Annotated in this window: 49 protein-coding genes; 28 read left to right on the top strand and 21 right to left on the bottom strand. The window is 69.6% G+C overall.

The genetic code is table 11. The features are described 5' to 3' along the window. Window positions 1–260: 260 nt before the first annotated feature. From CFP71_RS12755 to CFP71_RS12735, 5 genes are all read right to left on the bottom strand, one after another. Window positions 261–1547: an alpha/beta hydrolase family protein gene (locus tag CFP71_RS12755; protein WP_093934065.1), complete on the bottom strand. Its 1287-nt coding sequence runs from the start codon at window positions 1545–1547 to the stop codon at window positions 261–263. A 100-nt stretch (window positions 1548–1647) separates the two neighbouring features. Next, the gene (locus CFP71_RS12750; RefSeq protein ID WP_093934064.1) at window positions 1648–2589 is read right to left on the bottom strand and encodes a TAXI family TRAP transporter solute-binding subunit; all 942 of its coding nucleotides are present in this window, start codon (window positions 2587–2589) and stop codon (window positions 1648–1650) included. Beyond that, window positions 2586–3989, bottom strand: coding sequence for a sensor histidine kinase (locus tag CFP71_RS12745; RefSeq protein ID WP_093934063.1), 1404 nt, complete (start codon window positions 3987–3989; stop codon window positions 2586–2588). Before CFP71_RS12745 ends, CFP71_RS12750 begins: the two co-directional genes overlap by 4 nt. Before the next feature lie 3 nt (window positions 3990–3992). Then, window positions 3993–4655 carry a response regulator transcription factor gene (locus CFP71_RS12740; RefSeq protein WP_167406096.1) on the bottom strand — a complete coding sequence of 221 codons (663 nt, stop codon included), beginning with the start codon at window positions 4653–4655 and terminating at the stop codon, window positions 3993–3995. Between the two features lie 16 nt (window positions 4656–4671). Continuing rightward, window positions 4672–6018 carry an MFS transporter gene (locus CFP71_RS12735; RefSeq protein WP_093934061.1) on the bottom strand — a complete coding sequence of 449 codons (1347 nt, stop codon included), beginning with the start codon at window positions 6016–6018 and terminating at the stop codon, window positions 4672–4674. 191 nt (window positions 6019–6209) lie between these two features. Between CFP71_RS12735 and fabG the strand changes: the two genes are divergently transcribed. After that, entirely contained in the window at window positions 6210–6914 is a 705-nt protein-coding gene (fabG, locus tag CFP71_RS12730) for a beta-ketoacyl-ACP reductase (RefSeq protein ID WP_005150154.1), read from the top strand. Window positions 6915–6963: 49 nt separating this feature from the next. Continuing rightward, window positions 6964–7731: an enoyl-ACP reductase FabI gene (gene fabI, locus CFP71_RS12725; RefSeq protein ID WP_093934060.1), complete on the top strand. Its 768-nt coding sequence runs from the start codon at window positions 6964–6966 to the stop codon at window positions 7729–7731. Window positions 7732–8155: 424 nt separating this feature from the next. Here fabI and CFP71_RS12720 read toward each other — a convergent pair whose 3' ends face one another. From CFP71_RS12720 to CFP71_RS12710, 3 genes are all read right to left on the bottom strand, one after another. Beyond that, a complete protein-coding gene (locus CFP71_RS12720) occupies window positions 8156–8560 on the bottom strand; it encodes a nuclear transport factor 2 family protein (protein WP_093934059.1) in 405 nt (134 codons plus the stop codon). A gap of 8 nt (window positions 8561–8568) precedes the next feature. Beyond that, the gene (locus CFP71_RS12715; RefSeq protein ID WP_093934058.1) at window positions 8569–9750 is read right to left on the bottom strand and encodes a Cmx/CmrA family chloramphenicol efflux MFS transporter; all 1182 of its coding nucleotides are present in this window, start codon (window positions 9748–9750) and stop codon (window positions 8569–8571) included. Window positions 9751–9821: 71 nt separating this feature from the next. Next, window positions 9822–10406: a TetR/AcrR family transcriptional regulator gene (locus CFP71_RS12710; protein WP_093934057.1), complete on the bottom strand. Its 585-nt coding sequence runs from the start codon at window positions 10404–10406 to the stop codon at window positions 9822–9824. 85 nt (window positions 10407–10491) lie between these two features. Here CFP71_RS12710 and CFP71_RS12705 point away from each other — a divergent pair, with 85 nt between their 5' ends. Next, window positions 10492–11538, top strand: a complete 1047-nt coding sequence (locus CFP71_RS12705) for a ferrochelatase (RefSeq protein WP_093934056.1) — start codon at window positions 10492–10494, stop codon at window positions 11536–11538. 534 nt (window positions 11539–12072) lie between these two features. On the opposite strand, the gene CFP71_RS12700 is transcribed toward CFP71_RS12705, so the two are convergent. Beyond that, window positions 12073–12648, bottom strand: a complete 576-nt coding sequence (locus tag CFP71_RS12700) for a TetR/AcrR family transcriptional regulator (protein ID WP_093934055.1) — start codon at window positions 12646–12648, stop codon at window positions 12073–12075. Between the two features lie 90 nt (window positions 12649–12738). Here CFP71_RS12700 and CFP71_RS12695 point away from each other — a divergent pair, with 90 nt between their 5' ends. Further along, window positions 12739–13629 (top strand): alpha/beta fold hydrolase, encoded by an 891-nt coding sequence (locus CFP71_RS12695; RefSeq protein WP_093934054.1) that lies wholly within the window; start codon window positions 12739–12741, stop codon window positions 13627–13629. Then, window positions 13626–14246, top strand: coding sequence for a VC0807 family protein (locus tag CFP71_RS12690; RefSeq protein ID WP_093934053.1), 621 nt, complete (start codon window positions 13626–13628; stop codon window positions 14244–14246). The genes CFP71_RS12695 and CFP71_RS12690 overlap by 4 nt, the downstream gene beginning before the upstream one ends. A gap of 2 nt (window positions 14247–14248) precedes the next feature. Here CFP71_RS12690 and CFP71_RS12685 read toward each other — a convergent pair whose 3' ends face one another. Next, a complete protein-coding gene (locus CFP71_RS12685; RefSeq protein WP_093934052.1) occupies window positions 14249–15046 on the bottom strand; it encodes a hypothetical protein in 798 nt (265 codons plus the stop codon). A gap of 120 nt (window positions 15047–15166) precedes the next feature. Between CFP71_RS12685 and CFP71_RS12680 the strand changes: the two genes are divergently transcribed. Continuing rightward, window positions 15167–16564, top strand: coding sequence for a sigma 54-interacting transcriptional regulator (locus CFP71_RS12680; RefSeq protein WP_093934051.1), 1398 nt, complete (start codon window positions 15167–15169; stop codon window positions 16562–16564). Next, a complete protein-coding gene (locus tag CFP71_RS12675) occupies window positions 16561–18519 on the top strand; it encodes a vWA domain-containing protein (RefSeq protein ID WP_093934050.1) in 1959 nt (652 codons plus the stop codon). The genes CFP71_RS12680 and CFP71_RS12675 overlap by 4 nt, the downstream gene beginning before the upstream one ends. Before the next feature lies 1 nt (window position 18520). Here CFP71_RS12675 and CFP71_RS12670 read toward each other — a convergent pair whose 3' ends face one another. Next, window positions 18521–19834, bottom strand: a complete 1314-nt coding sequence (locus tag CFP71_RS12670; protein WP_093934049.1) for a cytochrome P450 — start codon at window positions 19832–19834, stop codon at window positions 18521–18523. Between the two features lie 49 nt (window positions 19835–19883). On the opposite strand from CFP71_RS12670, the gene CFP71_RS12665 reads away from it, so the two are divergent. Together CFP71_RS12665 and mshC are read left to right on the top strand one after the other, a co-directional pair. Further along, window positions 19884–20648, top strand: coding sequence for a MerR family transcriptional regulator (locus CFP71_RS12665; protein ID WP_093934048.1), 765 nt, complete (start codon window positions 19884–19886; stop codon window positions 20646–20648). A 75-nt stretch (window positions 20649–20723) separates the two neighbouring features. Continuing rightward, window positions 20724–21962, top strand: coding sequence for a cysteine--1-D-myo-inosityl 2-amino-2-deoxy-alpha-D-glucopyranoside ligase (gene mshC, locus CFP71_RS12660; RefSeq protein ID WP_093934047.1), 1239 nt, complete (start codon window positions 20724–20726; stop codon window positions 21960–21962). Window positions 21963–22034: 72 nt separating this feature from the next. Here the strand turns inward: mshC and CFP71_RS12655 are convergent, their stop codons facing one another. Then, window positions 22035–23642 (bottom strand): ABC-F family ATP-binding cassette domain-containing protein, encoded by a 1608-nt coding sequence (locus CFP71_RS12655; protein ID WP_093934046.1) that lies wholly within the window; start codon window positions 23640–23642, stop codon window positions 22035–22037. Between the two features lie 149 nt (window positions 23643–23791). Beyond that, window positions 23792–24271 (bottom strand): MarR family winged helix-turn-helix transcriptional regulator, encoded by a 480-nt coding sequence (locus tag CFP71_RS12650; protein ID WP_093934066.1) that lies wholly within the window; start codon window positions 24269–24271, stop codon window positions 23792–23794. Window positions 24272–24423: 152 nt separating this feature from the next. Between CFP71_RS12650 and CFP71_RS12645 the strand changes: the two genes are divergently transcribed. Genes CFP71_RS12645 through CFP71_RS12635 form a run of 3 tightly spaced genes read left to right on the top strand, consistent with a single transcriptional unit; the run spans window position 24424 to window position 27083 of the window. Then, a complete protein-coding gene (locus tag CFP71_RS12645) occupies window positions 24424–25002 on the top strand; it encodes an ArsR/SmtB family transcription factor (protein ID WP_093934045.1) in 579 nt (192 codons plus the stop codon). After that, window positions 24999–26243 carry an MFS transporter gene (locus CFP71_RS12640; RefSeq protein WP_093934044.1) on the top strand — a complete coding sequence of 415 codons (1245 nt, stop codon included), beginning with the start codon at window positions 24999–25001 and terminating at the stop codon, window positions 26241–26243. The genes CFP71_RS12645 and CFP71_RS12640 overlap by 4 nt, the downstream gene beginning before the upstream one ends. Window positions 26244–26258: 15 nt before the next feature. Beyond that, window positions 26259–27083, top strand: a complete 825-nt coding sequence (locus CFP71_RS12635) for a metallophosphoesterase family protein (RefSeq protein ID WP_093934043.1) — start codon at window positions 26259–26261, stop codon at window positions 27081–27083. A gap of 103 nt (window positions 27084–27186) precedes the next feature. On the opposite strand, the gene CFP71_RS12630 is transcribed toward CFP71_RS12635, so the two are convergent. After that, complete coding sequence (locus CFP71_RS12630) at window positions 27187–28086, bottom strand: PAC2 family protein (RefSeq protein ID WP_093934042.1); 900 nt, start codon at window positions 28084–28086, stop codon at window positions 27187–27189. A 190-nt stretch (window positions 28087–28276) separates the two neighbouring features. On the opposite strand from CFP71_RS12630, the gene CFP71_RS12625 reads away from it, so the two are divergent. The 5 genes from CFP71_RS12625 (at window position 28277) to hisG (ending at window position 32198) form a co-directional block, all read left to right on the top strand. Next, a complete protein-coding gene (locus CFP71_RS12625; protein ID WP_093934041.1) occupies window positions 28277–28957 on the top strand; it encodes an HAD family hydrolase in 681 nt (226 codons plus the stop codon). 55 nt (window positions 28958–29012) lie between these two features. After that, the gene (locus CFP71_RS12620) at window positions 29013–30476 is read left to right on the top strand and encodes a DNA-3-methyladenine glycosylase 2 family protein (protein ID WP_093934040.1); all 1464 of its coding nucleotides are present in this window, start codon (window positions 29013–29015) and stop codon (window positions 30474–30476) included. 16 nt (window positions 30477–30492) lie between these two features. After that, window positions 30493–30984 carry a methylated-DNA--[protein]-cysteine S-methyltransferase gene (locus CFP71_RS12615; protein ID WP_093934039.1) on the top strand — a complete coding sequence of 164 codons (492 nt, stop codon included), beginning with the start codon at window positions 30493–30495 and terminating at the stop codon, window positions 30982–30984. 72 nt (window positions 30985–31056) lie between these two features. Then, a complete protein-coding gene (locus CFP71_RS12610) occupies window positions 31057–31320 on the top strand; it encodes a phosphoribosyl-ATP diphosphatase (RefSeq protein WP_020635144.1) in 264 nt (87 codons plus the stop codon). A gap of 32 nt (window positions 31321–31352) precedes the next feature. Beyond that, entirely contained in the window at window positions 31353–32198 is an 846-nt protein-coding gene (hisG, locus tag CFP71_RS12605; RefSeq protein WP_093934038.1) for an ATP phosphoribosyltransferase, read from the top strand. Window positions 32199–32269: 71 nt separating this feature from the next. Here the strand turns inward: hisG and CFP71_RS12600 are convergent, their stop codons facing one another. The 3 genes from CFP71_RS12600 to CFP71_RS12590 form a co-directional block, all read right to left on the bottom strand. After that, window positions 32270–33205 (bottom strand): ParA family protein, encoded by a 936-nt coding sequence (locus tag CFP71_RS12600; protein ID WP_093934037.1) that lies wholly within the window; start codon window positions 33203–33205, stop codon window positions 32270–32272. Between the two features lie 67 nt (window positions 33206–33272). Beyond that, window positions 33273–34058: a thioesterase family protein gene (locus tag CFP71_RS12595; protein WP_093934036.1), complete on the bottom strand. Its 786-nt coding sequence runs from the start codon at window positions 34056–34058 to the stop codon at window positions 33273–33275. Between the two features lie 9 nt (window positions 34059–34067). After that, on the bottom strand, window positions 34068–34961 hold the full coding sequence (locus CFP71_RS12590) for a RecB family exonuclease (protein WP_093934035.1): 894 nt from the start codon (window positions 34959–34961) through the stop codon (window positions 34068–34070). 128 nt (window positions 34962–35089) lie between these two features. Here CFP71_RS12590 and CFP71_RS12585 point away from each other — a divergent pair, with 128 nt between their 5' ends. After that, window positions 35090–36241, top strand: coding sequence for a M50 family metallopeptidase (locus CFP71_RS12585; RefSeq protein WP_093934034.1), 1152 nt, complete (start codon window positions 35090–35092; stop codon window positions 36239–36241). Window positions 36242–36299: 58 nt separating this feature from the next. After that, the gene (locus tag CFP71_RS12580) at window positions 36300–37124 is read left to right on the top strand and encodes a tRNA (adenine-N1)-methyltransferase (protein WP_007035384.1); all 825 of its coding nucleotides are present in this window, start codon (window positions 36300–36302) and stop codon (window positions 37122–37124) included. 274 nt (window positions 37125–37398) lie between these two features. Here CFP71_RS12580 and CFP71_RS12575 read toward each other — a convergent pair whose 3' ends face one another. Together CFP71_RS12575 and CFP71_RS12570 are read right to left on the bottom strand one after the other, a co-directional pair. Then, window positions 37399–37848 (bottom strand): MTB12 C-terminal domain-containing protein, encoded by a 450-nt coding sequence (locus tag CFP71_RS12575; protein ID WP_093934033.1) that lies wholly within the window; start codon window positions 37846–37848, stop codon window positions 37399–37401. A 10-nt stretch (window positions 37849–37858) separates the two neighbouring features. Beyond that, a complete protein-coding gene (locus CFP71_RS12570; RefSeq protein ID WP_093934032.1) occupies window positions 37859–38713 on the bottom strand; it encodes a hypothetical protein in 855 nt (284 codons plus the stop codon). Between the two features lie 363 nt (window positions 38714–39076). Between CFP71_RS12570 and arc the strand changes: the two genes are divergently transcribed. Then, window positions 39077–40879, top strand: coding sequence for a proteasome ATPase (gene arc / locus CFP71_RS12565; RefSeq protein WP_005150834.1), 1803 nt, complete (start codon window positions 39077–39079; stop codon window positions 40877–40879). A gap of 59 nt (window positions 40880–40938) precedes the next feature. Here arc and CFP71_RS12560 read toward each other — a convergent pair whose 3' ends face one another. Beyond that, the gene (locus CFP71_RS12560; RefSeq protein ID WP_093934031.1) at window positions 40939–41850 is read right to left on the bottom strand and encodes a DMT family transporter; all 912 of its coding nucleotides are present in this window, start codon (window positions 41848–41850) and stop codon (window positions 40939–40941) included. A gap of 107 nt (window positions 41851–41957) precedes the next feature. Here CFP71_RS12560 and CFP71_RS12555 point away from each other — a divergent pair, with 107 nt between their 5' ends. The 4 genes from CFP71_RS12555 to CFP71_RS12540 are packed head-to-tail and all read left to right on the top strand — an operon-like array spanning window position 41958 to window position 44726. After that, on the top strand, window positions 41958–42779 hold the full coding sequence (locus CFP71_RS12555) for a hypothetical protein (RefSeq protein WP_093934030.1): 822 nt from the start codon (window positions 41958–41960) through the stop codon (window positions 42777–42779). Next, the gene (locus CFP71_RS12550; protein WP_093934029.1) at window positions 42776–43120 is read left to right on the top strand and encodes a hypothetical protein; all 345 of its coding nucleotides are present in this window, start codon (window positions 42776–42778) and stop codon (window positions 43118–43120) included. Before CFP71_RS12555 ends, CFP71_RS12550 begins: the two co-directional genes overlap by 4 nt. Then, window positions 43117–44064 carry an aldo/keto reductase gene (locus CFP71_RS12545; protein ID WP_093934028.1) on the top strand — a complete coding sequence of 316 codons (948 nt, stop codon included), beginning with the start codon at window positions 43117–43119 and terminating at the stop codon, window positions 44062–44064. Before CFP71_RS12550 ends, CFP71_RS12545 begins: the two co-directional genes overlap by 4 nt. Window positions 44065–44120: 56 nt before the next feature. Next, window positions 44121–44726, top strand: a complete 606-nt coding sequence (locus tag CFP71_RS12540; protein ID WP_093934027.1) for a hypothetical protein — start codon at window positions 44121–44123, stop codon at window positions 44724–44726. Here the strand turns inward: CFP71_RS12540 and CFP71_RS12535 are convergent. Then, a complete protein-coding gene (locus tag CFP71_RS12535) occupies window positions 44723–45250 on the bottom strand; it encodes an NUDIX domain-containing protein (protein ID WP_093934026.1) in 528 nt (175 codons plus the stop codon). The genes CFP71_RS12540 and CFP71_RS12535 overlap by 4 nt on opposite strands. Window positions 45251–45293: 43 nt before the next feature. On the opposite strand from CFP71_RS12535, the gene dop reads away from it, so the two are divergent. The 4 genes from dop (at window position 45294) to prcA (ending at window position 48824) form a co-directional block, all read left to right on the top strand. After that, window positions 45294–46796, top strand: a complete 1503-nt coding sequence (gene dop, locus CFP71_RS12530; RefSeq protein ID WP_093934025.1) for a depupylase/deamidase Dop — start codon at window positions 45294–45296, stop codon at window positions 46794–46796. 97 nt (window positions 46797–46893) lie between these two features. After that, complete coding sequence (locus CFP71_RS12525; protein ID WP_005150863.1) at window positions 46894–47088, top strand: ubiquitin-like protein Pup; 195 nt, start codon at window positions 46894–46896, stop codon at window positions 47086–47088. A 73-nt stretch (window positions 47089–47161) separates the two neighbouring features. Next, window positions 47162–47998, top strand: coding sequence for a proteasome subunit beta (gene prcB / locus CFP71_RS12520; protein WP_093934024.1), 837 nt, complete (start codon window positions 47162–47164; stop codon window positions 47996–47998). Window positions 47999–48062: 64 nt separating this feature from the next. After that, window positions 48063–48824: a proteasome subunit alpha gene (prcA, locus tag CFP71_RS12515; protein ID WP_093934023.1), complete on the top strand. Its 762-nt coding sequence runs from the start codon at window positions 48063–48065 to the stop codon at window positions 48822–48824. The last annotated feature ends 389 nt before the right edge of the window (window positions 48825–49213 follow it).

The following is a 49213-nucleotide window of genomic DNA, read 5'->3' as shown; positions in this document are numbered from 1 at the left end:
CCGATAGTGTCCTCTATGGACAGTTGGCAAGGTGTCGTGCCACGGCGACGAGCCTCTTCGCCCCCGCTTGGCCAGCGGGTGGACGACTTTGCCGAGACCCTGACCTTCAGGTAGGCAAGGAGGCCTTCACGGAGCAGTAAGGCCCTGGGGCACCGACCCTGGTGAAGGGACCATCCAGGACGTTCAACGTCCCGAAGAGGGCCTACACCCGCCCAAGGAACACGCCCCCGAAGCCACTCACGACGTCCCCATCACCAGGCTCAATCGATGAAGTCGATGTTGGGGTAGTGCGGCGACTCGCGGTCGAACATGTGCTTGTCCCGTCCGCGAAGGTGCAGATCGAAGAACGCGCCGACGTACTCCCGTTGCGCGGCCAGCGAGCGACGGGGATCGATGGTGCCGATGACCGCCTCCCGCTTCTCCTTGGCCACTCGCGAACCCAGCTGCGGGATGACGACCTGCAAATCGCTGTACGCCATGTGGGTACTGCCGCCGCGCAGGAGCAGGTCCCGCTTCCAGCCGCGTTGGTTGGCCCAGAAGTCCGCCCAGCTCCGGTCGAATTCGGGAGTCCGGTGGGTGTGCTGGAGCGGTTTCCCGTCCTGGCCGATCCCTTCGGCACCCATCAGCATGAACGGCCGGTCCAGGCCGCGTTTCGTGACTTCGCCCGGCACGTAAGGGGTTCCGGGTGGGTAACCGAACGCGGTCGCCATCGCGCCGTCCAGGTTGATCCCGGCGTCGATCCGGCGATCCTGCACCATCGCCTCACCGGAGGTGAACCCGCCGTAGGAATGCCCGTAGGCGCCGACGCGGGACAGATCGAGCGACCGGCCCAGACCACGGGGAAGCGGCCGGTTCTCGGCGTCCGGGTTCTGGCCGCGGGCGAGTCTGCCGAGCTGGTCGAGGACGAAGCGGGTGTCGCCGACCCGGACGTCGAGGGCCTTCTTCATGAATTCGGGGCCTTCGCCCCCGTTCACGGCGGGTTCCAGCCGTCCGCCGGGGAACTCGACCGCCGCGCTCTCGTAGGTGTGCGAGAGCGAGACGACGACATACCCGCGGCTCGCCAGGTCGTCCACGAGAGCCGAGTAGGTCTCACGCGGCGCACCGAAGCCGGGGGAGAAGAGCGTGACCGGCTTCGGCGCGCCGTGCGCGGCGGGGACGCCGAGTTCGGCGTTGCGTTTCGCGGACTTCCAAGCGATGGAGCCCGTCGGGAGGTCGAGGTAGTCCTTGCCCGCCAGGATCTGGTCGACGACGGAGCCCATGGCGGGACCGACCCACGGCGCGCGCGGCCCGTCGGCGAAGCGGTCGGCCGGGTAGGTGACGGTGACCATGAGTTCCCGGCGCCGCTCCGGTTTCCACGGATCGGCGCGGGCGTTGTCGACGAGATGGAGGTCGGTGGTGCCGACGTCGTAGTGACCGGTGAGGGCCGGTGCGGTGAGTTCGACCTGGTCGGCCGCGACGGCGGGGGCGGCCGTGGCGAGCCCACCCGCGAGCGCGAGGCCCGCGATCAGCGCCGAACCCCGCACCACCCTGCTGTGTCTCGATGACACTGTGGAGTCCTTCCGGATCGGGGCGGCCCGGTGGGCCGCCTGTTTCCGACCTTGGCAGCGCTTCGGCGCTACGCGCATCACTCTGGAGTTTGAGTGTGGGTCACCCGTGCAGGGCACGGTAGGCCGAGGCGGCCCCAGGGTGCAGCGGCACCTTGCCGGTGCCGATCAGCGTCCGGACGTCGAGGAACTGGGTCCCGACGGCGGGTGCCGGGACGAGGTCGGCGGCGTGCCCGGCCAGTACCCGCGCGACCGCGGCCGCGGCGTCGTCGGGCAGGGAAGGCGCCGCCAGCAGCAGGTTCGCGACGCCGATCGTCCGCAGTTCACCGACTCCCTGGTAGGCCTGCGCTGGAACGTGGACCTGGTCGTACACCGGGCCGTAGCCCGCGCGCAGGGCCGGCAGGTGGGCGTCGAGGGGGAGGAGCGTGATCGGGGTGGTCCGGTTCAGCTCGGTGAGCGCGGGCGTGGGGATCCCGCCGGACCAGAACAGGGCGTCGACCTCGTGCGCCATCAGTGCGTTGATCGCCTCCCCGAGCAGGAGGTTCTTCGCGTGCACCGGGATCCGCGCGCGGGCGAACAGCCGCGTGCTGAACACCGCGACGCCGGATCCGTTCGCGCCCATCGCCACCGGCCGTCCGGCCAGATCGGAAAGGGACCGCACGCCGCCGTCCGCGCGGACCACGAGCTGGTGGTAGTTCTCGTAGACGCGGCCGATGGCCGAGAACGACATCGGGACCGAGAACGGGTCCGCTCCGGAGAAGGCGGACTCGGCGACGTCGCCGAGAACGAGCCCGAGATCGGCCCGGCCGTCCCGCAGCCGGCGCAGGTTCTCGACACTGGCCTCGGTCGCGACGGCCGTCGCCCGCAGCCGGGGCTCCACCCGGTTCAGCTGCTGGGCCAGCAGCTCCGCGAAGGCGAGGTAGAACCCGCCGCTCTCGCCCGCCGCGATGACTATCTCGCGGTCCGGGCCCTGATAGCCCGCCGTCGAACAGCCCGCGAGCGTGGCGAGCCCGGCGAGGAGGGCGGTACGCCTGGTGACGGTCATGGCGTGCCTCCCGTGACGAGCGGGAGTTCGACGCGGACTTCGAGTCCGTGCGGCTGGGCTTCGCGAAGCTCCAGTTTCCCGCCGCGGGCGAGCACGTGCTGGCTCGCGATCGCGAGCCCGAGGCCCATCCCGCGCGGCGCGCCGTCGCCTCCGGCCCGCCAGAACCGTTCGGTCGCGCGTTCACGGTCCTCTGTGGACAGTCCGGGGCCGTTGTCGGACACGAAAAGCGTGGCGGTCGTGTCGCCGGCCTCGTAGCCGGTGGTGATGGTGGCGCCCTGGCCCGCGTAGTGCACCGCGTTGTCCAGCAGGACGTCGAGCACCTGGGCCAGTTCGCTTTCCGAGCATCGCACGGGCACCGGCTCGTCGTGGCCCTCCGCCGCCGCGAGATCGACTCCAGCGTCGTCTGCCGACGGACGCCACGCGTCGACTCGTTCGGCCAGCACCGCCGGGAGATCGCAGGGTTCGTCGCCGGATTCACCCGCCGCGAGCCGGGTCGCGGCGCTTTCGGCGAGCGCCAGCGCGAGCAGTCCGTCCAACAAGGACTCCAGGCGTTCGACCTCCGCGACTGTCGCGCGGTAGGCCCGCTGACCGTCGCCGTCCACCTGCGCGGCCAGGGAATCCACCCGCAATCGCAAGGCCGCCATGGGATTCCGCAGCTGGTGCGACGCGTCCGCGACGAGCCGCCGCTGCTGTTCGGACGCCTCGACGACGGCGTCGGACATCCGGTTGAACGACGTCGCGAGAGAACGCAACTCCTTCGGTCCGGCGCGATCGGGGACCTCGGCGCGATGGCCCTCGGTCACCGCCTGCACGCCGGTCTCCAGTTCGTGCAGCGGCCGCACCATCCAGCGGGCCAGGAGCACCGCGAGCAGGACGAAAACCGCGGCGACCAGGACCGCGCCCGCCACGATCGCCGCCCAGCGGGTCGTGACGTCGTCCGCCGCCGTGGTCACCGAAGCGCGAAGGACGACGACTCCGGCCACCCGCGTCCCGGTGCCGACCGGCCGGGCGAAGTAGACCGGATCCGCCGACCACGGGCTCAGCTGTTCGGGTCCCTTCGCGGGCTGGTTGCGCAGGGCGGACTCGACGAGTGAGCGCACGAAGGGCTCCGCGGCCGTCATCCCACCGGTTTCGACCAGCGGCATTCCGCGCGCGTCGACCACCACGACGGCTTCGCCGTATAACGACGAATACCGCTCGGCGTCGACCGTCAGCGTGGTCGGGTCATCGGCGTCGACGGCCTGCTGGGCGAGGACGACGAATCGGTCGACGTCGGCGTTGCGGGCGATCACCAGCTGCTGGGTCCGCTGCGCGGCGGTCGACCCGAACAGCGGGATCGCGAACGCGGCGACGACGGTGAGCGCGAGCGCGACGAGAACGACCAGCAGCCGGGTGCGCACCGCTCAGTCCCGGCCGAAGCGGTAGCCGAATCCCCGGATCGTGGTCAGCAGCCCCGGCCGGTCGAGTTTCGCGCGCAGCTGGGTCAGGTGCACGTCCAGCGAGCGGGAGACGGCGAGGTACGCGTCGCCCCAGACCTCGTCCATCAGCTGCTGGCGGCTCACCGCCGTGCCGGGCCGGGCGGCGAGCACCGCCAGCACGGCGAATTCCTTGGTGGTGAGGCCGATGTCGGTCCCGTCGACCAGCACCCGCCGGGCCCCGAGGTCGATCTCGACGTCCTCGACGCGGACGATGTCGTCCTGGGGCGCGGCAGTGATGGCGGCGCGGCGCACCACCGCGTCCATCCTCGCCAGCAGTTCGGCGAGGCGGACCGGTTTGGTCAGGTAGTCGTCGGCGCCGAGCCGCAGCCCGCGCACCACGGACCGCTCGTCCCCGCGCGCGGTGAGGACCAGCACCGGCACCAGCGACACCTGACGGACCTTGCGGAGCACGTCCAGCCCGTCCATGTCGGGCAGGCCGAGATCCAGCAGGATCACGTCGGCCTCGCGATGCCGGTGCAGCGCGTCGCAGCCCCGGATCGCGTGGGAGACGGTGTGGCCACGCGCTTGCAGCGTTTCGGACAGCGCGTCGGCGACGCCGGCGTCGTCTTCGACCAGCAGCAACCGCATGACCACACCTTCCCGTCTAACGGCCGGAGACCGGCTCGGGCTGCTTCTTGTTGTCGAGCTCCGAGGTCTTCGAGGTTTCCCGCATTGTGCCGTACACGATGAGCGAGACCAGGACACAGCCCGCGACGTAGTAGAAGAACACCGACTCGTGGCCCGCGCCCTTGAGCGCCTGCGCGATGAGCTCGGCGGTGCCGCCGAAGATCGCCACCGTGAGCGCGTAGGGGAGACCGACGCCGATCGCGCGGATCTTCGTCGGGAACAGCTCGGCCTTCACGATCGCGTTGATCGAGGTGTACCCGGTGACGATCACCAGCCCGGCCAGCATCAGCAGGAAGGCGAACACCGGCTGCTTGGTCGCGCCCATGAGCGTCATGATCGGGACGGTCAGGAGCGTGCCGCCGATCCCGAAGAACATCAGCAGCGGGCGGCGGCCGATGCGGTCGGACAGCTTCCCGGCGAGCGGCTGCAGGATCGCGGCGACGAGGATCGCGCAGAACAGGATCAGCGTGACCGTCCGGCGCGGGATGCCCGCGGTGTTCTCCATGAACTTCTGGCTGTAGGTGGCGAAGGTGTAGAACGACACCGTTCCGCCGAGGGTGAGGCCGACGACGAGCGCGATCTCCTTGGGGTACTTGATCAGCGCGCGCAGCGTGCCCTTGTCGCCCGCGTCCTTGCCGGTGCCGGACGCCTTGGCCTCCTCGAAGCTGGCCGACTCGTCCATCCCGCGCCGCAGGATCATCACCACGACCGCGGCGAGCGCGCCGACGACGAACGCGATCCGCCAGCCCCACGAGGTCAGCTGCTGCTCGGTGAGAATGGACTGGAGCAGGAGCTGGAGGCCGAGCGCCAGCAGCTGGCCGCCGTACAGCGTCACGTACTGGAAGCTGGAATAGAAGCCGCGTTTGCCCGGAGTGGCCACCTCGGACAGGTAGGTCGCGGAGGTCGAGTACTCGCCGCCTACCGAGAGCCCTTGGACGAGCCGGGCGATCAGAAGCAGGATCGGCGCGGCGATCCCGATACTGGCGTAGGTCGGGGTCACGGCGATCATCAGCGACCCCGTCGCCATCAACGTGACGGAAAGCACGAGTGCGCTTCGTCGCCCGAAGCGGTCGGCGAACCGGCCCAGCATCCAGCCGCCCAGCGGCCGCATGAGGAACCCGACGGCGAAGACCGCCGCGGTGCCGAGGAAGGCCGCCGTCGTGTCCTTGGTGGGGAAGAAGGACTTGGCGAAGTACGTGGTGAAGGCGGCGTAGGCGTACCAGTCGTACCACTCGACCAGGTTGCCGATGGAGCCGCGCAGCACGTTGCCGACGACTCGCCTCTCGCTTACGGGCGGCGACGCTTCGCCGATCCGGGTTGTCATCTTTGACCTCCTGTGTTCCGGCTCACGGTGAACAATCCGTGACGGCCGGGCAAGGTTTCGGCCCGGTTCCTAACATCCGCTTAGGACGGTCGCGGTTACCCGGAGGTAGGGGTGGCGCGGCTCCGGCGCGCGGCGGGCGAGCCGATAGCCTCAGTGCGGTCACGGACGAAGACGAGGCGAGGAGAGCTGAAGTGGGACGGTCGGTACTGGTCACCGGCGGCAACCGCGGCATCGGTTTGGCGATCGCGAAGGACCTCGCGGCGCAGGGACACAAGGTCGCGATCACGCACCGCGGTTCCGGCGCGCCCGACGGCCTCTTCGGCGTGCAGGCCGACGTCACCGACGCCGAGCAGATCGACGCCGCCTTCAAGCTCGTCGAGGAGCACCAGGGCCCGGTCGAGGTCCTCGTCGCGAACGCCGGCATGACCGACGACACCCTGCTCATGCGCATGAGCGAGGAGCAGTTCACCCGCGTGGTGGACGCCAACCTCACCGGCGCCTACCGCGTCGCCAAGCGCGCCTCCCGCGGCATGCTGCGTGGCAAGTGGGGTCGCTACATCTTCATCTCGTCCGTCGTCGGCCTCACCGGTTCGGCCGGTCAGGTCAACTACGCGGCGAGCAAGGCCGGTCTCGTCGGTCTCGCCCGCTCGCTCGCGCGTGAGCTGGGTTCGCGCAACATCACCTCGAACGTCATCGCCCCGGGCTTCGTCGCCACGGACATGACCGACGAACTCGGCGAGGACCGCAAGAAGGAGATCCTCGCCCAGGTTCCCTCCGGCCGGTACGCCGAGCCGTCGGAGATCGCCGCCGCCGTCCGCTACCTCGCCTCCGAAGAGGCCGGGTACGTCAACGGCGCGGTGCTGCCGGTCGACGGCGGCCTCGGCATGGGCCACTGACGTCCCCGTTTTCCCGTACTGATCGCAACAACTCCGGACTGGAGGTCCCGTGCCAGGACTGCTCGAAGGCAAGCGCCTGCTGATCACCGGCGTCATCACCGACGCCTCGCTCGCGTTCCACGCGGCCAAGATCGCGCAGCAGGAGGGCGCGAAGGTCGTGCTCACCGGCTTCGGCAGGCTGTCGCTCGTCGAGCGCATCGCCAAGCGCCTCCCCGAGGAGGCGCCGGTGCTGGAGCTGGACGTCACCAACCAGGAGCACCTCGACTCCCTCGCCGACCGCGTCCGTGAGCACGTCGACGGTCTCGACGGCGTGCTGCACTCGATCGGGTTCGCCCCGCAGTCCTGCCTCGGCGCGCCGTTCCTGGACGCCCCGAGCGAGGACGTGAAGGTGGCCGTCGACGTCTCGGCGTACTCCTTCAAGTCGCTCGCCGTCGCGACCCTGCCGCTGCTGTCGCGCGGTTCGTCGATCGTCGGCATGGACTTCGACGCGCGCGTCGCGTGGCCCGTCTACAACTGGATGGGCGTGGCGAAGGCGGCGCTGGAGTCGGTGAACCGGTACCTGGCTCGCGACCTCGGCCCGAAGGGGATCCGGGTCAACCTGGTCAGCGCCGGTCCGATGAAGACCATGGCCGCGAAGTCGATCCCCGGGTTCTCCGAGCTGGAGGAGGGCTGGGGCGACCGTGCGCCGCTCGGCTGGGACAGCTCCGACCCGGACCCGACGGCGAAGTCGGTCTGCGCCGTCCTGTCGGACTGGCTGCCCGCCACGACCGGCTCGATGATCATGGTGGACGGCGGAGTGCACTCGCTCGGCATCTGATCTCGTTCAAGCGCGTGAAGGCCCTCTTCCCTCGGCTGAGCCGAAGGAAGGGGTCTTCACGCGCTTCAAGCGGGCGAGCGGTGGGCTGAGTGGGTCGTGAGTGGCGTTTCGGGTTCTGGCGGACGCGTATTTAACTACCCGCTGGTGTGATCGGCGAGTGTGGAGGATTTGGGACGTTGAGTGTCCCGGATCTTCCGTTGATCAAGGTCCGAAGCCCGGGGCGACCCCACGGTGAAGGAATTGGGACGTCCAACGTCCCAATTCCTTCACCGTCGCGACCGGACAGCCGCTGAACCACCACACTCACCCAGTTCAGGCGTGGGTGTAAATACCGGTCCGCTCTAACTCGAATCGCCACTCACGACCACCTGGACCGAACGGCGATCGCCGCACGGACACCTGACCCGGCCGACCTCTCGACGTGTCAGGGCAGGACGGCGTTCGCGACGTGCCAGGAGTCTTCGAGGAGCAGGTACTTGGTGATCCGCCCGTCGTCGTTCACCTCGAACTCGATGGTGAAGGCCGAGTCGATGACCTTGCCGGTGCTGCGGATGATCGAGCGGAGACGGCCGATCGCGACCGCGTGCGGCCCGTCGACGAGCACCCGCTCGACGTCGAACCGGTCCTTGACGAGGCCGTTGTCGAGCAGGTCGTAGAACTCGCGGATCTCCGCCGGGTTCCGGCGCGGACCGATCCACGGGACCAGTTCGGTCGCGCCGGGGATGTCCCACGCGACGCTGTCGGCGAAGAGTTCCGAGGCGCCGTCGGTGTCCCCTGTGGACATTCGCCGGAAGAACTCGGTGAGCGTGGCCTGTGTTCGGTCGGACATGATTCTCCTTACTGGGTAACAGGTTCGCGAAGCAGACGGATGTCGTCGGTGCGCTGGACACCGGCGGCGAGGGTGAGTACGAGCACGGTGGCGGCACCGAGTCCGACGCTCACCCACGCGACGCTGGGATAGCCGAGGCCGGCGTCGATCGATTCGCCGCCGAGCCAGGGGCCGACGGTGTTGCCGACGTTGAAGGCGGCCGTCGTGCTCGCGCCGACGAGGGTGGGCGCGTTGCCCGCCACGGCGAAGGCGCGGACGTTCAGGGCGGGATTGATCCCGAATCCGGCGACGCCGAACAGGAATACGGCGAAGATCGCGACCGGGGTCGCGGGGCCGGAGAGCGCGAGCAGCACCAGGGCGAGCAACGCGACGCCGAGGCCGCCGTAGAGGGTCGCGAAAGGCCTTGCGTCGGCGAGCCGTCCGCCCGCGGTGATGCCGATCAGCGCGCCGAGCCCGAACAGCGACAGCACTCCCGGCACCCAGCTTTCCGGCAGCCCGGCGATCTCGGTCAGCAAGGGCGCGAGGTAGCTGAAGGTCGCGAAGATCATCGCCTGCGCGAGCGCGATCACGCCGAGCGCCAGCCAGAACCGGCCGCGGCGGTAGAGCCGCAGTTCGGTCGAGACGTCGGTCTTGTCCTCGCCGTTCTGGGTTTCCGGAACGAGGGCGAAGACGCCGATCAGCGCGACGACGGTCAGCGCCGTGACCGCCCAGAAGGCCGCTCGCCAGCCCGCGTGCTGGCCGAGGAAGGTTCCGGCGGGGACCCCGGCGATGTTCGCGACGGTGAGCCCGCCGACCAGGATGGCCAGCGCCCGGCCACGACGTTCGACCGGGACCAGCGCGACGGCGGTGGCCGCCGCGACCGCCCAGAACCCGGCGCAGGCGACGGCGCTGATGACACGGGTCGCGAAGAGCAGGGCGTACCCGGACCCCAGCGCGCCGACGACATGCGAGATCCCGAAGACGACGAGCAAGGCCATCAGGGTGGCGCGCCTCGGCACCCGCAGTGTCGCGATCGCGAGCAGGGGAGCGCCGACCACCATGCCGATCGCGAAGGCCGAGATGAGCAGACCGGCCTCCGGGATGCCGACGTTCAGGTCGGCCGCCATTCCCGGCAGCAGGCCGGTGATCATGAACTCGGACGTGCCGAGCGCGAACACGCTCAGTCCGAGTACGCAGACTGCCAAAGGCACGAGGATTCCCTCCGGTTTTGTATTGATCGGTCCAAAATGTGGGCAGCGTCGCGCACAAGGCTTGTTTCGGTCTACTTCGCGGCGATCCCGTTCAGGGCGATGCCGGCGACGGCGTCCATGGCCGTCCGTCCGGCGCCGCGGCGGGACATGAGCCGGAGGCCGGCGACGGTGCTGTGCGCGAACTCGGCGATGTCGCCGGGCTCGCGGGCGCTGTCGATCGTCCCGTCGAGCTGTCCTTCCCTGGCGCAGGCCGCGAGAAGGGTGAGGTGCCGCTTGGTGTCGGCGTCGATCCGCGCCCTGATCTCGGGATCGCGGTCGCCGAACTCGGCCACCGTGTTGACCACGAGGCAACCTCGGCCGGGGTGTGCGGCTTCCTCGTCGATCGTGTACGAGAACAGGGCGCCGAATCGCTCGATGCCGGTCCCGGACTGCTCCAGCAAGGCCGTTCTGGCCACGATTCCGCGCTCGGCGTAGTGGTCGAGCGCGCGCACGAACAGTTCATGCTTGCTGGTGAAGGTGTTGTAGATGCTGCTGCGGCCCAGGCCGGTGGCTTCGCAGAGGGCCTGGGTCGACGTGCCCTCGTAGCCGCGAACCCAGAACGCGTCCATGGCGCGCCCGATCGCCGCGCGCTCGTCGAATTCCTTCGGCCTGGCCATGCAAGCGACCGTACCAGGTTTTGGATCGATTGGTTCAAAATGGGCCGGGTCAGCGTGCGAGGCGCCACAACGGCAAGATGACGGGGTGGGTTACGACGCGCTGCTTTGGCTTTCGTTCGGTGGTCCCGAGGGACCCGACGAGGTGATGCCGTTCCTGGAGAACGTCACGCGGGGTCGGGGAGTCCCCCGGGAACGACTGCTCGAGGTCTCCGAGCACTATCAGCACTTCGGCGGGATCTCGCCGATCAACCGCCTGAACCGGGACGCGATCTCCGCGGTGGAGAAGCAGCTCGCGGCGGCCGGGATCGAGCTGCCCGTCCACTTCGGCAACCGCAACTGGCGGCCGATGGTCGAGGACACCCTCGCCGAGATGACGAAGGCGGGCGCTCAGCGCGTCCTGGTCTTCCCCACGAGCGCGTACGGCGGCTACTCCGCCTGCCGTCAGTACGACGAGGACATCGAGCGTGCCCGCGCGGCCGTCGGCGACGGCGCGCCGGAACTGGTGAAGCTGCGGCAGTTCTTCGACCACCCGCTGTTCATCGCGGCCTTCGCCGACGCCGTCCGCGCCGCGCACGCGGAGCTGGGGAACCGGCCGGGAACGCGGACGGTCTTCTGCGCCCACTCGGTGCCGGAGTCCGCCGACAACGCGTCCGGGCCGCCGTCCGAAGGCGGCCGACGCTACTCGCGCCAGATCGCCGAGGCCGCCCGTCTCGTCGCGGCGGAAGCGGGGATCGAGACCTACGACGTCGTCTGGCAGTCGCGCTCCGGCCCGCCCCAGGTGCCGTGGCTGGAGCCGGACATCGTCGACCACATCGACGCGCTCCACGCCGAGGGCGTCACCTCGGTGGTCGTCTGCCCGGTCGGCTTCGTGTCCGACCACCTCGAGGTGATCTGGGACCTCGACAACGAGGCCGCCGAGCGGGCCGCGGAGCACGGCATGGGCTTCGCACGGGCCGCGACGCCGGACACCGACCCGCGCTTCGCGGAGCTCGTCGTCGAACTGATCCGGGAGCACACCGAGGGGGCGCCGGCGCGAAAGCTGTCGCCGTTCCCGGCGGCCGGGTGCACGGTCAACGGGGCGCCTTGCGCGGTCGGTTGCTGCGAGCCCGCCAAACGCCCTGCGCGCCCTTAGTCCGGAGTACATGAAGGCCCCTTCCTTGCACCTAGCGCCAGGGGCTCGGCAAAGTCGCCTCTCCGCTGGTCAAGGAGGTTGTGAAAGCCACTTTCGCAACCTTCAACGTTGCGAAAGTGGCTTTCGCAACGCGGCGCACCGGCGCGATCCCGACACCACTCGCACGCGGAGTGGCCCAGGTGGTCGTGAGTGGTGTTTCGGGTTAGAGCGGATCGGGGTGTTTACCTACCTATGCCTAGCTGGGCGTGAGTGGTGGTTCCGCGGCTGCCAGGGCGCGACGATGGAGGAATTGGGACGTTGAACGTCGCAATTCCTCCATCGTCGCCAGGGGTGCCCGGTCTTGGATCTTGATCAACGGAAGATCCGGAACACTCAACGTCCCCGATCCTCCGCTGATCAAGGTCGCGCCAGGCGCGACCGGTGACGGGGGAAGATTCCGGACGCTCAACGGCCGGAATCTTCCCCCGTCACTCACGACACCCGCTTACGCGACTTTGCCGAGACCCTGGCGCCTAGCGCAAGGAAACGGGGCCTTCATGTACTGATCCTCGACAGGTGGAGGTCGATCAGCGCGACGGCCTCTTCGCCGGTCTGGTAACCCAGCAGGACCGCGTCTGCCAGCCCGGTGACCAGGGCCAGGAGCAGGCCCGCTTCGGCAGTGGGGTCGACGGTCGGCGAGAGAGCCCCGGCCTCCTTGGCGGCGGTGAGCAGGGCTGCCACCGCGTCGCGGAGCAGCCCGTGACCGGTCCGGAAATGGCCGGCGATCTCCGGATCCTTGAGCGCGCGCACGACGAAGGCGTTGGCGACCAGCGCGGCGTCCCGGCCGGGCTCGTCGAGGGGGAGCAGGGCGACGAGCAGATCCCGGACCCGAGGCTCCGCCCCCGGTGGAGTGGCGATGCGCTCCTCGAGTCCACTTCGCAAGGTGGTGACCGCGAAGCGCAGCATGTCGTCTCTCGACGCGAAGTAGTGCTGGACGAACCCCTTCGAGATGCCCGCTTCGGTGGCGACCTCGTTCAGGCTGACGCCTTCGAGCCCCCGATCGGCCGCGATACGGCGGACGGCCGCGGCGATCTGCTGCCGCCGATGCTCGTGATCGACTCGCTTGGGCACCCACTCCTCCTTTTTTGCAGTCCGATCGGATTGCAAACTTGTCACCAACTGCTTTACAATCCGATCGTACCGCAAAAAGGAGGAGGACGGATGAAGGTGGGCGGGTTCGCCTCGTCGGAGGCGCGAGCCGAGTACGAGGTCGTCTACGAACGCGGTCTCGCGGCCTTGCCCGCACCGACCGGGACATACGACGTCGAGACGGCGTTCGGGGTGGCGCGCGTGTACCGGTTCGGGCGGCCTGGCGGGACGCCGATCGTGCTGTTGCCGGGGCGGGCGGGGACCGCCGTGATGTGGGAGCCCAACCTCGCCGCGCTGATCGAGCACGGCGAGGTCTACGCGGTGGACCTCATCGGCGAGGCCGGGCGCAGTGAACAGACCGTCCCCATCCGCGACGGCGCGGACCAGGCCGCCTGGCTGACCACCGTGCTCGCCGAACTCGACCTGGCGTCCGTGCACCTGATCGGGTACTCGTTCGGCGGCTGGCTCGCGGCGAACCTCGCCGTCCGCGCGCCGGACCGGCTCAAGTCGCTCACCGTGATCGATCCCGTGCTGACGTTCGGCGGGTTGACCGCCGGCTTGGTCGTCCGTGCCACGCTCACCGCGATCCCCGTCGTCAATCGGTGGGCCCGTCCTTCGTTCCTCCACTGGATCTCCGGCGGCGCGGAGATCGACGCCTCGGACCCGGTCGCGCGGGTGATCGACGAAGGGATGCGGACCTATCGCATCGCCCTGCCGACGCCAAAGTTGTTCACCGACGCACAGTTGCGCTCCCTGCGGATGCCCGTGCTGGCCCTGATCGCCGGGCGCAGCGTCATCCACCAGCCGGAACGCGCGGCCGCCCGGGCCCGCGAACTCCTTTCGCGCGGACAGGTCGAACTGTGGCCGTCGGCGACCCACGCCATCGCGGGTGAAGCCGCGACCGAGGTCAACGCGCGGGTCTCGGCCTTCCTGACCGAATGCGAAGGGAAAACGCCGTCGTGACGGCGCGTGGCAAGAACCCGACGGTGTCCTTGCTGCTCTGGGACGTCGCGCTGCCGTTGGCCGCCTACTACGGGCTCAGGCTCGCCGGACAGAGCGAGCAGGTCTCCCTGCTGGCCGGGGCGGTCCTGGCCGCTTGCCGGATCGCCTGGGTCGCGATCCGCGACCGGTCCTTCGACGGCTTCGCCGCGCTGCTGGCCGGAGTCCTCGGGGTCGGGCTCGTGCTTTCGCTGGTCACCGGTGACGTGAAATTCCTGCTGCTGAAGGAATCCTTCGCCACCGCGACGGCCGCGATCGTGCTGCTGGTGAGCTGTTTCGGCCGCACGCCGATGGTGCTCGTCGCCGTGCGTGCCGGGGCCGGCGCGGCCAAACGCGCCGAGATCGACAGGCTCAGTGACGAGGTCCCGGCCTTCCGGCGCGCTTTCACCCGGATGTCGGCGGTGTGGGGCGTGGTTCTGCTGCTGGAGGCCGTGGTCCGGGTGCCGCTGGTCTATCTCTTGCCCGCCGACGTGATGAACGCGCTGAGCGTGGTCCTGCTGCTCGCCGTCATCGGCGTGCTTTCCCTGTGGTCGGTCCGGTACGCCGAGAAGGTCCTGAAAAAGCACACTGTGGCCGCGTGACCTTACGGGTGCCTGTCCGCCTGGTCCGCGAACACCCGCACCGCTTCGTTGATCGCCGCGCAGCGCGCGTTGCGGACGGCCTCGTTCAGCGGCCGCAAGGCTTCCGCTCGCCGCAACGCGGCGGACGAGGAGAGCGCGCCGCCGGGATCGTCGGACTCGGCGATGGCGAGGATCGCCGCGATCTCCTCCGAGCGCTGAAGCACCCGCAGCGCCCGGCCGGGCATCCCGGCGGGCCAGGGCGAGTCGGTGGCCGAACGCAGTCGCGCCGAGAGTTCCGCACGCACGCCCGGCCGCTCACTGGCGACGTCCAGGGTCTGCAACGCACCGGCGCTCGCCCGGATCGCGTCGGTCAGGCCGTGCTCGGCTTCGCCCAGCGGGCGATGTTCGAGGACGCCCGGCATGGGCACCGAGTACACGGTCCACCGCATCAGCCCTTCGGCGATCGCCTCGGGCACCACGCCGTAGCCGAGATCCGGCAGCACGACGGCCTCGCCGGTCCGCAACGCGGCCTCGGTGAACGGTCCGCCGCCACCCAGGCCGCGGACGTCGCCGGGCACCGGGAGCAGCAGCTGCATGCTCTTCGCGCCCTGCGCGCGCAGGGCGAGCAGCAGCTGGACCGGGGTCGCCGCGCGGTTGAACGCGAGGGGCAGGTCGAACGCCTCGGCGGCCGCCGCGTCGGCGGCGACGAAGTCGTGGGCTTCGCCCCAGACCTGAAGGGCGTCAAGGACGTCGTCGGAGGCGGCGGCTCCGTTCAGCCACGCCGAAGACCAGACCGCGAGGGTCGCACTAGGACGGCACACCGGACTGATTTTAGTCGTGCTTCGAAGCAGACGGGCCGCCCGTCCCCGCGAGCCGGTTGACCCAGAGCTGGAGTTGCTTCACGTCGACAGGGGCCATGATCGCGACGTAGCGTCGAACGGGTGAACGATGTTCCCGCAAACCTGCCCCGGACCGCCGGGGACCTCCGCGCGGCCGGCCACCTGCCGCGTTCGATCAAACAAGAACTGCACGACAACCTGCTCGCCAAGCTCCGCACCGGGGAAGACCCCTGGCCGGGGATCGTCGGTTTCTCGCGGACCGTGGTGCCGCAGCTGGAACGCGCGCTGCTGGCCGGGCACGACGTCGTCCTCCTCGGTGAACGCGGTCAGGGCAAGACCCGCCTCCTGCGCACCCTCGCGGGACTGCTCGACGAGTGGACACCCGTCATCGAGGGCGCCGAACTGGCCGAGCACCCGCTCGACCCGATCACCCCGGAGTCGCGCCGCCGCGCCGCCGAACTCGGCGACGACCTGCCGGTGACCTGGCGCCACCGCGACGAGCGGTACACGGAGAAACTGGCCACACCGGACACTTCGGTCGGTGATCTGATCGGCGACGTCGACCCGGTGAAGGTCGCCGAAGGCCGCAGCCTCGGCGATCCCGAGACCATCCACTTCGGACTCGTCCCGCGTGCCCACCGCGGCATCGTGGCGATCAACGAGCTGCCGGACCTCGCCGAGCGCATCCAGGTCGCGCTGCTGAACGTGATGGAGGAACGCGACATCCAGGTGCGCGGGTACACCCTGCGCCTGCCGCTGGACGTGCTCCTGGTGTCGACGGCGAACCCGGAGGACTACACCAACCGCGGCCGCATCATCACCCCGCTCAAGGACCGGTTCGGCGCGGAGATCCGCACGCACTACCCGCTCGACGTCGACGCGGAGATCGCGGTCGTCCGCCAGGAGGCGCGTCTGGTCGCCGAGGTCGGCGAGCCGCTGCTGGAGGTGCTCGCCCGGTTCGTGCGGAACCTGCGCGAATCGCCGGTCATCGACCAGCGGTCCGGCGTCTCGGCCCGGTTCGCGGTCGCGGCGGCGGAAACGGTCGGCGCGGCCGCGCTGCGCCGGTCGGCGCTCACCGGCGAGGAACCCGCCGTGGCGCGTCCGGTCGACCTCGACGCCGTGCCCGCGGTCCTGCGCGGCAAGCTCGAGTTCGAGCCGGGGGAGGAGGGCCGCGAGACCGAACACCTCGTGCACCTGCTGCGCCGGGCGGTCGCGGAGACGGCCCGTTCGCGGTTCGCCGGCCTCGATCTCCAGCCGCTGGCCGAAGCCGTCGAGGCCGGGCACCTGGTGGCCACCGGGGAACGTGTCCCCGGCAAGGACGTGCTCGCCGCGCTGCCGGAACTGCCCGTGCTCCACGACGTCGCCGCTCGCGCCGGGGTGAGCCCGGACGAACCGGCGGGGCGGATCGCGTCCGCGGTCGAACTGGCGCTGGAATCCCTGTTCCTGTCGAGGAAGCTCGCCAAGGACTCCGACGACTCGACCACTGTTTACGGCCGATGAGTTTCCTCCCGGAGGGTTACTCGTACGGGCCGTGGAACGACGGCCCGGATCCGCTGGCCCCACCGGCGGACCTGCGGGACGCGCTCGACGAGATCGGGCGCGACGTCATGGCCGGGGCCTCGCCCAGGTCCGCGCTGGAAGAGCTGCTGAGGCGTGGCACCCCGCGCACCGCCGGGCTCGACGAGCTGACCAGGCGGCTCTGGCAGCGCCGGTCGGAGATCCAGCGGCGGCACCGGCTGGACGGCACACTCCAGGAGGTCCAGCGGCTGCTCGAACAGGCGCTGGAGGCCGAGCGGCGCGAGCTGTTCCCCGATCCGGACGACGACGCGCGCTTCCGGGAAGCGCGGCTGGACGCGCTCCCGCCGGGAACCGCGGCCGCCGTGCGCGAACTCGCCCAGTACGACTGGCGGTCGGAGCAGGGCCGGGAGAACTACGGGAAGATCCGTGATCTGCTCGGCCGTGAGCTGCTGGATTCCCGCTTCGAAGGGATGAAGGAAGCACTCCGGAACGCCGGACCGGAAGACGCCGAGCGGGCGAACAAGATGCTCGCCGACCTCAACGACCTCCTGGCCGCGCACACCCAGGGACGCGAGGACGTCCCGGAGCGGTTCGCGGAGTTCATGCGCGAGCACGGCGAGTTCTTCCCGGAGAACCCGAAGAACGTCGAGGAGCTGGTCGACGTGCTCGCCGCTCGCGCAGCGGCGGCGCAGCGGATGCTCAACTCGATGACGCCGGAACAGCGCGCCGAACTGGCCGAGCTGTCCCAGCAGGCGTTCGGCGACCCCCGGCTCGCGCAACAGCTGTCCACTTTGGACGCCCAGCTGCGCGCACTGCGGCCCGGTGAGGACTGGACGTCCTCGGAACGCTTCCGGGGCAACGACCCGCTCGGTCTCGGTGACGGCGCCAGGGCGATGTCCGATCTGGCCGAACTGGACGCGCTGGCCGAACAGCTCGGCCAGTCCTACCCGGGCGCGAGACTGGAGGACATCGACGTCGAGGCACTCGAACGCCAGCTCGGACCGGACGCCGGCGTCGACGCGCGGCGGCTGTCCGAACTGGAACGGGAGCTCCGGCGGCAGGGCCTGTTCGAACGGGCTCCCGACGGCACGCTCCGGTTGTCTCCCAAGGCTTTGCGGAGGCTGGGGGAGACGGCGCTCGCCGACGTCGTGAACGCGTTGCGCGGCAAGGCGGGCGAGCGGGACACCGAGTCCGCCGGGGCCGCGGGCGAGCCGACCGGCGCGACCAGGCCGTGGCGGTTCGGGGACATGCAGCCGTGGGACGTCTCCCGGACGGTCCGCAACTCCGTCCTGCGTTCGGTTTCGGTGGGCGAGCGGTCGGTCCGGATGGACGTCTCCGATGTCGAGGTGGTCGAGACCGAGCACCGGTCGCGCGCGGCGGTCGCGTTGCTCGTGGACACCTCGTGGTCGATGGTGCAGGAGGGCCGCTGGCTGCCGATGAAGCGGACGGCGCTCGCGCTGCACCAGCTGATCAGCACCCGGTTCCGCAACGACGCGCTCCAGCTGATCACCTTCGGGCGCCACGCGACGTCGGTCGAACTCGCCGAGCTGGTGGGGCTGGAAGGCGCTTGGGAACAGGGCACCAACGCCCATCACGCGCTGCTGCTCGCCGGACGGCATCTGCGGCGGCACCCGGACGCCCAGCCGGTGGTCCTGATGGTCACCGACGGCGAGCCGACGGCGCATCTGGAACCGGACGGCACGGCCGAGTTCGACTACCCGCCCCAACCGAGGACGCTGCTCAAGACACTGTCCGAAGTGGACCGGATGGCGAAACTGGGCGCGTCGGTGACGGTGTTCCGGCTCGGCGACGACCCCCGCCTGACCGCGTTCGTCGACCTGCTCGCGCGCCGTTCGGGCGGCCGGGTGGTCGCCCCGGACCTCGACGGGCTCGGCGCCGCGGTGGTCGGCGACTACCTGCGGACCAGGAAGCGGTAGCTCAGCGGCCGGTCACCTTGATCCTGGCTCCCCGAGCGGGTTCCAAGGTGATCGGCCGCGACCGGATCCGCTCCGGTCGCGGGTGTTCCGGGGCGACGGCGAACCGGCCGAACAGCTCCCGCAGCACGATCGAGCCCTCCAGCAACGAGAAGCCCGCGCCGAGGCACCGGCGGGCGCCGCCACCGAACGGCAACCAGCTGCCCGCCGGGGGCGAGCCGTCGAGGAACCGCTGGGGCCGGAACAGCTTCGCGTCCGGATGATGATCACCGTCGCCGTGGACGACGAGGATCGACGGCATGACGTCGAAGCCGGCGGGAATCCGGTAGCCGCCGATTTCGACGTCCTCGGTCAGCCGCCGTACGACCTCGCCGACCACCGGGCGCAGCCGCAACGACTCCTTCATCACCGCTTCGAGTGCCTTTTCGTCGCCTTCGTCCGCCGCCCGCGTGGTGAACGCCGCCTGTTCGGGATCCCGGGAGATCTCGTGCAGTGCCCAGGCGAGCGCGGTCGCCGTGGTCTCGTGCCCGGCGAGCAACAAGGTGACCAACTGGTCGCGGAGCTCCGCGTCGCTCAGTTCGTCCCCGTCGGCGGGCACCGTGAGCAGCCGGGACAGGACGTCGGTCCGCTGAGCGAGGTCGGACACCTGGCGCCGCTCGGAGATCTCGGCGTAGAGCAGCTCGTCGACCCGGGCCTGTCGTTCGGCGTACGTGCGCCAGGGCCGGTAGCGCTGGAGGCGAGGACTCTGCCAGCCGATCACCTGGACCAGGTCGAGCTCCACCAGATGTCCGATCAGCCGCCGGAGTTCTTCGAGCCGCGGTCCTTCGGCGACACCGAACACGACCCGCAGGATGATCTCCATCGTCAGCGCGCGCATCCGGTCGTGCGCGCCGAACGCCCGGTTCTCCGGCCAGCGGTCGAGTTCGGCTCTGGTCAGTCCGGTGATCATGGCGCGGTAGCCGCGCAGCGCCGCGCCGTTGAACGCGGGCATCAGCAGCTTCCGGGCGCGCAGATGGGTGTCTTCGTCGGTGACCAGGACGGAGTGGTCGCCCATCAGCGGCTTCAGGGTGACGTTGCCCTCGCCGCCGTGGAACGTCGTGACCGGCCCGGTGAACACGGTCTTGATGTCGTCGAGGTCGGTGAGCATCACGATGTCGCGGTGCGGCGCGAACCTCATCCGGACGACGGAGCCGTAGCGGCGCTTGAGCAGCGGGAGCACGTGATGACGGAGGTTGCCGACGACGAGCGTCTGGACGAGGGCGGGCAGCGGGGGCCCGGGCGGAAGTGCGGCCGACGTGGTGGTTCCAGCTCTCCCCATACCCCGGTTCTACGCGCGGAGCGGGACGACGTCCACCTACGCTGGGCCGATGGGGTATCCGGTGGGAAAGGTCGCGGCGCTGTCGGGCGTCACCGTGCGCACGCTGCATCACTACGACGAGATCGGCCTGCTGTCACCCAGCGGGCGGACTGCAGCCGGATATCGCAGCTACAGCGACGACGACCTCGAACGGTTGCAACGCGTCCTGTTCTACCGCGAACTCGGCTTCGGCCTGGACACGATCGCCAAGGTGGTCGACGACCCGTCCCTGGACGCGCTGGAGCACCTGCGGCGGCAGCGGGCGCTGCTCGTCGAGCGGATCGGCGAGCTCACGCGGATGGTCGAATCCGTCGAGCGGGTGATCACGGCGAAGGAGGTCGGTAGCGTGCTGACGCCGGAGGAGCGGTTCGAGGTCTTCGGCGGCTTCCGTGAGCCGGAGGGCTACGCGGAGGAGGCCGTCCGCCGGTGGGGCGAGACCCCGCAGTGGCAGGCGGCCGCCGTACCGCGCTCCAAGGACGAATGGGTCGAGGCGGAGAAGGCCCGGGAGGACTGGGTCCGGCGGCTGCTCGACGTCGTCGACTCCGGCGCGCCCGCGGACAGTGTCGCGGCGATGGATCTCGCCGAGGAGCACCGGCTGATGCTGGCCGAGTTCATGGGGGACTGTGGCCACGAGATGCATCGCGGGGTCGCCGGGATGTACGCGACCGAACCGGTCCAGCTGGGTTTCCTGGTGCGGGAGCCGGACCAGCGCCCGGGGCTCGGCGAGTACATCCGGGACGCCGTCCACGCCAACGCCGACCGGGCCGGGAAGTAGCGACTTCGGTTACTCCGGCCGTGTTCCTCTCCCACCGGACGGGAACGGCGTCGCGGCTCCGCTTACAGTCGGGGTATGCAGACTTGGTCATCGGTCGACGTGCCCCGTATCCCCGGCACCCCCCGTCCGCTGCGGCTCCACGACACCGCGACGGGGCAGATCCGTCCCACGGCGCCCGGGTCCACCGCCCGGATGTACGTCTGCGGCATCACGCCGTACGACGCCACCCATCTGGGGCACGCCGCCACGTACCTGACGTTCGACCTGGTGAACCGCCTCTGGCGGGACGCCGGGCACGACGTCCACTACGTGCAGAACGTGACGGACATCGACGAGCCCCTGCTGGAGCGCGCCGAGCGGGACAAGGACGACTGGGTCGTCCTCGGCATGCGCGAGACGGCGTTGTTCCGCGAGGACATGACCGCGTTGCGGGTGCTGCCGCCGCGCCAGTTCGTCGGGGCCGTGGAGAGCATCCCGGAGATCGTCGAGGTCATCGCGAAGCTGGTGGCGAACGGGAGCGCGTACCGCGCGGACGACGCGGAGTACCCGGACATCTACTTCGACCACAACGCGACCGGGCATTTCGGCTCCGAGTCCAACTATGACGCGGAGACCATGGCCAAGTTCTTCGCCGAACGCGGCGGGGACCCGGACCGGCCGGGCAAGCAGCATCCGCTCGACGCGCTGCTGTGGCGGATGGCGCGGCCGGGTGAGCCGTCGTGGGAGTCCGAACTGGGCGCGGGACGCCCCGGCTGGCACATCGAGTGCAGCGCGATCGCGGTCAACCGCCTCGGCCTCGGCTTCGACGTCCAAGGCGGCGGCTCGGACCTGATCTTCCCGCACCACGAGTACAGCGCCGCGCACGCGGAGGCCGTCGCGGGGGACCGCCCGTTCGCTCGGCACTACGTGCACGCCGGGATGATCGGCCTCGACGGCGAGAAGATGTCGAAGTCGCGCGGGAACCTCGTGTTCGTCTCGCGGCTGCGGGCCGACAAGGTCGACCCGGGCGTGATCCGGCTCGCGCTGTTCGCCGGTCACTACCGCGAGGACCGGCCGTGGACCGCGCAGCTGCGGTCGGACGCGGAAGACCGGCTCGCCCGCTGGCGCGAAGCGGTCTCCCTCGCCACGGGCCCCGCGGCGGAGGACACCGTCGCACGCCTTCGCGACCACCTCACCGACGACCTCGACACGCCCAAGGCGCTCGCGGCCGTCGACGCGTGGGCAGGGCAGGCCCTGAACCGGTCGGGGACGGACCCGGCGGCTCCCGGCCTGATCCGGAACGCGGTCGACGCGCTGCTGGGCATCGAGCTCTGAGAAATGTCATGAGGGGTCCCCATAGGACACTTTTCGTCCTATGGGGACCCCTCATGACACCCGTATAACGCCCTACACGGCGACGCGACCGGCTTCCAGCCGGAGGTGGTCACCCGGCCAGTCCCGCCGCAGCCATCGATCGTGAGAAGCGATGACGACGGCGCCCGGCGCGGAATCGAGCGCGGCGAACAACTCCTCGGCCAAGGTGAGCGAGATGTGGTTCGTGGGCTCGTCCAGCAGGAGCACCTCCGGCGGGTCGGCGATCAGCAACGCCAGCGCGAGCCGCCGCCGCTGTCCGACCGAGAGTGCGCCGACCCGGGTCCCGAGATCACGCGGGGCCAGCAGCCCCAGCCCGCGCAACGGGGGAGCGTTCTCGCCGAGGGCCTCGGCGTAGGTCCGCTGCGCGGTCTTGTCCGGCTCGGCGAACGCGACATCCTGGTCCAGCATGCCGATCCGCACCCCGCGTCCGGAAAGGACGGTCCCGGAATCCGGCTCCAGCGAGCCGGCGAGGACCGACAGCAGCGTCGACTTCCCGGCGCCGTTGCCGCCGGTGATCAGGAGCCTCGACGTCGTCGTGATGTCGAGCGTCGCCAGCCGCAGCCGCCCGGCGATCTCGATGTCCCGTACCGAGATCGCCGTCTTGCCCTCCCCGGGTTCGCCGGTCAGGTCGCCCTGGAACCGCAGGGGCGCGGGTGGTTTCCGCACCTGGTCGCGTTCCAGTTCGTCCAGCCGCAGTTGCGCGTTGCGGACCCGGCGTGAGATCTGCTTCTGCACCCTCCCGGTCTTGAAGTCGTAGAGCATCTTGGCGTTGTCGCGCTGCGGCCGGTTGTGCGCGACGGCGCGCGCGGTGACGGCCACCGATTCGCGCAGTTCCTTCAGTTCGTCCTGCTCCTCGGCGAAGCGTTGTTCCCAACGCGCCCGTTCGGCCCGTTTCTGGTCCAGGTAGTCCGAATACGTGCCGCCGTAGCGGGTCGGACCGCCCAGCGCCGGGTCCAGGTCGACGATGTCGGTGCACACCGCGTCGAGGAACACGCGATCGTGTGACGACAGCACGAGGACACCGGTCAGCGACGCGAGATGCTGTTCCAGGAACTCCATCGCGGCGTCGTCGAGGTGGTTCGTCGGCTCGTCCAGGACGAGCGTGCCCGGCCGCCGGATCAGCAGCGCGGCGAGGCCGAGCCGTGACCGCTGCCCACCCGACAGCGTGCCCAGTTCGCGCCCCGGATCGATCCCGGCGAGCCCCAGACCCGCGCACACGACCTCCGCTCGCCGGTCGGCGTCCCAGAGATCGTGCGCCTGGGCCCATTCGAGGACGCTGCCGTACTCGTCGAGCACCGCCGCGTCGTCCGGGTGCTCCGCGAGCGCTTCGGTCAGCTCGTCGAGTCTCGCCGACGCTCGCCGTATCTCGGCGAGCGCGTCGTCGATGACCTCGGAGAACCGCGCCGTCAGGGGGAAAGGCAGTTCCTGCAAGAGGAATCCGAGGTCGTCACCGCGCAGGACCTCGCCACCGTGCGGCTCCTCGACCCCGGCCAGCAACCGCAGAAGCGTGGATTTGCCGACGCCGTTCTCGCCGACCAGGCCGAGTCGTTGGCCCGCCGAAGCCGTCAGGTTCACGCCGTCGAGCACGACGCGGGCGCCGTAGGAGTGGACGAGGTCTTTGGCGATCAGGGAAAGAGACATACGACATCACCGCGTTTCTTCGGACATGAGGGATCCCCGCCGGGCGTCGTGGCTCACGGGAGCAGTGCTCGACCGGTGCCGCCTCGGAACGGGGAAGGTGTGATGTCAGTTGTCCATGATGCGAGCAGTCTAACGCAACCTGTGTAGCGTTAGTCAACCCCCTCTTTCCGGGACCCGGACCGCAGTCGGACGGCCTCTTGTTCGGCGAAGACGCGTCCGTCGGTCAGAACACCGAGGAGCGCGGCGAGCTGACGCCGGTCGAGCTTGGCGAGCCGGTCGCCGAAGAACCGGGCCACGGGGGAGTAGAGGTCGGCGACGTCGTCCAGCCGGTCGGGGAGCGGGCGGACCACGAGGCGACGGCGGTCGGCGGGATCGGGGGCGCGTTCGACCAGGCGCCGTTCCTCCATGCGGTCGAGCATGCGCGTCACCGCGCCGGTGGTCATGCCGAGGGCGCGTGCCAGCTGGGTCGGCGACGTCGCGGCACCGCTGATGACCAGCTGGAGTCCGTGCAGTTCGGTGGGGCTGATCCCGAGCCGCTCCGCCATGGCCGTCTGGAACAGGACGGTCGCGCTGACGAACCGGGGGATCTCCAGTGCGGCCGCGGTGGCGAGTTCTCGCTGGTCAGGCACGTGCATTCCTTCGGCAGTAGTTGATTTGTGCAGTTACTGCGACGCGCAGCAACTGTCCTGGCAAGGATATGGGCGGCGTCTTGACACTTTCGAGGCCGCCTGCGAATCTGAAAGGGAACTTTCGAAAGACTTCTTTCAGATTGGATCGGGCGATGGCCGGGTTGCCGCCGCGCAAGCGGATCGAGGACGTCGAGCTGATGCGGGCGCTGGCGCATCCGCTGCGGTCGGCGCTGGTGGACCACCTGATGGCGGTCGGCCCGCGCACCGCGAGCGAGTGCGCGGCCGCGGTCGGCTCGACAGCCTCGAATTGCAGCTGGCACCTGCGTCAGCTGGCCCGGCACGGTCTCGTGGAGCGAGCCGAGGGGGAGGACGGGCGGGAGCGGCCTTGGCGCGCGTGTCAGGTCGGCATCGAGTTCGGCGACGACCCGGAGCTGCACGGGGCGCAGCTGGCGGTCGTGGGCACCACCCTGGCGCGGGAGAAGGAGCTGACCGAGCGCTACCTCGACGCCGCCGACCGGCTCGACAAGGAGTGGCGCGACGCCTCCGGGATCAACAACTACTCGCTACGGGTGACCGCGGCCGAGCTGGACGAGCTGGCCCGCCGGATCGACACGCTCGTGCGGCCTTACGTCAGCGCGATCCGCGAAGACGTCCCTGAGGGAGCCCTGCCGGTCCACTTGGGACTGCGGGCGTTCCCGCGCATCGACGCCGAGGGGAAACCGGGCACATGAAACCGTTGAGAGAACCCGCTTTCGCGCGGCTGTGGATCGCCGCGTTCTTCTCCGAGACCGCCGAGTGGATGCTGCAGATCGCGCTGCCGGTGTTCGTCTTCAAGGCGACCGGTTCGGCCGCCACCACGGCGATGAGCATCGTCCTCGGCCTGCTGCCCGCGGTGCTGCTCAGCCCGGTCGCCGGCGTGATAGCGGACCGCTGGAACCGGCGGCTGGTGCTGTGCGTGGTGTGCGCGGGCCAGGCGTTCGTGGCGCTGCCGCTGCTGTTCGTCGCGTCCGGCGGCCCGGTGTACGTGATCTACGGGGTGATGGCTGCGCAGGCGGGGCTGGCCTCGTTGTTCGAGCCCGCCCGCAACGCGCTCGTGCCGGAGCTGATCGCCCCGGACGAGCTGATCGGCGCCAACGGCCTCATGAGCATCAACGGCAGCGTCGCGCGCCTCGCCGGAGGCTGGGCCGGCGGTCTCCTGCTCGGTTTCGGCGGCCTCGGCTGGGTCGTGGTGGCGTATCTCGGCGTGCTGATCGTGGGTTCGATCCTGCTGTCGCGCCCCTTCCGGCGGACAGCCGCGCCGATCGAGGCAGGTCCGCACGAGCCGGTGCTGCGAGCCTGGCTCGACGGGCTCCGCGAGATCGGCCGCGAAGGACGTCTTCGCCTCGCCGGTGTCGTCGTGGTGCTGACCTCGCTGGCGCAGGGGATGTTCCTCGTGCTGTTCGTGGTCTTCGTGCTCGACATCCTCAAGGGCACCGAAGGCGACGTCGGCCTGCTGCGTGGGGTGCAGGCGCTCGGCGGGCTGGCCGCGGGTTTCGCCGTCGCCACCGTCGCCCGCAAGACCGCGCCCACCGCCCTGCTCGGCTGGGGCGGGCTCGCGCTCGGCCTGCTGTCGGCGGTGATCTGGAACCTGCCCGCGCTCACCGTGTCGCTGCCGCTGGGCGTCTTCATCGGACTGTTCGGGCTGGTCGGCGCCCCCGGGGTGCTGGCGGGGTCCGGTTTGCTCTCGCTGGTCCAGACGACCGCGTCGCCCGAACGATCCGGCCGTGTCCTGAGCACCGTGTTCGCCGGGACCGCCGGGTTCACCGCGCTGGGCGCGCTGCTGGCGGGCGGGCTGGTGGACGCGCTGGGCAGCGGGGTGCTGTTGAACGTCCAAGCCGGTCTCCACATCGTTTCGGCGTTGGTCGTGCTGGGGGTGTCGGCGACGGGCGGGTTACGCCGGGATGCGGTTTTGGCGGTTCGCCGGTCCGAGTGAAGCTACGGTGGAGGAGTGCCGCATCTCTTCGCCACCAGCGACCTCCACGTCACTCATGAGGGCAATGCCCCGCTCGTCGACGAGGTCGTTCCCCGGACCCCCGACGACTGGCTGCTCGTGGCCGGTGACGTCGCCGAACGCGCCGAATCCGTGATCGGGGTGCTCAAGACCTTGCGTGAACGCTTCGCGAAGGTCGTCTGGGTCCCCGGCAACCACGAGCTGTGGACCACCCAGAAGGACGAATGCCAGCTGCGTGGCCAGGCGCGCTACGAGCACCTGGTCGAGCGCTGCCGGGAAATCGACGTGCTCACCCCGGAGGATCCGTATCCGGTGTGGGAACACCAGGAGAAGCCGCTGACGATCGCCCCGTTGTTCGTGCTCTACGACTACAGCTGGCGGACCCCGTCGGCCGAGGGGCTGCCGCTGCTCGCGGCCGTCGACCAGGCGCGCGAAGCGGGCGTTCTGTGCACGGACGAGTTCTTCCTGCATCCCGATCCGTACCCGAGCAGGCAGGCGTGGTGCGCCGACCGGGTGAAGATCAGCACCGAGCGGCTGGAGGCGATCCCCGAAGACCACGGGACGATCCTGATGTCGCACTGGCCGCTGCACCGCCACCCGACCGCGCCGCTGTACTTCCCGGAGTTCGCGCTGTGGTGCGGGACGACCGAGACCGAGGACTGGCACCAGCGGTTCCGGGCGGAGGTCGCCGTCTACGGGCACCTGCACATCCCGCGTTCCACCGAGGCGGACGGCGTGCGGTTCGAAGAGGTCTCGCTCGGCTATCCGCGTGAGTGGCGGAAGCGGGCGAGGGGCCCGATCCCGCTGCGCCGCATCTTCTGACCCGTTGCTTCCGGGCGGTGTGGTCCCGAATGTCATGAAAGGGTCTTTCCTGACGTTTTTCGTCAGGAAAGACCCTTTCATGACATTCCCGGAAGGAGAGCGGTCAGCCCCGCCCGGGACCGTCCTGGCCCGGACGACGGCGCCGCAGGTACCGCTCGAACTCGGCCGCGATCTTGTCCCCGCTCACGTCGTCCAGCGTGAACTCGGTCTCCGCGTCGCCGCGCTCCTCGAGCCCGCGCACGTACTCGCTGATCTCCTCGTCCTCTTCGGCCATCTCGGTGACCGTCCGCTGCCACTCCTCGGCCTGCTCCGGGAGAGCGCCGAGCGGGATCTCGACGTCGAGGACGTCTTCGAGCTTGTGCAGGAGCGCCAGTGTGGCCTTGGGCGACGGCGGATGCGAGACGTAGTGCGGCACGGCCGCCCAGATCGACACCGCCGGGACACCAGCCTGCACGCAGTAGTCCTGAAGGACCCCGACGATCCCTGTCGGCCCCTGGTAGTTGTTCAGTTCCAGGCCGAACTGCGAAGCGGTGTCCTTGTCGTACGCCGTCCCGGTGACCGGTACGGGCCGGGTGTGCGCGGTGTCGGCCAGCAGCGCGCCGAGGGTGACGACGGTGGCCACGTCCAGTTGCTGGATGTGCTCCAGCAGTTCGGCGCAGAAGGCGCGCCAGCGCATGTTCGGCTCGGGTCCCTGGACCAGCACGATGTCGCGGCTGAGGCCCTCGGGGCGGCACACCGAGAGCCGCGTGGTCGGCCAGTCGACCCTTCGGGTGACGCCGTCGACCATGCGTACGGTCGGTCTGCTCACCTGGAAGTCGTAGTACTCGTCCGGACTCAGCTCGCTCAGCGGTGTCGCATCCCAGTTGAGCTGAAGATGCTCGACCGCCCGGCTGGCCGCGTCACCTGCGTCGTTCCATCCTTCGAAGGCGACGATCAAGATCGGCTTGGTGTCATCCGGGTGGTCGCGGCCGGGCCGCTGGGTCTCGTCGACGGGCTCACTCACCGGACCAGCCTACGACCAGGCGGGTGTTCACCGTTGAGCATGTCCGATCGTCTTCGCTGAGGGCGAACCACGCAGACGCGCCGTAACGCGACATTCAGGGCAAGACGCCTCGACGTCGGTGTGATCCCCTCTCGGCTACCGTGGGGTACGGAACGCCGAATCGCGCAAGACCTGATCTCGAGGGGGAGCCGTGACCGAACCGTCCACACTGGACGGACTCGCCGCCGTGCTGTGGGATATGGACGGCACGCTGGTCGACTCGGAGAAGCTGTGGGACGTCGCCCTCTACGAGGCCGTCGAAACCCTCGGCGGCACGCTGACCGAGGAGCAGCGCCTGAGTCTCGTCGGATCCAATATGGACGACACGGCCGCGTTCCTGCTGGAAGTGTGCGGCAAACCCGTCACCCCCGAGTCGATCGCGGAGATGGGGGAGTGGATCCGCCGGCGGACGGCCAACCTCTTCGACGGCCCGCTCCCGTGGCGTCCCGGCGCGCAGGAGCTGCTCGAACTGTTGCGCGCCAAGGGTGTCCCGATGGCGCTGGTCACCTCCACCGAACGGTCGCTGACCGAACTCGCGCTCAACACCATCGGCCGCGAGTACTTCGCCGCCACCGTCTGCGGCGACGAGGTCGATGGTCTGAACAAGCCGGACGCCAGGCCGTACCGGCTGGCGACGGAGTTGCTGGGGGTCCCGGCTTCCCGGTGCGTCGCGATCGAGGATTCCCCGCCGGGCGCGGCTTCCGCGGCGGCGGCGGGCTGCACGGTCGTGGTGATCCCGAACGACGTCGACGTCGAACCGGGAGAGCGGCGCGTGTTCCGTTCGTCGCTGGTCGGGCTCGACGTGCCCACGCTGACCGCGTTGCTGCCCTGACAGCCATGTCGCATTTCCGCTAGACCTGGGTGTCGGAGTCGGTGATGCTTGCCGGGTGCATGAGGATTTCGAGCGCTGCGTCAGGGCGGTCCAGGCGAAGGACGCCCGTTTCGACGGCTGGTTCTTCACCGCCGTCCTGACGACGCGGATCTACTGCCGGGCGAGCTGCCCCGTCGTCCCGCCCAAACCGGAGAACATGTCGTTCTATCCGAGCGCGGCGGCCGCTCAGGAGGCCGGCTTCCGTGCCTGCAAGCGGTGCCGTCCGGACGCGAGTCCCGGTTCGCCGCAGTGGAACGAGCGCGCGGACGTCGTGGCCAGGGCGATGCGGCTGATCGCCGACGGCGTCGTCGACACCGACGGCGTGAGCGGGCTGGCCGCCCGGCTGGGCTACAGCGTCCGGCAGGTGGAGCGGCACGTGCGCGCCGAACTCGGCGCAGGCCCGCTCAGTCTCGCCCGCGCGCAGCGCGCGCAGACGGCCCGGCTGCTGATCGAGACCACCGGCCTGTCGATGATCGACGTCGCCCTCGCCGCGGGGTTCGGCAGCGTCCGGACCTTCAACGACACCGTGCGCGAGGTCTTCGCGTTGTCCCCGACCGAACTGCGTGCCCGCGTCCGCACCGCGCCGGCGACCGCGCCCGGGACGCTGAACCTGCGCTTGCCGTACCGCAAGCCGCTGTTCCCGGACAACCTCTTCGGCCATCTGGTCGCGACCGGCGTCCCGGGCGTCGAGGAGTGGCACGACGGCGCGTACCGCCGGACGCTGCGGTTGCCGCACGGCCCGGCCGTCGTCGCGCTCAAACCCGAAGACGGCTACATCGGCTGCCGGCTCACCCTCTCGGACCTGCGGGACCTCTCCACCGCGATCAGCCGCTGCCGGCGCCTGCTCGACCTCGACGCCGACCCGGTCGCGGTCGACGACGCCCTGGCCGCGGACCGCCTGCTCGGGCCGCTCGTGACCGCCGCACCGGGCAGGCGGGTGCCGAGGACGGTCGACGGCGAGGAGTTCGCCGTCCGCGCCGTCCTGGGACAGCAGGTGTCCACCGCCGCCGCCCGGACCCACGCCGCCCGCCTCGTCCTCGCGCACGGCGAGCCCGTCGACGACCCGGAGGGCGGTCTCACCCACGTCTTCCCGGACGCCGCCGCGCTCGCGGAGATCGACCCGGAAAGCCTCGCGATGCCGCAGAGCCGCAAACGGACCCTGCTGGGTCTCGTCGCCGAACTGAACGACGGCGAACTGGACCTCGGCGCGGGCAGTGACTGGCAGCGGGCCCGGGAGCGGCTGCACGCGTTGCCCGGTTTCGGCCCGTGGACCGTCGAGAGCATCGCGATGCGCTCGCTCGGCGACCCGGACGCCTTCCTGCCGACCGACCTCGGCGTCAAAGTCGCGGCGAAAGGGCTCGGGCTCACCCCGGCGGCCTTCGCCGCGCATGCCGAGCGCTGGCGCCCGTGGCGCGCCTACGCCGTCCAGCACCTTTGGGCGACCGGTGATCACCCGATCAACCGGCTGCCCGCCGCCTGAAGTCCCGAGGAGCGCCATGCGCACGCACACCGTCATCGACAGCCCGTACGACCGGCTGACCCTGGTCGCGGACGGCGAAAACCTCTGCGGTCTGTACATGGTCCAGCAGCGGCACCGGCCGGCCGAGGAGACCTTCGGTCACCCGGATCCGGGCGCGCCGATCTTCGTGGAGACCGAGAAGCAGCTGAAGGAGTACTTCGCCGGTCAGCGGCAGGACTTCGATCTCTCGCTGAGCTTCGGCGGCACCGACTTCCAGCGGATGGTCTGGGAAGGCCTGCTCGGGATCCCGTATGGCGAGACGGTCTCCTACGGCGAACTCGCCGACCGGCTCGGCAGGCCCACCGCGTCGCGCGCCGTCGGGCTCGCGAACGGGAAGAACCCGATCGGCATCATCGTGCCGTGCCATCGGGTGATCGGCTCCAACGGTGATCTGACCGGTTACGGCGGTGGTGTCGAACGGAAGCGGCACCTGCTCGACTTCGAGCGGGGCGGGGCGGCGCTGTTCTGAGGTGTGACGCGAGCGGCAACACACCGGCCCGGGGCAGCGGGACGCGAGCGCGGATGGAAGGATCTCCAGACTGTGAAGACCTTCGATGAGCTGTTCGCCGAGCTTGCCGAGCGCGCCCGTACGCGCCCCGACGGTTCCGGCACCGTCGCCGCGCTGGACGCGGGAGTGCACGCACAGGGCAAGAAGGTGCTCGAAGAGGCGGGCGAGGTGTGGATCGCCGCCGAGCACGAATCCGACGACAGGCTCGCGGAGGAGATTTCACAGCTGCTGTACCGGTTGCAGGTGCTCATGATCGGCCGTGGCCTGTCGAAAGAGGACGTGTACCGGTACCTGTGACGCGTCCGCGTCCGGAGAACCAAGGAGAAGCAATGCTGCGTGTCGCCGTGCCGAACAAGGGAGCCCTCGCCGCCGCCGCGTCGGAGATGCTCGGAGAGGCCGGCTACCGCAAGCGACATGAGGCCCGCGATCTGACCGTGCTGGACACGGTCAACGAGGTCGAGTTCTTCTTCTTGCGCCCCAAGGACATCGCGATCTACGTCGGGTCCGGTGAGTTGGACCTCGGCATCACCGGCCGCGACCTCGCGCTCGACTCAGGCGCGCCGGTGGAGGAGATCCTCGGCCTCGGCTTCGGCGGGTCCACCTTCCGGTACGCCGCGCCCGCGGGCCGGGACTGGAAGATCGAGGATCTGCAGGGCAAGCGGCTCGCGACCTCGTATCCGCGGCTCGTGCGGGAGAACCTCAAGCAGCACGGGGTGGAGGCCGAGGTCATCCGCCTCGACGGCGCCGTCGAGATCTCGATCCAGCTCGGCGTGGCCGACGCCATCGCCGACGTCGTCGAGTCCGGACGGTCGCTGCGGCAGCACAACCTCGTGGCCTTCGGGGATTCGATCTGTGTCTCGGAGGCCGTGCTGCTCCAGCGCGCGGGCACCGAGCACACCCGGCCCAAGGACCAGCTGAAGGCGCGGCTTCAGGGCGTCGTTTTCGCCCAGCACTACATGATGCTGGACTACGACTGCCCGCGTTCGCTGCTCGAAGCGGCCATCGCGATCACGCCGGGTCTCGAGTCACCGACCGTCGCGCCGCTGGCGGACGACGACTGGGTGGCCGTGCGGGCGATGGTGCCGCGCAAGGAGGTCAACCGGATCATGGACGAGCTCGCCGAGACCGGCGCCAAGGCCGTCCTGGCCTCGGACATCCGGGCCTGCCGCCTCTGACCCCGCTCCAGACGCCATGAAAGGTCCTTTCCTTGCGAATTTCGCAAGGAAAGGACCTTTCATGGCGTTGGCTACCGGGGCCGGTTCGGCTTCTTGGGCATGAGGTCGTAGAGCCGCTTCCGGGCGCCGTTGTCGTTGGCGCTGCGGGTCACCGAGACCTCGGTGATGAAGTCCTCGAAGACGAACTCCTCGTCCGCCGGCACGATCGCCGGGGCCGGATGGTTCCTCGCGTACCCGTCCAGCGTTTCCGCGATCTCCCGGAACGACAGTGCTTGCAGCGTCTCCGGGGCGTACGTCGTCACCGGTACACCGTGCGCGGCCGCCTCGTTCATCACCACGCCGAGCGGGACGTGCGACAACATCGGGATCCCGAACGAGTACAGCTCCTGCAACGCCGCCGCCGCGTAATGCGAGACCGGGCGGCGGTACAGCCCCGGAACGAGACCGTAGTAGGCGATCGGCGGACGGCCGACGGTCTGTTCGACGTAGCGCACCTGGTCCGAAAGCAGGCGCAGCGCCCGGATGCTCGTCCGGTCCGGCTGCACCGGCACGAGGATCCCGTGCGAAGCCGCCAGCGCGTTGTTGGTCAGCACGTCGAGCGCGGGCGGGCAGTCGATGATGATGTGGTCGTAGTTGGCGAACTGGATCACCCTGGCCAGCTGCCAGCCGGGGACACGGAACTGGTCCAGCCGCCGGATCAGGTCGAACATTCCCGGCGACGTCGGGATGACGTCGAACGCGCCACCCCGCCCGAGGTTGCTGCGCGGATGCCGCACCGCTAGTTCCTCGATCGGCCCCTTCCACACCTTGGTCAGGGCTTTTGCCAGGCTGGGCATATCGGGGGCCACTTCGTCCAGCCCGAGTAGTTCGGTCGTCGCGTGGCCCTGTGGGTCGAGGTCGATCAGCAGCACCCGGCGACCGCGTTCGGCCAGTGCGGCCGCCGCGCCCACGCTGAGTGAGGTCTTGCCGACCCCGCCTTTCTGGTTGACCACCGAGGTGATCTGCATGCCGAAGCGCTCCCTGCGTCTGTTGTTCCGGGAAGGCTATTGGAAACACGCCGAGAAAGCGCGTGTTTCAGCCCGCCTGTCGCGGTCGCACCAGGAGAGCCTGCGCTCCGGAGGCGATCGAGCCGGAGCCGTCGTGCAGTGTGGTGGTCGCCGTTCCGATGCCGTTCGGGCCGACCAGGGTGGCCGCGTCGACGCCGATCCAGTCGCCCAGCGGCGGGCGGCGGAGGTGCACGGTCAGCTCGGAGTTGATGAACCACCACTCGCGCGGGTCGAGAAAGTTCGATATCCCGTTGCCGGAGTCCGCCAGGACGAACAGCCGCTGCAACGGGCTCGGCTTCTCCCCGTCCACGAGGGCGACGCGCTGACGGCCCCAGACCGTCGCCGGCCCGGGTTCGTCCAGCGCGCCCTTGACCCGCCGCCATTCGACGGCGTCGAGGTACCCGCCGTGCCAGCCTTCGGGCCAGCTCGACGTCGGGAGGCCGTCCGGCGGCGGCAGCGCGGGCCCTTCCGCCGTCGCCACCGCGGTGGTGTCCGACGTCGCGATGCGCCAGGCCGAGGCGCGGCCGACGACCCGCTCCCCGTGGGAGAGTTCGGCTTCCAGCCACTCGACCGACCGGCCCGGTCGTTCCACCCAGGCCCGTACCGAAAGTTCCTTCAGCGGGGCGGGCCCGAGGATCTCGATCGTCACCCGCGCCAGCTGGCTCGCGTGCGGCGCTTCGACCCCTTCGAGCGCGCGGACCAGCAACGCCGAGGGCGGCCCGAAGTGCTGCGCGTCCGGGGTCCACGGGCCCGCGGTGTGCTGGGTCGGGAGGAAGAGGCCCTCGCCAGTCGGTTCGTAGAAGGCTTCCGTCACAAAGGCACCCTAGTCCGCGCGATCCAATACGGACTCCTCGCCGGGATCCGGCTCCGGCCAGCCGGGGTACGGCGGGGGAGTGCCGCCGTACTGCGGGCAAAGCGCCTGGTGGTCGCACCACGCGCAGAGTTTGCTCGGGTTGGGCCGGAAATCGCCGGTCTTGCCCGCTTTGAGGATCGCCTGCCAGATCGCCTCCAGCGTGCGCTCGAAGCGGATCAGCTCGCCCTCGTCGGGCGTGTACGCGAGGGACTGTCCGTCGGTGAGGTACATCAGTTTCAGCTGGCGCGGTACGACACCGCGAAGCCGCCAGAGGACCACGGCGTAGAACTTCATCTGGAACATCGCCTTCGCCTCGCCGATTTCACGCGGCGCGGCGCCGGTCTTGTAGTCGACGACGCGGATCTCGCCCGTCGGCGCCACGTCCAGCCTGTCGACGTAGCCGCGCAGGAGCACCCCGGAGCCCAGCTCGATCTCGACGTGCAGCTCGCACGCCTCGGGCTCCAGCCGACGCGGGTCCTCGAGACCGAAGTAGGTGTCGACGAGCTGCTCGGCCGAGGAGAGCCACGAGGTGACGGCCTCGGGGTCCTCCTGATCGAACAGCTCGATCCACTCCGGACGTTCCGCGGACAGGTCCTCCCACGCCGGCGCGAGCAGCTCCTTGGCCTGCGGCGGCGTGCGATCGGCTTGCGGAAGGGAGAACAGGCGCTCCAGCACGGAATGCACCAGCGTGCCGCGCAGCTGGGCCTTCGTCGGGGTCTCGGGCAGTCTGTCCACCGCGCGGAAGCGGTAGAGCAGCGGGCACTGCTTGAAGTCGCTGGCACGCGACGGGGACAGGGCCGGCCGACGGCGCGGGGTTTCGGCGCCGGGCGGCGGATCGGCGGTGACCGTGTCGGTGTCGGGCATGCGAGGAGGGTATCGCCGGGCACCGACAGTTTCGGGACCGCAACGCACCGGAGCGGCATGACCGACACCACCCGGACGGGCGGGGCGGGTTACCGGTACCCCACACCTGGGCATCTACGCTCTGACACATGGCGGTGACGGGTGAGCACGGCCCGCCTCGACGAGGCGTGGCACCGGAGGGTGGTCTCCTGCTGTTCCGTGTCTCCGGGATCCCCGTGCTGCTCGCCCCTTCGTGGTGGATCGGCTCCCTGATCATCGTGGTGCTCTACACGCCACTGGTCGGACGGCTCCTGCCCGGGGCGACGACGCTGACCTCGTGGCTGCTGGCGGCCGCGTTCGCGGTCCTTCTCGGACTTTCGGTACTCGCGCACGAACTCGGGCACTGCCTGGTCGCGCTCCGGCTCGGGATCCCGGTCCGGCGACTGCGCCTCTTCCTGCTCGGTGGGCTTTCGGAGGTCGCGAGGACGCCCCGCCAGCCGCGTCAGGAAGGCCTCGTCGCCGCCGCGGGACCGGTCGTTTCGTTGCTGCTCGGCGGTTTCTGCGGGCTGCTCATGTTCGCCGTCCCGGCGGAGAGCGCGGCATGGCTGCTCATCGCCGAATGCGCCGTCGCGAACTTCGCGGTCGGCCTCTTCAATCTCCTGCCCGGACTCCCGCTGGACGGCGGCCGCCTGGTCCGAGCCGGGGTCTGGGCCGCCACGGGTCACCGGGAGAAGGGCACCCGCGCGGCGGTCGTCGGTGGCGGCGCCGTCGCGGCGGGACTGCTCGTCTGGGCGTTGTGGGGTCTGGCGGCGGGCAGCGAGGACCGCTGGCTGCGGCTCGGTGTCTGTGTCGTGACGGCGTGGTTCGTGATCCTCGGCGCGCGAAGCGAACTCGCCGCCGAAACACGCCGAGGCTGGCCCGAAGGCGTGCTTCTGAGCGAGCTCGTCCGGCCCGTTCTCCAGCTCCCCGCGGAAAGCCCCGTCTCGGACGCGCTGGCGGCTTCGGCGGGCCGTGGGGTGGTCCTGGTGCGTGCCGACGGTGTCGCGGCCGGACTGCTCGACGAGACGGCCGCCGCGCACCTGGCCGGAACTTCGCCGCACGCTCCCGCGGAGATGGCCGCGGAGCCGATCCGCGCCGACACCGTGCTGCTTTCCTCGGAGTCGGGGGAGGAGATCGCCGAGCGCGTCCGGGAAACCGCCGCTTGGCAGTTCCTCGTCGTGGACGACGAAGGCAGGCCCGCGGGGGTGCTCCGGCGCGAGGACCTGCGCGCCGCGATGACCCGGAGCCGACCCCCGGCGTAGCGCGGCACGGCCACCTGCGAGGATCGGTTGTCGATCAGTACGCGGGTATGGAGGTTCAGTGTCGGTCCGAGGGCCGTTTCGTGTAGGTGACCGGGTTCAGCTGACCGACTCCAAGGGGCGGCACTACACCATGGTGCTCGCCGAGGGACAGCAGTATCACACCCATCGCGGCGCGTTGGCGCACGACGACGTCATCGGGGCGCAGGAGGGTTCGGTCGTCACGTCGGCAGGCGGCAGCCACTATCTGGCGCTGCGCCCGCTGCTGCCGGACTACGTGCTGTCGATGCCGCGTGGCGCGCAGGTGATCTACCCGAAGGACGCCGCGCAGATCGTGATGTGGGGCGACATCTTCCCGGGCGCGCGGGTGCTCGAAGCGGGGGCCGGTTCCGGCGCGCTGACCTGTTCGCTGCTGCGGGCGGTCGGTTCGGAAGGGACCGTGCAGTCCTACGAGATCCGGGACGACCACGCGGAGCACGCCGAACGGAACGTGGAGAAGTTCTTCGGCCACAAACCGGACAACTGGTCGCTGACGGTCGCGGACCTGTCGACGCACACCGGAGAGGTCGACCGCGTCGTCCTCGACATGCTGGCACCCTGGGATCAGCTGGAGACGGTCGCCGCGCATCTGGTGCCCGGCGGCGTGCTCACGGTCTATGTGGCGACGGTCACACAGCTTTCGCGGATCACCGAAGCCTTGCGGGACCAGCAGTGCTGGACCGAGCCGGAGTCGTGGGAAACGCTGATGCGGCCCTGGCACGTCGTGAGCCTCGCCGTGCGGCCGGATCACCGGATGGTCGCGCACACCGCTTTCCTGCTGACGGCGCGCCGTCTGGCGGACGGGACCGTGTCGCCGCGGGTGCACCGCCGCTCCGGCAAGGGCTGACCCGGCCACGTGGCCATTGCCAAGTCCGTGAAGGCCTCCTTGCCTACCCTCAAGGTAGTGAAGGAGGCCTTCACTACCTTGGCCGGACAAGGACGCCACCTGCCGACCTCGGAAGTGCCCCGTGGGTCCCAAGGCCCTGAGGCGAAGGGGACTTTCCGCTCGTGCGATGCGGGGAAAGTCCCCTTCATCTCGCTGACCGCCGCCGTGTATAGACAGGGCACCGAGGTGCCTGTACCGAACGGTCTCCCCAAGGGCGCTCAGCGCTCGACGGAAATCACGGCACACACCACTTGCCGTCGCGCTTCTTGAGCGGGAAGGGCGTGTCCTTCTGACCGCCCGCGCCCTCGACGTGCACGGTCACGGTCGCGGAGTCGCCGCCGACCGTCGGCGGATCCGGGATGGTGGCGGACACCTTGCCCGCCGCCTCCCACTTCCGCTTGAGCGCGGCCAGGTCGGCCGACGACTGCTGGACGCAGGTGAGCTTGCCGAACGCCGTCGCGTCGTGATTGACGATGGCCGCGGCGATCGCCTTGCCGACGACCTCGACCGCCGCCACGTCCGGGTCCACCGGGACCGGACGGGACGAACTCGGCCACGACGTGGGCGTCACCGAGTCCGGCGCGGCCGGTTCGGAGCCGGACGGGGCCACCAGGAGCAGCCCCACCACGACACCGACCACGACCGCGCCGCATCCGGCGAGAACGGCGATCAGCCTGCTGGACACCGGTTCCGGGTCAGCTCTTGCCGCCGGTGAAGCACCAGAGGTCGGACTCCTTCTTGAAGTTCAAGTTGCCGGAGTCGGTCTTGCTGCCCTGGGTGACCTTCGCGGGCTGCTTTGCGGAGTCCCCGGTGACCTGCATTTCGCCGGTCGCCTCCATCTTGATGTCCTTGGCGATGGGGACTTCGTCCTTAGTGTTCACGCTGCGGCATGCCGACTGCGCGACGGTCTTCCCGTCGCCGGCGTTGTAGGCGGCGATGACCACCTGCGCCACTTCCTGCGGTGTCGCCTTGCCGAGCGGGGCGGGACCCGAGCCCTTGGGGGTCGACGAGGTGCTCGGCGAGCTGGACTTGCTCCGGGTCGAGGAAGTGGACGGCTTCGACGACGAAGAAGCGGAGCCCGTCGGAGCGGCGCTGCTCGAACTGGCGGGTGGTGCCGCGGTCGGGTTGTCGTCGCCCGAGTTCAGCGCGATGACCAGCGCGGTGACACCGCCACCGACCAGCACGACCGCGCCGATCGCGATCCCGACGATCAGGCCGGTCTTCTTTTTCTTGGGCGGCTCGCCTCCGTAACCGCCGCCTTCCGGCGGGTAGGCGTTGTAACCGCCCTGCTGCTGCCCGTACGGATCCGCCTGGCCGAACTGCTGCGTGGCACCGGGATATCCCTGCTGGGGCTGGGGGCCGCTCTGCGGGTAGCCACCCTGCTGCTGGCCGTACGGGTCTTGTCCGTACTGACCGGGCTGCTGCTGGCCGTACTGGCCGCCACCGGGGTATCCCTGCTGCGGCTGGGGGCCGCTCTGCGGGTACCCGCCCTGCTGCTGGCCGTACGGATCCTGTCCGTAGCCGCCGGGCTGTTGCGGCGGGTAAGTCATGGCTGTTGCCCCCTAGCTGTTCTGCGAAAATGCTCAACACGACTTGCCGGTCCGCCTCCCCGGCGAACGTCGGCCCGATGCTAGCCACCGAGCCGGATCGCCGCTCGATTAGGGCCGAACTGATACCGGAATCCCGTTTGCACCCGGACGGAGCCGGGTATTCCGCCGCAGGTCAGGACAGGTGGACGGAATGTGACCAGCAGAGTGCCGGACCCGGCACCGGGATGGCCCCTTGCGCGGCGCGGAGGTACGTGCTGTCAGGTCGTCCGGAACGCGACGCGCCGATCTTGTGATGCGGAAAGGCCTTTTATTGTCGGTGATCGCCGGTACCGTGGAATGAAAAGCACTCCGAGGAGGTGCCCAATGCATCATGACCTTCCCGGAGGTCGGCGCGAGGAGGCCGACCCTTCAGAAACGACCGGAGCTGGAACCACGTCCGACGAGCAGGCACGTCAAATTCGCTTCCTCGAGGAGGAAGTCGCCCTGCTGCGCCGGAAGCTCACCGATTCGCCACGTCAGAACCGAGTCCTGGAGCAGCGACTCGCCGAGGCGTCGGAACGAGTGAGCCAACTCACGGAACGCAACACGAAACTGGTCGAGACGCTCCGCGAGGCGCGTGGCCAGTTGCTCGCGTTGCGAGAGGAGGTCGACAGGCTGGCTCAGCCTCCGAGCGGTTACGGCGTGTTCGTCACCGCGTACGAGGACAACACGGTGGACGTGTTCACCGCGGGCCGCAAGATGCGGGTTTCGGTCTCACCCGCGGTCGAGGTCTCGTCACTGCAGCGCGGACAGGCGTTGCGGCTCAACGAGGCGCTCACCGTCGTCGAAGGCGGTGACTTCGAGCGGATCGGTGAGGTCTGCGCACTGCGCGAGGTGCTGGCACCGGACGTCGAGGGCGGCAGCCCCCGTGCGCTGGTGGTCGGGCACGCGGACGAGGAGCGGGTCGTCCTGCTCTCCGATCCGCTGGCCGAACAGCCCCTCAAGCCGGGCGATTCCCTGCTGGTGGACTCGAAGGCCGGTTACGCCTACGAGCGCGTGCCGAAGGCGGAGGTCGAGGATCTCGTGCTGGAGGAGGTGCCCGACGTCCGCTACGAGGACATCGGTGGCCTCACCCGGCAGATCGAGCAGATCCGCGACGCCGTCGAGCTTCCGTTCCTGCACGCGGATCTCTACCAGGAGTACCAGCTGCGCCCGCCCAAGGGCGTGCTGCTCTACGGGCCTCCTGGCTGCGGTAAGACCCTCATCGCGAAGGCGGTGGCCAACTCGCTCGCCAAGAAGGTCGCGGAAGCACGCGGCGACGCGGCGGACGGGAAGTCCTACTTCCTGAACATCAAGGGTCCGGAGCTGCTGAACAAGTTCGTCGGGGAGACCGAGCGGCACATCCGCCTGATCTTCCAGCGGGCTCGGGAAAAGGCCTCCGAAGGCACCCCGGTGATCGTGTTCTTCGACGAGATGGACTCGATCTTCCGCACCCGCGGTTCGGGCGTGTCCTCCGACGTGGAGACCACGATCGTCCCGCAGCTGCTTTCGGAGATCGACGGTGTCGAGGGCCTGGAGAACGTCATCGTCATCGGCGCCTCCAACCGCGAGGACATGATCGACCCGGCGATCCTGCGGCCGGGCCGGCTCGACGTCAAGATCAAGATCGAGCGTCCGGACGCCGAAGGCGCGAAGGACATCTTCTCCAAGTACCTGTCCGACGGTCTGCCGATCCATTCGGACGACCTCGCCGAGTTCGGCGGCGATGTGCGGGCGACGTTCGACGCGATGATCCAGCACACGGTCGAGCGGATGTACGAGGAGACGGACGAGAACAGGTTCCTCGAGGTCACCTACGCCAACGGTGACAAGGAAGTCCTGTACTTCCGTGACTTCAACTCGGGCGCGATGATCCAGAACATCGTGGACCGGGCGAAGAAGTCGGCCATCAAGTCCGTGCTGGAGACCAAGCAGCCCGGCCTGCGCGTGCAGCACCTGCTGGACGCGATCGTCGACGAGTTCGCGGAGAACGAGGACCTGCCCAACACCACCAACCCGGACGACTGGGCCCGGATCTCCGGCAAGAAGGGCGAGCGGATCGTCTACATCCGCACGCTCGTCACCGGCAAGAACCAGGATTCGGGGCGGGCGATAGACACCGCCACGAACACCGGTCAGTACCTGTAACGCGGTCCGAAGGGGCCCTTCACCACATCCCATGTGGTGAAGGGCCCCTTCGTCACGTCTTATGCGGGTACGGCGTCCTTCAGCTTCTTGCGCGGGCTCAGCCGCCCGTGGGCGGCCAGGATCCCGAAGACCACGAGCAGCGCGCCGACAGGCTGGTTCCACGCCAGCGGTTCGTCGAGGACCAGCACGCCGAGCAGCACGCCGACCACGGGTGTGAGGTAGGTCACCGCCGACGCGTTCGACGCGCCCCACGCCGCGATGATCGACGCGTTCCAGGCGTACGCGAGCCCGGTGCCCAGCGCCCCGAGCGCGATCATGCTGAGGACGATCGATGTGTCGAGGTGGACCGGCGTCGTCGCGATGAACGGCGCGAGCACCAGCATCACGACGGCGCCGCAGCAGACCTGCCCGAGCGCGATGGTCGGCGGGTCGAGGTCGCGCCAGGAGATGAACCGTCGCACGTACACGAACGAGATCCCGTAGCAGGTCGTCGCCCCGAGGCAGGCCAGCTGCGCGGTCAGCTCGTGGGAGACGTCGATCCCTTGCCAGACCCCGACGATGGTCAGCACGCCGAGGAATCCGAGGATCAGGCCGGTCGTGCGGGCCTTCGTGAACCGCTCGGACGGCAGGGCGGCCGCGGCGATGAGCATCGTGATGAGCGGGGTCGTCGCGTTGAAGATGCTGGCGAGCCCGGAGGAGATGTACTGCTCTGCCCAGGAGAAGAGCAGGAACGGGATGACGCACAGCAGAACGGAAACGACCGCGAGATGGCCCCAGACGGCCGGGTCACGGGGAAGTGGCTTGCGGCGCCAGGCTGCGACGGCGATCAGCGCCACGGCGCCGAGGACGACCCGGGAAAGCGCGACCTGGACCGGTGACAAACCGGTGAGGCCGATTTTGATGAACAGAAAACTCGCGCCCCATACGACCGCGAGTGCCGCGAATCGGATCGCGATACCGAAACGTCCCAATTGTCCTTCTCCTGAGTTCTCAACTTCAGGCCCAGTGAATCTGGAATCCACCTTGCGCTCCAGCGGTTTTCGGACGATGTGTCCGACGCCTCCAGTAGGTTCCGTGCATGGGGACGGGAATCGAGCGACGCACGGCGGCTGTGCCGGTGGCGCCGCTGTCCGCGCTGGGCCGGATGGGAAGCGCTCAGTGGGAGGTCGAACTGGACCGTGGCGGGGCGCTCGCGGTCACGGGTGCGACCGGCGCATGGGCCGACGAACTCGCCGTGTCGTCCGATCCGGCGGCCTGGCTGCTCGGACAGGGCGGACTGCGGAGCCTGACGGAAGGCATGATCTTCGCCGCCGGGACCGTCTCCGGGGTCGGGGACAAGCCCGAGTTCCTGCCCGCGCGAGGACCCGAGATCCCGGACGGGCCGGTGCATCCCGCGCTTCCCGCCCGCCTCAAGCCCGCTCCGGGCCGGGAGTTGCGGATGTCGGGACATGAAAGGGCCAGTGAGCGCTGGGTACTGCGTGTCCTGGCGGACGGGACGCTCGCGAACGGAGCCGGGGACTTCGACCCTCTCGATCCCGGAGCCCTGAAGGACACAGACGATCCCGCTGCCGTCTGGCGCGCGTGCTTCCGCGACGAAGATCCCGACATGTGGACCGAAACCGTCGAAATCGTCCGCTCGACCATCGCCGCCATCCCGCGTCCACTCGTCGCCGCGTGCGGCTGGCTCGGTTCGGTGGAGATCTCGGTCAAGGGCGAAGTCGTCGCGTCGGGGCGGCATGGTGGAACGCTGCTCGGACTGCTCAAAGACGCCGGCTTGAAGCGGGACCCGTACGGCGCGATGCGGCGGCTGGCGGGACGGTTGCCGGAAATCGGTGAACCCACACCCGGCGTGGTGATCACGATCGGCGACCGTATAACGCCCTATACTTCGAGGCTGTGAGCGAATCCTCCGGGCGCCCGCGCGCGCCGATCACCGAAGCCGATGTCCTGGCGTGGCTGGAAACGACGGCCGCCGCCGTCCGGGCGGGGGAGGTGAGCGCTCCCGAGCTCATCGAGCTGCTGGGCGAGTTGCGGCGCGCCTCCGCGGCCTGCGCAGACGCGTCCGACTGGGCGCTGCTCGCAGCCAGGGAGGAAGGTGCCAGCCTCCGTCAGATCGCGCCGATGTTCGGCAAGGGTTACGTTCGTGCCCCGGCGGCCCGGCTGGAGAAGCTCCACCGGCAGGCGCAGAACTCGAGTCAGTGGCTCGCGATCCTCCGCCACAAGAACGAAGGAGCCCGGTGACGGACACGGAGATCGGCGAGCGGATCGCCGTCGGACTGGCGGCGCTCGGCAGGCCCGCGTACATCAACCTCGGCCGGGTCGACGCGCTTCCGCCCGGACGCGAGTTCGAGGCGATGCGTGAGGCCACCTATGACGTGCTGGACGACGCGTACCGCGCGGGCGTCCGGTGGATCGACGTCGCCCGTTCGTATGGTTCTTCGGAGGAGTTCCTCGCCGGCTGGCTCGCCGATCGCGCCCACCGCGACGTGACGGTGTCGAGTAAATGGGGCTACCGCTACGTCGGCGAGTGGAAACTCGACGCGGAGGTCCACGAGGTCAAGGAACACACGGCGGCGCGCTTCGCCGAGCAGTGGGCGGAAACCGTTGGTCTGCTGGGGAAAGCCGTATCGCTCTACCAGGTCCACTCGCTCACTGTGGACAGTCCGTTGTTCACCGACGAGCGGCTGATCGGGGCGCTGGCCGAACTCGCCGCCGACGGTGTCCCCGTCGGCTTCTCCACGTCCGGTCCGGCACAGGCCGACGCCGTCCGTCGCGCGTTCGAGCTGGAAGTGGCCGGAACGCCGGTCTTCAGCGCCGTTCAGTCGACGTGGAACCTGCTGGAACCCTCCGTCGGCCCGGCGCTCGCGGAGGCGCGTGCCGCCGGGAAACAGGTACTGGTCAAGGAAACCGTCGCGAACGGGCGGCTGGTGGTCGAGCCGCCGCCGGTGCTCGCGCGGATCGCGCGGGAGCACGAGGCCGGCCCGGACGCGGTGGCGATCGCGGCCGTCCTGGCCCAGGACTGGCGGCCGGTCGCGGTCATCGGGCCGTCGAGCCCGGCCCAGCTCGCGGAGAATCTCGTTGCCGCCAAGGCGAAGCCGACCGCCGACGAACTCTCGGAACTGGCCGCGCTCGCCGAAGAACCGGTCGCCTACTGGCGGCACAGGTCCTGCCTCGGCTGGCACTGAGGGGCTGGACTAGTCTCGCGGCAAACATCAGGCGGGACATCCGGGGAGGCTCGAGGGTGCGTCATCGGCAGGTGCTCGCGGTGGCGACGGTCGCGCTGTTCGGTCTGTCGGGATGTGCCGACCGGCCCAACGACCTCGACACCTACTACGACGACCCGACACCGACGCCCACGGTCAAACCCGTGCAGCCGTCGGTGAAGCCGCAGGCCGCCCCTGTCCCGCCGCCGTCGACCCGGGCTCCGGTCCCCGCCGCCGTTTCCGCCGCGCTGCTGACCGACGAGGACGTCGCCGAGGAAGAGGTCGTCCCGGGCGAGAGCAAGGTGTCCGGCTGTCTGACCGGTCTGACGCGCGGAGCGAGCCGTTCGACGGCGTGGTCGTACCCGAGCGGTTCGACGCTGGAGCATCAGGTCACGGAGTACCCCGATCGCGACGCCTCGGACGTCGTCGCCCAGGCGGACTGCGAAGGCAAGAAGCTCACTCTGACGAAGCAGGCAGGCATCGAAGTCCAGCGCGCCTGGTGTGAAGGCACCACGTGCACGGTGTTGCTCGCCAAGGGGAAACTCGTCTCCGCCCTCAGCGTGACCGCCGGAACCGAGGCACGGGCGACGGACGCGGCGAAGCGGCTGCTGCCGATCGTCGCGCAGCGCCTCCGTTCGGCCTAGGCGCTGTCCTGTAAGTCTTCCCGCCGGAACCACTCCAGCGCGCCGAGACGTCCGTCCGGGATGAACCGGCTTTCCGGATCGTCGAGCCACGAACGCAACTCGGGCAACGTCAGCCACCGTCCTTCGACCACTTCGGACGGCTGATGGACGAAAGGGCCGTCCCATCGCGTTTCGTAGGCGAAGTTGTGGCAGCGGATCAGGTCGTCGTCGGTGACGTGGACGAACAGCGGCCGCAGTTCCACTCCGTGAACACCCAGTTCTTCGGCCAGTTCGCGGCGGGCGCACTCCTCCGGTGTCTCGCCCGCGGCGACGATCCCGCCCGCCCAGCAGTCCCATGTGGAGGGATAGACGTCCTTGGTGGCGGTACGGAGATGCACGTAGACGCGGTTTCCGTCACCCGAACGGACCAACACCACGCCCGCCGCGTGCCAGAGTCCTTCGGCGCGGACCCGGGAGCGGGTGGCCTCTCCAGCCACGGTTCCGTCGAGGTCATAGAGCGCAACGAGTTCGTCACTGCCTGACATGGGGGGCATCGTCGCACGCCTCCGACCCCGTAGGGTGGTGGGTATGCGGCGGATCATGGGAACCGAAGTCGAGTACGGCATCGCGGTGCCGGGCGACGCGACGGCGAACCCGGTACTTACCTCGACCCAGGTCGTGCTGGCCTACGCGGCCGCGGCGGACATCCCGCGAGCGAGGCGGGCACGGTGGGACTACGAGGTGGAATCGCCCTTGCGCGACGCCCGTGGGTTCGACCTGACCGGCCCGAGCGGTCCGGGACACGACCCGGACGTCGAGGACCTCGGCGCGGCGAACGTGATCCTGACCAACGGGGCGCGGCTGTACGTCGACCACGCTCACCCGGAGTACTCGGCGCCCGAGGTGACGAACGCGCGCGACGCGGTCATCTGGGACAAGGCGGGGGAGCGGGTGATGGAGGAGGCGGCGCGCAAGGCCGCCACCGTTCCCGGCCAGCCGCCGTTGCAGCTGTACAAGAACAACGTCGACGGCAAGGGCGCGAGCTACGGCACGCACGAGAACTACCTGATGCAGCGGTCGACGCCGTTCACCGCGGTGATCGCGGGGCTGACGCCGTTCTTCGCCTCCCGCCAGGTGGTGACCGGTTCGGGCCGCGTCGGCGTCGGGCAGCAGAGCGAGGAAGCGGGCTTCCAGCTCTCGCAGCGCTCCGACTACATCGAGGTCGAGGTCGGCCTGGAGACGACACTCAAGCGCGGCATCATCAACACGCGCGACGAGCCGCACGCCGACGCGGACAAGTACCGGCGGCTGCACGTCATCATCGGTGACGCCAACCTCGCGGAGTACTCGACGTACCTCAAGGTCGGGACGACGGCGCTGGTGCTGGACCTGATCGAGGCGGGCATCCGGTTCGACGACCTGAAGCTGGACGAGCCGGTGCGCGCGGTGCACCAGATCAGCCACGACCCCACGCTGAAGGCGAAGGTGTCGCTGGCCAACGGGCGGAAGTACACCGGGCTGGACCTCCAGTTCGCCTATCACGAGATCGCGTCGGCGAACCTGGAGCGCACCGGCGCGGACGAGGCCTCCAAGGAGGTCCTGCGGGTCTGGGGCGAGATCCTGGACGCGCTGGCGCGGGACCCCCAGGAATGCGCGGACAGGCTGGACTGGCCGGCGAAGCTGCGGTTGCTCGAGGGCTACCGCGCTCGGGACCAGCTGGCCTGGGGCGCGCCGCGGTTGCGGCTGGTCGACCTGCAGTACTCGGATGTCCGGCTGGACAAGGGCCTGTACAACAGGCTCGTCACCAGGGGCTCGATGAAGCGCCTGGTGTCCGAGGAGGAGGTGCTGGAGGCGGTCACCACCCCGCCTTCCGACACCAGGGCCTACTTCCGGGGCCGCACGCTGGAGAAGTACGCCAACTCCATCGCCGCGGCGTCCTGGGATTCGGTCATCTTCGACGTCGGCAGGGAATCGCTGGTGCGGATCCCGACGTTGGAGCCGTTGCGGGGCACGAAGGCCCACGTGGGGAAGTTGCTGGACGACTCCGCGACCGCCGAGGAGCTGGTGGAGGCGCTCACCGGTTCGGACTAGCGGTATTTCCTTTCATCGGGGTTAAGCGATCACGGATCCCACGGAATGTCGGGACCGCTGGGTAGGCTAGGAAACATCGGCCACACCGGGAGGCGAGATGGCTCAGGAAAAGATCGAAAAGCACGGCGGAGGCGACTCGGACGAAGAGTTCGAGGGCGGCGGTCCGGCGGGCCAGGAGCGGCGCGAGAAGCTCGGTGAGGACGTCGACACGATCCTCGACGAGATCGACGACGTACTCGAAGAGAACGCCGAGGACTTCGTGCGCGCGTACGTGCAAAAGGGCGGCGAGTAACCGTCTTCCGGCGGCCCTCCGTGGCCGTCTGTGCGGAGCCGGCGGATCACACAGATTGGAACTTTGAGCACGTATGGAACACACCTCGGGTAAGTCGGCGCTGCCCGCCGCGTACTTCTCGTCGGCGACCTCGTCGTTCTCGGACTTCCTTCGGGCGCAGGCGCCCGAACTGCTCCCTGAGCGGCGGGTCGCCGCGGGCGCGGGCGGGCTGGACGCGCCGCACGGGACGACGATCGTCGCGGTCAAGTTCGCGGGCGGGGTGCTGATCGCCGGTGACCGGCGGGCGACGTCGGGCAACCTGATCGCCTCGCGGGACATGGAGAAGGTTCACGTCACCGACGAGTACTCGGCGGTGGGCATCGCGGGCTCGGCCGGGCTGGCGATCGAGATGGTGCGGCTGTACGCGGTCGAGCTGGCGCACTACGAGAAGATCGAGGGTGTTTCGCTCTCGCTCGACGGCAAGACGAACAAACTCGCCGGACTGGTGAAGTCCAACCTCGAGATGGCGATGGCCGGCCTCGCCGTGCTGCCGCTGTTCGTCGGGTACGACCTCGACGCGGAAGACGCGAAGCACGCGGGCCGGATCGTCTCGTACGACGCGACGGGCGGGCGCTACGAGGAGAGCGCCGGTTACCACGCCATCGGCTCGGGTTCGCTGTTCGCGAAGGGCTCGCTGAAGAAGCTGCATGACCCGGACGCGGACGCCGAAGCCGCGATCCGGGTGGCGGTGGAGGCGTTGTACGACGCGGCGGACGATGACACCGCGACCGGCGGACCGGATCTGGTGCGCCGGATCTTCCCGACGATCGTGACGGTCACCGCGGAGCAGGGTGCGGTGGCGTTGCCGCTCGAGCAGACGACCGCGGTGGCCGAAGCGGTCGTCGCCGCCCGAGCCGAACGCGGGCGCTGAGTCTTTTCGGGCCTTCCCTCCCTGTTCCCTTTCCGATGAGAGCCAGAAAGAGCGGAGCACCACAGTGACGATGCCGTTGTACGCCTCTCCCGAGCAGTTGATGCGGGAGCGTTCCGAGATCGCGCGCAAGGGCATCGCGCGTGGCCGGAGCGTGGTCGTGCTCAAGTACCGCGGTGGCGTGCTGTTCGTGGCCGAGAACCCTTCGGCGACGTTGCACAAGGTGTCTGAGATCTACGACCGGATCGGTTTCGCGGCCGTCGGCCGCTACAGCGAGTTCGAAAACCTTCGTGTCGCCGGCATCCGGCACGCGGACCTGAAGGGCTACCAGTACGACCGGCGGGACGTCAGCGCGCGTGCGCTGGCGAACGCGTACGCCGCGACGCTCGGCAGCATCTTCACCGAGCAGCTGAAGCCGTTCGAGGTCGAGGTCTGCGTCGCCGAGGTCGGCGCGACCGCGGCCGAGGATCAGCTGTACCGGTTGACCTACGACGGTTCGATCTTCGACGAGCCGAAGTTCGTCGTGATGGGCGGTCAGGCCGACACGCTCACCACGAAGCTGAAGGAGAGCTTCGAGCCGGACATGGACCTGGGCGTCGCGCTCGGGGTCGCGGTGAAGGCGTTGCGCGACAACACCCCGGCGCCCGCAAACGGCGACTCGGACCCGGTGAAGCTCGAGGTCGCCGTCCTGGAGCGCGAGCGCCGTGGCCGCAAGTTCCGCCGGGTCGCCGGCGCGGCGCTCGACGCGCTGCTGCCCGCCGAGCCGGAAGAGCCGAAGGAAGACGACGCCGAGGGCGACAAGCCCGAAGGTGAGTCCAAGAAGGACTGAGTCTCGTCAGTACGTGAAGGCCCCCTTCCTTACGCCAGGCGCAAGGAAGGGGGCCTTCACGTACTCAGCCGCTGGAGACAGTGGACGTGACGGCTGCAGGGCCTGGGCGCCCTCGTGCCCCGGGTGTGTCCCAAAGGGACCCTTTAGGACGTTGAGCGTCTCGAAAGTGGCCTTCACTGACAGGCGAGCATGCACGTTCCAGCGCTCCCGGCAGTAAAGACGTCCCCAATGTGGCATTGGGGGCACTGAGCGTCCCCAATGCCACATTGGGGACGTCACGGAGCAGGGACGGTTGAGCCGTCGGCCCACCTACGGGCACGACCCGACTGCCTCACCATGCACGGCCCGAACGTTTCCGCGGAGGAAGTCCGTGAAGCGGGCGCCGCTCG

This window comes from Amycolatopsis thailandensis (genome assembly GCF_002234405.1).
In the GTDB taxonomy this organism is placed as follows: Bacteria; Actinomycetota; Actinomycetes; order Mycobacteriales; family Pseudonocardiaceae; genus Amycolatopsis; species Amycolatopsis thailandensis.
This window is presented reverse-complemented; position numbering and strand designations above follow the sequence as displayed.

Excerpts from the sequence above, each read along its gene's own strand:
- CFP71_RS12750 (WP_093934064.1), bottom strand. The coding sequence starts at position 2,589 with ATGACCGTCACCAGGCGTACCGCCCTCCTCGCCGGGCTCGCCACGCTC.
- CFP71_RS12740 (WP_167406096.1), bottom strand. The coding sequence starts at position 4,655 with ATGCGGTTGCTGCTGGTCGAAGACGACGCCGGCGTCGCCGACGCGCTG.
- CFP71_RS12735 (WP_093934061.1), bottom strand. The coding sequence starts at position 6,018 with ATGACAACCCGGATCGGCGAAGCGTCGCCGCCCGTAAGCGAGAGGCGA.
- CFP71_RS12720 (WP_093934059.1), bottom strand. The coding sequence starts at position 8,560 with ATGTCCGACCGAACACAGGCCACGCTCACCGAGTTCTTCCGGCGAATG.
- CFP71_RS12710 (WP_093934057.1), bottom strand. The coding sequence starts at position 10,406 with ATGGCCAGGCCGAAGGAATTCGACGAGCGCGCGGCGATCGGGCGCGCC.
- CFP71_RS12695 (WP_093934054.1), top strand. The coding sequence starts at position 12,739 with ATGAAGGTGGGCGGGTTCGCCTCGTCGGAGGCGCGAGCCGAGTACGAG.
- CFP71_RS12675 (WP_093934050.1), top strand. The coding sequence starts at position 16,561 with ATGAGTTTCCTCCCGGAGGGTTACTCGTACGGGCCGTGGAACGACGGC.
- CFP71_RS12670 (WP_093934049.1), bottom strand. The coding sequence starts at position 19,834 with ATGGGGAGAGCTGGAACCACCACGTCGGCCGCACTTCCGCCCGGGCCC.
- CFP71_RS12665 (WP_093934048.1), top strand. The coding sequence starts at position 19,884 with ATGGGGTATCCGGTGGGAAAGGTCGCGGCGCTGTCGGGCGTCACCGTG.
- mshC (WP_093934047.1), top strand. The coding sequence starts at position 20,724 with ATGCAGACTTGGTCATCGGTCGACGTGCCCCGTATCCCCGGCACCCCC.
- CFP71_RS12655 (WP_093934046.1), bottom strand. The coding sequence starts at position 23,642 with ATGTCTCTTTCCCTGATCGCCAAAGACCTCGTCCACTCCTACGGCGCC.
- CFP71_RS12645 (WP_093934045.1), top strand. The coding sequence starts at position 24,424 with ATGGCCGGGTTGCCGCCGCGCAAGCGGATCGAGGACGTCGAGCTGATG.
- CFP71_RS12640 (WP_093934044.1), top strand. The coding sequence starts at position 24,999 with ATGAAACCGTTGAGAGAACCCGCTTTCGCGCGGCTGTGGATCGCCGCG.
- CFP71_RS12615 (WP_093934039.1), top strand. The coding sequence starts at position 30,493 with ATGCGCACGCACACCGTCATCGACAGCCCGTACGACCGGCTGACCCTG.
- hisG (WP_093934038.1), top strand. The coding sequence starts at position 31,353 with ATGCTGCGTGTCGCCGTGCCGAACAAGGGAGCCCTCGCCGCCGCCGCG.
- CFP71_RS12600 (WP_093934037.1), bottom strand. The coding sequence starts at position 33,205 with ATGCAGATCACCTCGGTGGTCAACCAGAAAGGCGGGGTCGGCAAGACC.
- CFP71_RS12590 (WP_093934035.1), bottom strand. The coding sequence starts at position 34,961 with ATGCCCGACACCGACACGGTCACCGCCGATCCGCCGCCCGGCGCCGAA.
- CFP71_RS12585 (WP_093934034.1), top strand. The coding sequence starts at position 35,090 with ATGGCGGTGACGGGTGAGCACGGCCCGCCTCGACGAGGCGTGGCACCG.
- CFP71_RS12570 (WP_093934032.1), bottom strand. The coding sequence starts at position 38,713 with ATGACTTACCCGCCGCAACAGCCCGGCGGCTACGGACAGGATCCGTAC.
- arc (WP_005150834.1), top strand. The coding sequence starts at position 39,077 with ATGCATCATGACCTTCCCGGAGGTCGGCGCGAGGAGGCCGACCCTTCA.
- CFP71_RS12555 (WP_093934030.1), top strand. The coding sequence starts at position 41,958 with ATGGGGACGGGAATCGAGCGACGCACGGCGGCTGTGCCGGTGGCGCCG.
- CFP71_RS12535 (WP_093934026.1), bottom strand. The coding sequence starts at position 45,250 with ATGTCAGGCAGTGACGAACTCGTTGCGCTCTATGACCTCGACGGAACC.
- dop (WP_093934025.1), top strand. The coding sequence starts at position 45,294 with ATGCGGCGGATCATGGGAACCGAAGTCGAGTACGGCATCGCGGTGCCG.
- CFP71_RS12525 (WP_005150863.1), top strand. The coding sequence starts at position 46,894 with ATGGCTCAGGAAAAGATCGAAAAGCACGGCGGAGGCGACTCGGACGAA.
- prcB (WP_093934024.1), top strand. The coding sequence starts at position 47,162 with ATGGAACACACCTCGGGTAAGTCGGCGCTGCCCGCCGCGTACTTCTCG.